We start from the raw sequence: 48,335 nt of genomic DNA, 5'->3' as shown, positions 1-48,335 counted from the left end.
CCGCCCGCCGACCCCTGGCACCCGCCCGCGCCGAAGCGCGGCCGGGGCCGGCTGCTCACCGGCTTCGCCCTCGGCGCGGTGACGGTGCTCGCGGTGCAGTTCGGCGCGGGCGTGCTCACCGCGCCGCCGGTGGCCGTCGTGGCCGGCACGGCGCTGCCCGCGGCGGGTGCGGCGGGCGCCGCGGCCCCGGTGCCGTCCCCATCCCCGGCGGCGACCGCGTCCGCGACCCCGGCCGCGCCGGCCGCGCAGACGCCGTCGCCGTCTTCGTCACCGTCTTCGCCGGCGCCACCGCCGCCGCAGCGGCCGGGCACCGTCCGGCTGCCCGCCGGCGGAACGGCGACGCTCGTGCGCCGGGACCTCGGCCCCGGCGGCGAGCTGCCGGTGCCCGCGGACCTCGGGCAGGCGACGTGGTGGGGCGCGGCACTCGACGCCGCGAGCGGGGCGAGCGTGTTCGCCGGCCACGTGAACTGGCGGGGCGCGACCGGGCCGTTCGCCGAGCTGTGGAGCGCCCGGATCGGCACCGAAGTGACCATTGTGGACAGTGCGGGCAAGACCTGGCGGTACCGGATCGCCCAGCTCGTCACGGTGCACAAGAACGATCTGCCGGCGCGCGCCGACGCCCTGTTCGGCCCGTCGGGCCCGCACCGCGTGGTGCTGGTGACGTGCGGCGGCCGCTGGGTCGGCGGCTCGGACGGCTACGAGGAGAACCGCGTCGTCATCGCGGACCCCGCCTAAGTTACTCGTGGGTAACATCACGTTCCGGCATGGTGGTCCTCGACGTCGGCATGCAGCAGAATGCCCAGGGTCAGGGCGAGGCGGCGAGAGGTGTGAGACAGATGGCGACGTTCTTGGTGACCGGGGCGACCGGACTGATCGGGCGTCACTTCACCCGGCTGCTGCTCTCCCGCCCCGACGACGACCGCGTCACCCTCGTGGTGCGCGCGTCCTCGCGGGCCAAGCTGGCCGCGCTGGTGGACCAGTGGCCGCACTCCGACCGCGTCACGCTCGTCACCGGCGACCTCGGCGAGCCGCTGCTCGGCGTGTCCGAAGCCGACCGCGAGCAGCTGCGCGGGAGCGTCGACCACATCGTCCACCTCGCCGCGCTCTACGACCTCACCGCCGACGACGAAGCCAGCATCAAGGCCAATGTGGACGGTACGCGGGCCGTCGTCGACCTCGCCGCGGACCTGCGCGCGGGCTGCCTCCACCACGTGTCGTCGGTGGCCGTCGCGGGCGACCACGAAGGCGTCTTCACCGAGGAGATGTTCGACGCCGGGCAGCGGCTCGTCACGCCGTACCACCGGACCAAGTTCGAAGCCGAGAAGATCGTCCGCGAGCAGGACCGGGTGCCGTGGCGGGTGTACCGGCCGGCCGTCGTCGTCGGGCACTCCGAGACCGGCGAAATGGACAAGATCGACGGCCCGTACTACCTCTTCCCCGCCATCAACCGGCTCGCCGGGCTGCCCGACGTGCTGCCGGTCGTCGGCCCCGACCTCGGCGACACCAACATCGTGCCGGTCGACTACGTCGCCAAGGCGCTGCTGGAGCTGGTGGTCAAGCCGGGCCTCGACGGCCACGCCTTCCACCTGGTCAACCCCGAGCCGCAGCCGGTCGTCTCGGTGTACAACGCCTTCGCGCGGGCCGCGGGCGCGCCGACGATCACCGTGCAGCTCGGCGAAGGGATCTCCAAGCGGATCGTCGGGCTGGTCAAGCTGACCGAGCACATCCCCGGCGTCAGCATCGCGCGCGACGCCGTGCTGGAGCGGTTCGGCATCCCGCCGGTGCTGCTGGACACGATGGCGTTCCCGTCGGTGTTCTCCTCGGCCGAGACGCGCAAGGCACTGGCCGGCACCGTCGAGGTCCCGCGGCTGGAGGAGTACGCGCCGACGCTGTGGCGCTACTGGCGCGAGCACCTCGACCCGTTCCGCGCGCGCAAGCACGGCCCGCGCGGCGAGCTGGACGGCCGCCGCGTGATCATCACCGGCGCGTCCTCGGGCATCGGCCGCGCGACGGCGCTGAAGGTCGCCGCCGCGGGCGGCGTCCCGTTGCTCGTCGCGCGCCGGCAGCCCGAGCTGGAAGAGGTCCGCGACGAGATCGTCGCGGCCGGCGGCACGGCGTCGGTGTACCCGGCCGACCTGACCGACGAGGACTCGGTGCGCAAGGCCGTCGACGCGATGCTGGCCGAACACGGCCGGATCGACATGCTGGTCAACAACGCCGGCCGGTCGATCCGCCGCTCGATCAAGCTGTCCTACGACCGGATGCACGACTACGAGCGCGCGATGGCGATCAACTACTTCGGCGCGGTGCGGCTGATCCTCGCGGTGCTTCCGCACATGTCGGAGCGGAAGTTCGGGCACATCGTGAACGTGTCGTCGATCGGCGTCCAGGGCATCGCGCCGCGCTTCTCGGCGTACGCGGCGTCGAAGGCGGCGCTGGACTACTTCTCGCGCATCGCGGCGACCGAGACCCACGGCGACGGGATCACGTTCACCACCATCCACATGCCGCTCGTGCGCACGCCGATGATCCGGCCGACGAAGATCTACGACGCGTTCCCGACGAAGTCGCCGGAGCAGGCCGCGGACATGGTGATGAAGGCGCTCGTCGAGCGGCCGAAGCACATCGGGACCCCGGCGGGGCAGGCGATCGGGCTGGCCTACACGCTCACGCCGGGGCTCACCGACGCGATCGCGTACCAGGGTTTCCGGATCTTCCCGGATTCCGCCGCGGCGGGCGGTTCGGGCGAACTCAAGATCGGACGTGGCGAGAAACACCTCTCGCGCGCGGCGATGGCGCTGGCCCGGCTTTCGCGCGGCTTCCACTGGTGACTGAGGGTTTCCGGGATGAGGCCATTCCGGCGACACGGCGACACGTGTTGGTGATTCGTTAAGCCGGACGGCGGAGGCGGCGGGTGCCCGGGTACGGTCGGGCGCATGGTTCCTGAGCGCGACCCCGCCGCAACCGCCCTCAACGGCCTCCTCCCCCTCCGTCGTGAGTACACCCAGGCATGGCACGGCTTCGACCGCAACGAAGTCCGGCAGTACCTCGACCACGTCGAAGCCCAGCTGCGCCGCGTGCTCAGCGAACGCGACGCCGCCGCGGCGCAGGCCGCCGCCGCGACCCGCGAGGTCGAGGCCGTCCGGCAGCAGGTCGCGGCGCTGGAAGCGCGCGTCGAGGAGCTGAAGAAGCCGCCGGAGCGGCTCGAGGACCTCGACGAGCGGATGCAGCGCACGGTGACGCTGGCGCAGGCCCGCGCCGACGAGATCATCAAGCGCGCCGAGGTGGCCGCGGAGAAGACGTGGGCGTCCTCGACGGAGGCGTCGACGAAGCTGCGGGAGCGGTACTCGAAGCTGGTCGCGGAGCTGGACAAGCAGGCCGACCTGCTGCACTCCGAGCACGAGGCGGCGCTGGCGGAGACGCGCGCCGAGGTCCAGCGGCTGACGGTCGAGGCGGCCCAGCGGCGGGAGCTGCTGGACAACGAGGCCGAGCGGAAGCGCCGGAAGCTGGAGCGCGAATTCGAGGCGTCCCAGGCGGCCCAGAAGGCGGCGCTGGAGAAGCACATCGCGGACCAGCGCACGGCGAGCAAGAACCAGGCGGAGCGCCGTCTCGCGGAGGCGACGGCGGAGGCGAAGCGGCGCCTGGACGAGGCGACGGCGGAAGCCAAGCGGCGCCTCGACGAGGCGACCACCCAGGCGGCCCAGCGCACGACGGCGGCCAACCGCAAGGTCGAGCGGCTGGCGGAGATCCGCGAGCAGGCGCGGAAGAGCCTGGCGCTGGCGGAGGACATCCTCAACCGCAGCGAGACGCAGCTGGCGGCGCTGCCGGAGGAAGCGGTGATCCCGCAGGCGTCGAGGCTGGTCGGCGGCGACTCGGAGTCGGCGACCACCCCGGCGGGGCCGGTGGTTCCGGTGGTGCAGCCGTCCATCCCGAAGTCGGCGGCGCCGAAGCCGGCGGTGGCGGCCAAGCCGGCCACGGCTCCGAAGCCGGCGCCTCAGGCAGCCAAGCCGACGCCGCAAGCGGCGAAGCCGGCGCCTCAGGCGGCCAAGCCGGCGAACTCGAACGGCCCGGCGACCAAGCCGGCGAACGGCAATGGCGCGAAGCCGCTGTCGCCGACGGGAAGCAAGCCGGGCAACTGACCCGCGGCGACCACCTTGGCCGCGCTGGACCTTCGCGAAGGCCGCCTCGAGTGCTTCGAGGCGGCCTTCGCTGCGTTCCGGGCCTGAGCAGCCCCCGTTTTCCACGCTACCGGCAGGCACCGACAGTTCCGGCCCGCCGAGCGCGGTACTCGAGCCCCCGCTGTGGCCTTGGGGGCACTTACTTGCGGGCCGTTCGGGGCCACGGGTTCGCCGCCTCCAGCTGGGCCGCCAAGCCCAGCAGCAGCGACTCCCCTCCCGGGCGGGCCACCAGCTGGACCGACGTCGGCAAGCCCGACACCGCCGACCGGCCCGCCGGGACCGTGATCGCCGGGTAGCCCGCGAAGTTCCACTGGCCCGTGAAACCCGCCAGGCGCGTCGACGGCAGGACGTTCGCCAGCCACCCCTTCTCGTGCCAGCGGCCCGCCTTCACCGGCCAGTGCGACAGCGTCGGCGTCAGCAGCACCTCGTGCGTCGCGAAGAACTCCTCCGCCCGGGCCACCCAGCGGTCGCGCGTGCGCGGGCGGATCAGGCCCGCCCGCTGGACCAGCCATCCCGCACGGATGTGGGCTCGCGTGCGGCGCTGCAGACGCGAAACGTCGAACGCCCGGGCCTGCTCCGCCGGGCCCGCCAGCCAGCGGGCCGTCATGCCCAGCACCATCGTCGCCGGGTAGCGCGGGGCCTCCGGGGTGACGGTGTGGCCCGCCGCCGTCAGGTGGGCCGCCGCCGTCGAGACCGCCGCCACCAGCTCCTTCGGGACCGGCGTCGGCAGCAGCGGCACCGTCGTCGACATGCCGATGCGGACCGGGGACGGCGACGGCACCTTGGCCAGCGCCGGCGAGTCGGCCAGCACCGACAGCAGCAACGCCGTGTCGGCGACCGTCGTCGCCAGGGGGCCGTGGACCGACATGCCGAACCAGCCGCCCTCCGCCAGCAGGTCCGCGCCCGGCTTCAGCCCCACCAGGCCGCACATCGCCGCCGGGAGGCGGACCGAGCCCATGCCGTCCGAGCCGTGGGCCAGCGGGACCAGGCCCGCCGCCACCGCGGCCGCGCTGCCGCCCGACGAGCCGCCCGCCGCGTACGTCGGGTCCCACGGGTTGCGGGCGATGCCGTCCGGGGTGTCGCTCATCGGCCAGATGCACAGCTCGGGCACCCGCGTCAGCCCGACGATCACCGCGCCGGCCGCCCGCAGCCGCGCCACGATCTCGCCGTCCGCGGCCACCCGCGTGGCCGCGCCCGCGAGCGAACCGTGCGACGCGTATTCGCCGGCCATCTCCGTGACGTCCTTGACCGCGACGGGCACCCCCGCCAGCGGCAGCGACGCGAGATCGGGCCGCGCGGCCACCTCCGCGGCCTCCTTCAGCGCCTCTTCGGCACGCACCCGGCGGAAGGCGCCGATGACCCCGTCCGCCGCGGCGATCCGGTCGAGGGCCTCCTCGGTGACCTGGACCGGATCGAGCTGCCCGGCCCGGACGGAGGCCGCGATCTCCACTGCCGTGAGCACCATGATCGGACCCTAGCTGCAACATCCGGGGCTCCGCCCCGGGCCGGGGGCTCCGCCACCCGGAACCCCCGAAAAGCAGCCAGTGAAACGTGACAGCAGCAAAGAGAATGTCTCAGATCGCGCCCGCCCGCAGCGCGTAGGCGACGGCGTGGGCGCGGTTGTTCAGGCCGCAGCGCGTCATCAGGCCGTAGAGCACGTTCTTCACGGTCCGCTCGGAGTAGCACAGCTTCGCCGCGATCTCCTCGGTCCCGAACCCCTCGGCGACCAGCCGCAGCACGTCGCACTCGCGGGCCGCGAGGCCGGAGAGCGTGAGCCCGTTCGGCTCCAGGACGTCCTTGCGCATCCGCTGGACCTGCGCGAGCAGCGCGCCCTGCAGCCGCGGCGGCAGGTTGGCCGTGCCGTCGCCCGCGGCGAGCACCGCCGACACCAGCTCGGCGCCGCCCGTCTCGCGGCGCGGCAGGATCGCCACCACCCCGCACTCCAGGGCCGCCATCAGGTCGCTCTCGCGGAAGTGCTCGACGACCAGCACGACGTGGGTGGCCTTGGCCGCCCGGATCTGGCCCAGGACGGCCTCGGTGACGTGGTCCTCCATCACCAGCAGCACGTCCGGCACCAGGTCGGTCAGCCGGACGTCGGGATGGTTGTCCAGCAGGCTCACCGCGCCGGCGTGCGTGATCGGGTCCGAGGCGAGGACGCTCACTTCGACGGGCTTCATGGGGGCAGTGTGGACGGCGCGTCTTCACGCCTTCCCTATTCCGTCTTCACGCCCGTGAAGACAGCTCCCCGAACGCCGCCCGCGCCCGCTCCAGGCACCCGGGCAGCCGCTCGGCCGCGCGGGCCCAGTCGCGCTTGGCGCGCCAGTACTCCGCCCGCGCTTCCGGCGTCCAGCCGGCCAGCTCCGGCTCGACCCGGGACTCCAGGTCGGTCAGCAGCTCGCCCAGCTCGCCGGTGATCGTGCCCATCCGGTGGAGCACCAAGTCGGCGAAGCTGAAGTCGAGGCGCGTCACGGCAGGCGCGGCCGCGGCATCGGGCCGCCGGTCGCCTCCAGCAGCTGCGCCAGCCGCGACAGGATCACGTCGAACTCCTGCTCCCAGTCGTTCATGGCCTGGCCGAACCGCACCGACGCCTCCCCGCGCCACGACGCCTGCACCATCGCCATCTCGCTGTTGACGTCGCGCAGGCGGGAGCGGACGCCTTCCAGGGCGTACGCGAAGCAAGCGGCGGCCCGCTGCATGTCCTCGGTCGGCATCCGCGGCTCCTCTCGGGCCTCCCGAGCGTGGCGCACGCCGCGGCAGGGCGAAACCCCGCCCCGGTGCCCTTGCCCGAATGTCCGCCATCCTTGCCTGCCGGTTCACGACGTCCGCGTATGCTCACAGCAGGCATCCGGCGCGTGACGATTCGTCGCGCACGAAGGGAGACCGATGTCGGCCGCGGACGGCTCCGCCCTGCCTCCCTCTGGGGCCGAGCCCCAGACCCCGGCCGGGGGGCATGCCCCCCTGGACCCTCCGGCCGCGCTTGTGCGACTCCAGCTGCTGGGCCCGCTCAAGGCCTGGCAGGGCGAAACGGAGCTGGACCTCGGCTCCGCGCACCGCCGGACGGTCCTCGCCGCACTGGCGATGCACCCGAACCGCACGGTTTCCCGCGAAGAGCTGATCGACGCCGTCTGGGGCGACGCGCCACCGCAGAGCGCGCAGGGCTCCATCTACACCTACATCTCCGGCCTGCGGCGCGCGCTGGAACCCGGCCGGGCCAAGGGCGAGGGCCCGCAGCTGCTCGCGTCGATCGGGTCCGGCTATTCGCTGCGCCTGGCCGCCGAGGCGATCGACGTCCACCGGTTCGAAACCCTGCGCGAGCAGGCGCAGCACAGGCAGGCCGCGGGCGACCTCCGCGGCGCCCTCGAGGCCTTCGACGAAGCTTTGGCGCTCTGGCACGGCGTCCCGCTGTCCGGCCTGCCCGGGCCGTTCGCCGCCGCGCAGCGCGCCCGGCTCACCGAGGTGCGGCTGGCGACCGTCGAGCGGCGGGCCGAGGTCGTGCTGGAGTCCGGCGGGCACGCCGAACTCGTCGCCGAACTGACCGCGCTGACCCGCGAACACCCGTTCCGCGAGACGCTGTGCGGGCTGCTCATGCGCGCCCTGGCCCGGGCCGGGCGGCGGACCGAGGCGATCGCCGTCTACGCCGACGTCCGGGAGAGGCTCGTCGAGTCGTCGGGCACCGAACCCGGCCCGGCGCTGCGGCGGCTGCACGACGAGCTGCTGGCGAAGCCCGCCGTGACGCCGGAACCGAAGCCACCGCCCGTTTCCGCCCTGCCGCGGGTGCCCGCCGCCGCGCTGCCGGAGCGGGCCGAGATCTTCGTCGGCCGGGAGGCCGAGCTCGACCGGCTGCACGAAGCCGTCGTCGGCCTCGGTGCCGGTGCGGGCCGCTCGGTGTGGCTGCAAGGCGAGCCGGGCAGCGGCCGGACCGCACTGCTCGCCGAGGCCCTCGCCGCGGCCCAGGACTTTTCGCCGGCCTTCGCCGCCGCGGACGCGCTGGACCAGCGGTTCGCCCTGCGGCCGTTGCTCGACGCGCTGGGCGTGCACCCGCGCGCCACCGACGCGCGCCGGGCCGCCCTGGCCGCGCGGCTCGCCGAGCGGCCCGGCGAGGACCCGGTCGACGACGTGCTCGGGCTGGTCCGGGAGCTGTGCGCGGAAGCGCCGCTCGTGCTCGTGGTCGACGACCTGCAGTGGGCCGACGACGCCACGCTGCGCGTCTGGCGCTACCTGAGCCGGGAGACGCGGCAGCTGCCGTTGCTGCTGGTCGGCGCGTGCCGTCCGGTACCCCGGCCCGCGGCCCTCGACGATCTGCTTGACAACGATGACATCACCGTCCTGGCCCTGCCGCCGCTGACCGAGGACGCCACCCGCGAGCTGGCCACCGAGCTGGCCGGCGCGCCACCCGGGCCCGGCCTGCAGCAGCTGGTCTCCAAGGCCGCGGGAAATCCGCGGTACGTCAGGGAAATCGTCGAGACCCTGCTCGCGCAGTCCATGATCGTGCTCGACGGCGTCCACGCGCACTTGGACGGCAGTGCCAGCCAGGCGATCCCGCCGCCGCTGGGCTCGCGGATCACGCTGTACCTGAGCTTCCTGTCGAGCGGGACCCGCGACACGCTGCGCTGGGCCGCGCTGCTGGGCCACGAGTTCTCGCTGGCGGACATCGCCGTCGCCACCGAGCGGCCGCCGACGGCCCTGGTCGGCGCGGTCGACGAGGCGATCACGTCCGGGGTGCTCGTCGAATCGGGCGACCGGCTGGCGTTCCGCCACCCGCTCGTGCGCCGCGTGCTCTACGAAAAGACCCCCGCCGCGATGCGGGTCGCGCTGCACCGGCAGCTGGCCGAGGCCTTCGCCGCCACGGGGGCGCCGGCCGAACGCGTCGCCGAGCAGCTGGCCGCCGCGCCCGCGCAGGTGGACCCGTGGGTCACCGGCTGGCTGCTGGAGCACATCGGCACGGTCGCCACGGAAACGCCGCGGATCGCGGTCGACCTGCTGCGCCACGCCGTCACCCAGGGCACGCTGCCGCCGGACGCGCGGGAGACGCTGACCGCGACCCTGGCCCGGCTGCTGTTCTGGCTCGGCCGGGAGCCCGAAGCCGAGGCGCGCTCGGTCGTCGCGCGGACGTCCGACAGCAGGCGCGCGGCCGAGATGCGCTGGATCCTGGCCTACGTCTACTACCGCCGTGGCGACTTCGCGGAGGCGACCGCCGAGCTCAAGCGGACGCTCGCCGACGCCGACGTCCCGGAGATGTGGCGCGGGCGCCACGAGGCGCTGCTGGCCACGCTGGAAAGGCTGGGCGATGAGACGGCGCTGGCCCCGGCCGGGCTGCACCCGCTGGACGACGCGGCACTGGCCGTGCCGAAGCTCGACAGCCTCGACGACGCCGCCGAGCCGCTGGACGCCGCCCGGCGGATCGCCGCGACGCGCGCGGTGCCGGGCGAGATGCACCTGGCCGGCGCGGTGCACTACTACTGGCTGGGCCGCTGGCCGGAGGCGCTGGCCGAGCTGGACGCGGTGATCCGCGACGGCGCCGAGACCGCGTCCTACGTCCTGCGCAGCCCGGGCTCGGCCCTGCTGGTGCACGGGGTCGGCGCGCTGATCGCCGGCCACCGCGGCGAGCCCGCACTGGCCCGGACCCACCTCGACGCGGCCGACCGGCAGCAGTGGCCGCCGGGCCTGGAGCCCGACGGCGGCGACTTCCTCCTCGCGGCCCGCGCCCTGCTGGCCGAACAGGAGGGCCGTCCGGAGGCGGCGCTGGCGGCGCTGTCGCCGTTGCTGGAGGACAACCACCCGCCGGCGGCCCGCCACCAGTGGCTCCCCGACCTGGTCCGGCTCGCGTTGTCGCTCGACGACCGGCAGCGCCTGCGGGAAGCACTGCGCCTGCTCGAAGCCGAGGGCGAGGTCCCGCCGGCCCACGCCGCGGCCGCCGCGCACTGCCGCGGTCTGGTGGCGGGCGACCCCGAGCCGGTCCTGACGGCGGCCGGGCACTACCGCGCGGCCGGCCGCCTGCTCAAGCAGGCCAAGGCGACCGAGGACGCGGCGATCCTGCTGGCGGAGTCGGGTGAGCTGGCCGAGGCGCGCACGGCGTTCCGGACGGCGCTGACGGCGTACACGAAGATCGGCGCGGTGTGGGACGTGCGGCGCGCGGAAGCCCGGATGGGCCCGTTCGGCATCCGGCGGGCGCCTTCGGTCCGGTCGCGAGCCGCCGCGGGTGAGTGACATCCTGCGTCCCGATGTCTCCCATGACTCCTCCAGCACATCTCTGGTGGTTGAACAAGCAACCTCGGGCGGGTTGGCACGTCGGTAAGGTCACCGGAGTAGTCGGTACCTACATGTCCCTGGGGGATGGGGTCTGGGACGCGAAGTCCCAGAGGGGACGGCAACGACATGCCAGGGGAAGGTCCCGGCCTGCGGGTGGGCGTGCTCGGCCCGCTGCGGGCCTGGCGCGGGACAGCCGAAATCGGCCTCGGCCCCGCGCGTCAGCGTGCCGTCTTCGCGGTGCTCGCGGTCAACGCCGGGCGGGCGGTCCCCCGCTCCGAACTGATCGCCGGCGTCTGGGGGGATTCCGCGCCCGCGAGCGTCGAAGGCAGCGTCCACACCTACGTCTCCGGGCTTCGCCGGGCCCTCGAACCCGACCGGTCACGCTGGTCGGCGGCCAGTGTTCTCGTCTCCGACCCCGCCGGCTACTCCCTGATCCTCGACGAGGACGCGCTCGACGCCGCCCGGTTCGAACGGCACCGCGAACGCGCGCAGCGGCACCTCGAGCGGGGCGATCCGCGGGCCGCCGTCGCCGAACTGGACGACGCTCTCGCGCTCTGGCAGGGCGAAGCCCTCTCCGGGGTGCCCGGCGGATTCGCCGAGCGGCACCGCGAATACCTCGCCGAGCTGCGGCTGAACACCCTCGAACGACGTGCCGAGGCCGTGCTCGCCCTGGGTGGCCACCTCGACCTCGCCCCCGAACTGGCCGTGCTGGCCGGCGAACACCCGCTGCGGGAATCGCTGCGCGAGTCGCTCATGCTCGCCCTCTACCGCAGCGGACGGCCCGCCGACGCGCTCGACGTGTTCCGCGACGCGCGCGCCACGCTCGTCGCGGAACTCGGCGTCGAACCCGGGCCCGCGCTGCAGCGGCTGCACCAGCGGATCCTCGCCCAGGACCCGGCCCTCGACGCGCCCGCGGCGCCGGTCGTCGTCACCGGGCACCGGCTGTTCGGCCGGGAAACCGAGACGACGAAACTCGCCGAGCTGGTCGCCGACGTCCGGGCCGGCCGGGGCCGGGCCGTCTGGATCGAGGGGGACGCCGGGATCGGCAAGTCCGCGCTGCTCAACAGCTCGCTGCCGGACGGCCCCGGCTTCCAGCGGCTCTGGGCGGCCGCCGACGAGCTGAGCACCCGGTTCCCGCTGCAGGTCGTGCTGGAGTGCCTGGCGATCGACGCGCACTCGCCCGACCCGCGGCGCGCGCGGGTGGCGAAGGAACTCGCGGGCGAGGGCCCGGCCCGGCGCAGCTGGGGCCCGGCCGATCCGGTGCTCGGCGCCGTCGACCGGCTGCTGGCCCTGGTCGACGAGCTGTGCGCGCAGTCGCCGCAGGTGCTGGTGATCGACGACCTGCAGTGGGCCGACGAAGCTTCCGTGCTGGTCTGGCACCGGCTCTGCGCGGCGACCCGCCAGCTGCCGCTGCTGCTGGTCGCCGCGACCCGGCCGGCGCCGGACCGCGCCGAGCTCGCCCAGCTGCGCCGCGGCGTCCAGGCGCGGGACGGGGTCGTCCTCGACCTCGCCCCGCTGACCGGCGAAGACGTTGGCAGGCTGATCGAGGACCAGCTCGGGGCGCCACCCGGGCCGGGGCTGCGCGAGCTGGTCGCCCGTGGCGCGGGAAACCCGTTGTACGTCAAGGAAATGGTCGACGTCCTGCGGCGGGCCGGCGCGGTGGAGGTGAGCGGCGGCCAGGCCGACGTCGACGACCCGGCGGAGTTCGAGGCCCCGCGGTCGCTCGTCGCCGCGGTCGACCGGCGGCTGGACTTCCTGACCGCGCGGACGCAGGAGGTGCTGCGCTGGGGCGCGCTGCTGGGCATGGAGTTCGCCGTCGGCGACGTCGCCGCGGTGCTCGGCAGCCGGCCGTCCGACCTGCTGGCGCCACTCGAAGAAGCCGTCACGGCGAACGTCCTCATCGACACCGGGACGCAGCTGGCGTTCCGCCACCCGCTGCTGCGCCAGGCGCTCTACGACCGGCTGCTGGCCGGGACGCGGGCGGCGCTGCACCGGCAGGCCGCCGAGGCGCTCGCCGGGATCGGCGCGCCGGTCAAGCGCGTCGCCGAGCAGCTGGTGGCGGCACCGGCCACAGTGGACGAATGGGTGCTGGACTGGCTGGCCGCGCACCACGCGGCCGTCTCGACCCGGGCCCCGCTGATCGCCGTCGAACTGCTGGAGCGCGCGCTGGCCGCGTGCGCCGGCGCCGACCCGCGCCGGGAGACGCTGCTCGTCGCGCTGGTCAAGGTGCTGTTCCGGCTGGAACGCAGCCCGGAAGCGCTGGCGCGGCAGGCACTCGAGGCCGCCACCGACCCGGACGCCGTCGAGGAGATGCGGCACGTGCTCGCGGCGCTGCTGCACCGCCGGGGCGACACCGAAGGCGCCGTCGCGACGCTCGCCGCGTGGATCGACGACCCGGCCGTGCCGGAACTCTGGCGGGTGAAGCACCGGCAGCTGCTGGCGAACTTCCGCCGCGGCAGTCTGTCCGATTTGGACGCAGCGGAGCAGACGGCGCACGAAACGAAGTCCCTCGCCGGCGGCGACCGCTACCTGACCGCGCACGCGCTGCAGTCGTTGTGGCTGGTCGATTCGGTGCGCCGCGAGCACGACCGCGCGCTCGCCCACATCGACGCGGCGATCGAGGCGGTCGGCGACGAGCACGAGCTGGCCGACCTGCACCTCGACCTGCTCGACAACCGCGTGTTCACGCTGCAGAACCTCGACCGGCTCGCCGAAGCGGGCGACGCCCTGCGCGCGGCGGGCGAAGTCGCCGCGCGGCACGCGCTGCCGGTCGGGCTGCAGGTGTCCGCCGCGGTGCACCGGTACTGGGAGGGCCGCTGGGACGAGGCACTGGTCGAACTGGACACGGTCATCGAGGACGGCCCGGCGATCACGTTCTACGGCCTGCGCGAGCCCGGCCCGGCGGCGCTGCTGCTGCACGGCGTCGCGGCGCTGATCGCGGGCCGCCGCGACGACCGGGCCCAGGCCGCGGCCCACCTCGACGCGGCGGAGGAGTACGCCCCGGCGACCGGCGCCGAGCGCGAGAGCTTCGACTTCCTGCTGGTCGCCGACGCACTGGCGGCCGAGCAGCGCGGCGACCGCGTCCGCGCGCTGGCCGTCCTCGAGCCGATCCTGAACCCGACGTACGCGCAGATGATGCTGCGCCACCAGTGGCTGCCGGCGTTCGTGCGGCTGGCGATGGAACAGGACGACGTCGGCCGCGCCCGGCGGGCGTTGGCGGTGTGCGAGGAAGAAGCGGCGAAGGAGCGGCGTCCGGCGCGGGCGCACGCGGCGGCGTCGTGGTGCCGCGGGCTGATCGACGAGGACCCGGCCCCGGTGCTGGCGACGGCCGAGCACTTCCGCGCGGTCGGCCGCCGCCCGGAACTGGCCTCAGCGCTGGAGGACGCGGCGGTGCTGCTGGCCCGCGCGGGCCGCCTGGACGCGGCGCAGGCGGCGTTCGAGGAGGCGGCCGAGCTGTACACGGCGTTGGCGGCCCGCTGGGACCTGCGCCGCGCGGAAACCCGCCTGCGCCGCCTCGGCGTCCGCCGCGGTGCGCTGTTCTCCCCGATCCGGCCGGGCCACGGCTGGGAGTCGCTGACCCCGATCGAGGTCCGCATCGCCGGGCTGGTCGCGGAGGGCCGCTCCAACCCGGACATCGCGGCCGAGCTCTCCCTGCCGCGCCGGACGGTCCAGGCCCACGTCGCCCGCCTGCTCGGCAAGCTGGAGACGCCGTCACGCTCCGGCGTCGCCGACGCCTTCCGCCGCCGCCCCTAGCCCCGTGTCGTCCGCCTGGGTACGCGTGTCGTCCGTCCCGGTACGCGTGTCGTCCGCCTGGGTACGGCCGGCTCGCGTACGCGAACGGACGACACGCGTACCTGGTTGGACGACACGCGTACCTGGGTGGACGACACGGTTAGTCGGGGAGGGCGTTGGCCTTGGCGACGCGGCCGAGGAAGCGGCCCGACTCCTTGACGGTCCGCTGCTGGGTCTCGAAGTCGACGTGGATCAGGCCGAACCGTTGCGTGTAGCCCATCGCCCACTCGAAGTTGTCCAGCAGGGACCAGGCGAAGTAGCCGCGGACGTCGGCGCCGAGGCGGATCGCGTCGTGGACCGCGCGCAGGTGCTCCATGAAGTAGTTGACGCGGGCCGCGTCGTACACCCGGCCGTCGACGACCTGGTCCACAAAGGACGCTCCGTTTTCGGCCACCACGAGGGGGAGATTGGACTGCGAGGAGAGCCACTTCAGCAGAGACGTGAGCGTCGAAGGTGACTGTTCCCAGCCGAACGCCGTCAGCGGCGGGGGTGCGGGCAGGACGTCCAAGCCGCGCAGTGCGGGCAGGGGGCAGTTGCTCGGCGCCAGCGGGTCCTCGAGCGGGGTGACGCGGGCGGGTGCGTAGTAGTTCACGCCCAGCCAGTCGATCGGGGCCGCGATGACGTCCGTGTCGCCGTCGCGGACCGCCGCGGCGAAGCGGCCGCCGTGGTGCTCGACGTCGGCCACGACGTCCTCCGGGTAGCCGCGGCCCAGCACCGGGTCCAGGAAGAACCGGTTGTGGATGCCGTCGAACTTCCGCGCGGCCTCGGCGTGCGCCGGCGACGAGCCGTCCGGGATCGCCGGGGCGAAGTTCAGCGCGAGCGAGAACTCGTGCCCCGGCCCGGCGAGCGCCCGCGTCGCCAGCCCGTGCGCCAGCAGCAGGTGGTGGGCCGCGACCAGCGCCGTGTCGTGGTCCTGGACGCCGGGCGCGTGCACGCCGCTGCCGTAGCCCAGGAAGGCCGCGCAGAACGGCTCGTTGACCGTCGTCCACTGCCGCACGCGGTCGCCGAGCGCGGCGTGCACCACGGCGGCGTAGTCGGCGAACCGCGAAGCCGTGTCCCGCTCCGGCCAGCCTCCCGCGTCTTCGAGCGCCTGCGGCAGGTCCCAGTGGTAGAGCGTCAGCACCGGCGTGACGTCACGGCTCAGGAGCTCGTCGACCAGCCGGTCGTAGAAGGCGAGCCCAGGCGCGGACGTCGTCCGGCCGTCCGGCATCACCCGTGGCCAGGCGACCGAGAACCGGTAGGCGTTCAGGCCGAGGCCGGCCAGCAGGCCGATGTCCTCGGCGTAGCGGTGGTAGTGGTCGCAGGCGACCGCGCCGGTCGCGCCGCCGAGCACCTTGCCGTCGGCCGCCGCGAACGTGTCCCAGATGGACGGTCCGCGGCCGTCCGCCGCCACCGCGCCCTCGACCTGGTAGGACGCGGTCGCCGCGCCCCACCGGAAGCCCGCCGGGAAGGTCATACCGGTGCCCCTTTCAGGATGCCGCGCACGAGGTGGCGGCCCAGCAGCAGGAACAGCGCGACGACGGGCACGACGGCGACGGTCGCGCCGGTGAGCATCAGCGCGTAGTCGGTGTAGTAACCGCTGGCCAGCTGCGACAGGGCAACCTGCACGGTCGGCGTCTCGTTGGGGTCGAGGACCACCAGCGGCCAGAAGTAGTCGTTCCACGTCGCCATGAACGTCAGCATCGCGAGCACCGCGGCCGGCGCGCGCAGCGCGGGCACGGCCACGTGCCAGTAGGTGCGCAGGACCGAGCAGCCGTCGACGGTCGCGGCGTCGACCAGGTCCGCGGTGATCGCGTTCTCGCAGGCCTGGCGCATCCAGAACACGCTGAAGGCGCTGACCAGCGCCGGCACGATCACCGCTTCGAGCCGCCCGTACCAGCCGAGGTCGCCGACGACCAGGTACAGCGGGATGACGCCGAGCTGCGCCGGCACCATCGCCGAGCCGACGACCAGCAGGAACAGCGTGTTGCGGCCCGGGAACCGCAGCCGCGCGAAGGCGAAGCCGGCCAGGCTCGCCAGCACGACGTTGGACACCATGACCGTGCCCGCGACGATCAGCGAGTTGCCGATGGCCAGCCAGAAGTCGACGGTGCCGAAGACGCGCCGCACGTTCTCGGGCAGGTGCCCGCCCGGCAGCAGCAGCGGCGACGTCTCCCCGATCGCCGAGTTGTCGCGCGTGGCCACGACGAACGACCAGTACAGCGGGAACACCGACGCGCCGAGCACCCCGGTCAGCACGGCGTACACCCAGCCGCCCGGCCGCCGCCGCGCCGTCACGCCGACCTCACGAACCGGCGCACCAGCCGGTAGTTGACCAGCGCGAACCCCGCGCAGAGCACGAACATCACCCAGGTCAACGCGGCCGCGTAGCCGGCGTCGAGGTGCGTGAACCCCTTCTCGTACAGGTACATGACCAGCGTCTGGAACTGCCGGTCGTTGCCGCCCGTGCCCGCCGATCCGCCGGCGTCGAACAGCTGCGGCTCGGCGAACAGCTGCAGGCCGTTGACCGTGCCGGCGATGGCGGTGAAGGCCAGGGCGGGCCGGATGCCCGGCACGGTGATCGACCAGAACGTCCGCCACCGCGAAGCGCCGTCGAGCTCCGCGGCCTCGTACAGGTCGCCGGGGACGGCCTGCATCGCGGCCAGGTAGATCAGGGCGTTGTAGCCGGTCCAGCGCCAGAGCACCATGCTCGCCACGGCGAAGTGCGACGTCCAGGTCGTCGCCCGCCAGTTGACCGGCGCGACGCCGAACCAGCCGAGGACTTCGTTGACCACGCCGTAGTCGCGGCTGAACAGCTGCCCGAACACCAGCCCGACGGCGACGACGGACACGACGTTCGGCAGCAGCACGCCGGTGCGCCACCAGGTCGCGGCGCGCAGCGGCCGGTCGAGCAGCGCCGCGATGCCCAGGGCCAGCAAGAACTCCGGGACCGCGGCCAGCAGGAAGATGGAGACCGTGTTGGCGAGCGCGTTGTAGAAGTGCGGGTCCGCGAGCAGGTCGCCGTAGTTGGCGAGACCGAAGCCGCCCCGGTCGCCTTCGAGCAGGTTCCAGTCGTGCAGCGAAACCCACGCCGTGTACAGCAGCGGGAAGGCGCCGAAAACGACGAACAGGGCGAAGAAGGGCGCGACGAACAGCAGCGGCGTGACCGTGCGGTCCCAACGGGCGAACCGGTGCTGCACGCGCGGCTACTTCAGGGCGGCCAAAGCCTGCTGGACGGCTTCGGTCCAGGCCTGCTCGACGGTGTTCGTCCGTTCTTCGATCCGCCCGAGGGCGCGGCCGAACTCCGGCCGGACGTCGGCGTCGCGCAGGCCGCGGTAGTTCGGGCGCAGCTGGTCGGCCGAGGCGGCGAAGATCCGCCCGATCGGCGCGTCCCCGAAATAGCCGTCGGTGTGCGCGACGACCTGCGGATCCTGGTAGACCGCTGGCTCGCTGGGGAGGATTCCGTCGGAGAGGAAGAGCTTCTTCTGCTGTTCCGGGGCGGTCAGCCAGCGGGCGAGCTCGTAGGCCTCCTTCTGGTGTTCGCCCTGCTTCGGCACGGTCAGGAACGAACCGCCCTGGTTGCCGCTCCTGCCGGGCACGGTGGTGACGTCCCACTTGCCGCGGTTGGCGTCCCCGCCGGCCTCCTTGATCTGGCTGAGCATCCACGCGGGACAGGCGACGGTGGCGAAGGAACCCTGCTTGATGGCCACGTTCCACGCCTGGGTGAACGTGGTCGCCGCCGCTGTCTGCCCCTTCGCGGCGAGGCCGCCGGAGAGGAAGAAAGCCGCGCGCACGCTGGGGTTGCGGTCGGCGATGAAGGAGTCGTCGCGCTGGGAGAAGTAGTTCTCCGGCGACTGGTTGAGCATCGCCGTGTAGACGGTCCCGGCGGAGTCGGCGAACTTCACGTTCGGCGTCTTGCTCGTGAACCGTTCGGCCGTGGCGGCGTAGGCCGCCCAGTCCGGCATCAGCTTCGCGACCTCGTCGCGGTCGACCGGGAGACCGGCGGCCTGGAACAGATCGCGGCGGTAGCAGAGGGCCAGGCTGCCCATGTCCGTGCCGAGGCCCAGCACGAAGGCGCCGTCGGTGCCCTGCGCCCACTTCCACGGCACCCACTGCTTTTCCAGCTCACGGGCCCCGAACCCGGCGAGGTCGGCGAACTTGTCCTTCACCTTCCGGTACTGCGGCATGTACTGCTCTTCGATCGCGACGACGTCGGCGGCACCGTGCCCGGTGGCGAGCTGGGTCGCGAGCCCCTTGTGGTGGGTGTCGAAGTCGGTGACGCGGTTCTGCACCGTGATGCCCGGGTGCAGCCTCTCGTACTCCGCGATCAGGGGCGCGTAGCCGAACTCACCGAAGGTCGCGATGGTGAGCTTCGTCTTCTCCCCGGCGTCACCCGGACTGCAGGCGGCGAGCGGGATCAGCGCGGCGACCACGAGGGCGGTCCGGCGGGCGATCGTTCGCAACAGGCTTCCTCAGATCACACCGGCCCGCACGGCGTAGGCGACCGCGTGCGGCCGGTTGCGCAGGTTGAGCCGGTTGGTCATGGCGTAGATGACGTTCTTCACGGTCCGCTCCGAGTAGCAGAGCTTGCCCGCGATCTCGGCAGTGTCCCAGCCTTCGGCCATCAGGCGAAGCACATCCACCTCGCGCGGCGTGAGTGCGGCCCCGCCGCCCTCGCCGGCCAGGGCCTCGACCTGCTCGCGCAGCGGCGACGTGCGGCCGCGCGCCGCGGCGAGCACGTTCGCGGTCAGCCGGTCGAGCGCGGTCCGCGGCAGCACGGCGGAGACGTGGCACTCGGCGAGCAGGCCGACGTGCGCGGGGTCGACGTGCCCGGCCACCAGCACGATCGCGGCCGGCGACTCGGCGGCCGCGGCCCGCAGCGCGGCGACGGCCTCCCGGTCGACCTCCCCGACGGCGAACACCAGCACCGCCGCCTCGCCCCGGCGGGCACGCGGCAGGACCAGCAGCTCCGGGCGGGACTGCAGGTGGTTGATCAGCCCGGTCAGGGCGATCGGGTCCGACGCCCACGCCGCCACTCGCACCTGGTCCATCGAACCCTCCTCCGCGCACGACGAATCCTGACTGCGGCCAGTGTGCTGAGCACGGCTTCACGAATTCTCTAACGCCCGTGGTGCCATTCTTCACGCCGTGAAGTTGGCCGTCGACTACCGTCGAGGGCACACGAACGAGTGAAGGGACCGATGAACCGCCGATTTCTCGCCGCCTCCGGGGTGGCGTTCGCCGTCGTAGCCGGGTGTTCGCTGGTCGCGGGCCTGCAGCCGCGGATCGTGTCCGGGCTGGCGGTCCCCCGGACGTCCGACCGGCCGGTTCCCCCTCCCGCGGCGCCCCCACCCGCTTCTCCCGCACCCACCTCGCAGCTCGCACGGCCGGGCGACTGCACGTCACTGGCGGCCGGGCTCGACGTCCGCGCCCAGGTCGCGCAGCTGGTCGTCGTGGGCGTCTCCGGCGACAACCCGGCGGCGACGGTGTCCCTGGTGCGCGACCACCAGGTCGGCGGCATCTTCATCGGGGGTAACGCAACAGCGTTGTTGAAAGATCGCTCGCTGGCCGCCGTCCAGGCGGCGGCGAAGGTGCCGGTGGCCGTGTCGGTCGACGAGGAGGGCGGCCGCGTCCAGCGCATCGACGACCTCGACGGCGACCTGCCCTCGGCCAGGACGATGGCCGCGACGAAGTCGCCGGACGAGGTCCGCGCGCTGGCCGCCGCCCGCGGCAGGCAGCTGCACGCCCGCGGGGTGACGGTGGACTTCGCCCCGGACGTCGACGTCACCGGCGCCCCGGACGACGACGTCATCGGCGACCGGTCGTTCAGCCCGGACCCGGCCAAGGTGAAGACGTACGCGAAAGCGTTTGCGGCGGGGTTGCGGGACGCGGGTGTCCAGCCGGTGCTGAAGCACTTCCCCGGTCACGGCCACGGCTCGGGCGACTCCCACAAGGGCACCGTCGTCACGCCGCCGCTGGACCGGCTGCGGGCGGTCGACCTGGTGCCGTACCAGGGCCTGGCCGACTACGGCCCGGTCGCGGTGATGGTCGGCCACCTCGACGTGCCGGACCTGACCGACGGCGTCCCGGCTTCGCTGTCCCCGGCCGCGTACCGGCTGCTGCGCGGCGAGTACGCGTTCGACGGCCCGGTGGTGACCGACGACCTCGGGGCGATGAAGGCGATCACCGCGCAGTACCCGCTGCCGGACGCGGTGCTGAAGGCGCTGCAGGCCGGCGCGGACCAGGCGCTGTGGTCCTCCGGCGGCCGGGTGGACGCGGTGCTGGACCGGCTGGTGAAGGCGGTGCAGAGCGGCGAGCTGCCGAAGGCACGGGTGCAGGAATCCGTCGCGCGCGTGCTGCGGGGCAAGGGACTCTGCTGACTTCCGTTGCCGGGCCACGGCACCGGCCGTCTCCGCGCGGCGATCGGGATCCGGGCCTAGACTTCGCCGCAACGGCACCCCCGGAACGAGGAGCGGCATGGCGGAGCTCGGCGGCACCTACTCCCTCGGCGGCGAACTCCCGGTGACCCGCATGGGTTACGGCGCGATGCAGCTGGCCGGGCCCGGCGTCTGGGGACCGCCGAAGGACCACGACACCGCCGTCGCCGTGCTGCGGGAGGCCGTCGAGCGCGGGGTCACCCACCTCGACACCAGCGACTACTACGGCCCGCACACCGTCAACGCCCTGATCAAGGACGCCCTGCACCCCTACCCCGAATCGCTCGTCATCGTGACGAAGGTGGGGGCGCGGCGCAGCGCGGACAAGGGCTGGCCGCCCGCGCTGTCGGCCGCGGACCTCACCGAGGCCGTGCACGACAACCTGCGCAACCTCGGCGTCGACGCGCTCGACGTCGTCAACCTGCGGCTGAGCAACGCCGCCGGCGACTACCCGGTGCCGATGTCGCTCGCCGAACCGTTCGGGGTGCTCGCCGAACTGCGGGACCAGGGGCTGATCCGGCACCTCGGCGTCAGCCACGTCAGCGCCGAGCAGCTCGACGAGGCGAAGGCGATCGCACCCGTCGTCTGCGTGCAGAACCAGTACAACCTGGCCCACCGCGAGAACGACGACCTCGTCGACAAGTGCGCCGCCGAGGGCATCGCCTTTGTGCCCTACTTCCCGCTCGGCGGGTTCAGCCCGCTGCAGTCGGGCCTGCTCGACGACTGCGCCGCCCGGCTCGGCGCCACGCCGATGCAGGTCGCGCTCGCCTGGCTGCTGCGGCGGTCGCCGTCGATGCTGCTGATCCCCGGGACGTCGTCGCCGGAGCACCTGCGGGAGAACCTCGCCGCCGCCGACCTCGAACTGCCCGGCGACGTTCTCGCCGATCTGGACCGGATCGGCGCCGCCTGATCGCTACGCTGAGCGCTCGGACAAGCACGAGGACGGAGACACGCGTGGCGGAGTGGGGCGATCTGGTCGCTTACATCAGGGAGTCGTACCGGGTGGTGCGCGACGAGCCCGACGAGCTCCGCATCCGCCTCGTCTTCGGCGACGACCCCGACACCGAACAGCGCGCCCAGATCGTGGTGATCGCCCGCGAGATCCTCGACCAGCGCGAGGACTGGGTGCAGATCGCCACGCCGTTCGCCCGGCACGAGGAGGTCGACCTCCTCGAGGTGCTGACCGAGGTGGGCGACGCGATCGTGGTCGGCGGCCTCGCGGTGATGGGCGAGCACGTCGTCCTCCGCCACTCGCTGCCGCTGATCAACCTCGACATCAACGAGTTCACCGATCCGCTCGAGCTGGTCGCCGGCGCGGCCGAGCTGCTGGAGCAGCAGTTCACCGGCCGCGACGACTACTGAGGTCTGGAGCGCCCCGGCGGGTGGTGAGCGGAACCACCGCCGAAGCGGCGGCCACGGCGAGCGCGGCCCCGGCACCGAAGGCCGCGGTCGCCGAGCCCGTGCCGAGGTAGAGCCCGCCGAGGAGGGCGACGCCGAGGGTGCCGCCGAGCTGCTGCACGGCGTTGAGCAGCCCGGCCGCCGAGCCCGTCTCGTGCGGCCGGACCTGGTGCAGGGCGGCGGTGAAGAACGGCACCGTGAACGTCCCCATCCCGAGTCCGCACAGCGCCAGCGCCCACGGGTACGCGCCGGCCCCGCCGGCCTGCATGGCGAGGATCCCGCTCAGCAGCAGGGCCAGGCCGGCGAACATCACGCGGGCGCCGAACTTCGGCACCAGCCAGGCGCCGGCAACGGCCGACGACACCGCGAGCCCGGCCGAGAGCGGCAGCAGCGTCAGGCCCGCGGTCCGGACGTCGGCACCGAGGCCGAGCTGCAGGTGCATCGGGACGACCTGCATCAGGCCGGTCATCACCGCGAAGAACAGCAGTGACCCGGCGAGCGCGGCCGGGAACCCCCGGTGGGCGAACAGGCTCGGCTCGACCAGCGGCGCGGCCGCGCGGCGCTGCTGGAAGCCGAACCCGGCCAGCAGCACGGCCCCGGCCGCGAGGAGGGCCCAGTTCGTTCCCGCGGGGTCGATCAGCGGGTAGACGAGCAGCCCGGTGCCGGCGACGACGAGGACCGTGCCGGCGAGGTCGAGCCGGGGCCGGGTGGCGGCCCGGTCCTCGCGCAGCAGCCGCGCGGCGAGGAGCACCGCGAGCCCGAGCGGGACGTTCACCAGGAACACCGCCCGCCAGGAGATCGCCTGCGTCAGCAGGGCGCCGAGCAGCGGGCCGGTGACCGCGGACAGGCCCATCACCGGCCCGATGGTGCCCAGGGCCTTCGCGAGTTCGCCGCCGTCGAACCGGGCGCGGATGAGGCCGATGGTCTGCGGGATGATCAGCGCGGCCGCCGCACCCTGCACCGCGCGCGCCGCGATCAGCAGCCCGGCGTCCGGCGCGGCCGCGCAGGCCAGCGACGCGAGCACGAAGCCCGCGACGCCGAGCTTGAACACCTTCGCGCGGCCGAAGATGTCCCCGAGCCGGCCCCCGGTGATCAGGAAGACGGCGAAGGGCAGTGTGTAGGCCGCGCTGAACCACGGGACGTCGGCGGCCGGTCCGGGCAGCTCGGCGTGGATGGCCGGCCCGGCGACCTGCACGATCGTGGCGTCGAGCAGGTTCATGGCCTCGGCGACGAGCAGGACGGCCAGTGCGGCCCAGCGCCGCCGGTCACGCGTCATGGTGGGCACGGGTGTGTCTCCTTCCGTTCGGCGCCCACCCTGGCTGGTGGTCGATGACCGATTCCAGTTCTCGACGTGACTTGGCTGATTCCTTCCATTCAGTGCGGTTGAATGAGGGATATGACCACCTTGGACGCTGTCGACCGCGCGTTGATCCACGCGCTGCACATCGACGGGCGGGCGCCGTTCGCCAGGATCGGGGACGTCCTCGGCGTCTCGACGCAGACGGTGGCGCGGCGCTACCGGCGGCTGCGGGCTGAGGCGTCGCTGCGTGTCGTGGGCCTGCCGGACCCGCAGCGGGCCGGGCAGGCCGAGTGGATGGTCCGCCTGACGGCGACCCCGCACACGGCCCAGGACCTCGCCCAGGCGCTGGCGCGGCGCGCGGACACGGCGTGGATCAAGCTGATGTCCGGCGGCACGGAGATCTGCGTGAACGTCCACACGCCGGCGGCGAGCGACCACGCGCTGCTGCTGCGGGACATCCCGCGCACGGCGAGCATCACCGCGGTCTCGGCGCACCAGCTCCTGCACCGCTACTTCGGCGGCCCGACGGCGTGGCTCGGCCGGGCGAACGCCCTCGACGCGGCCCGGATTGCGGCACTGACCCCGGTCCACCCCGGCCCGGGCAAGCCGCTGACCAGCGACGATGACGCCCTGATGGCGGCGTTGCAGCGCGACGGCCGCACCGGCTTGGCCGAACTGGCCGCGGCCACCGGCTGGTCGGCGGCGACCGTCGCGCGCCGGCTGGCCGACCTCCGGGCGGGCGGAACGGTGTTCTTCGACCTGGAGATCGACCCGGCCCCGCTGGGCGCGACGACGCAGGCGCTGCTGTGGATGGCGGTGGCGCCCGCCCAGCTCGACCGGGTGGCGCGGACGCTGGCGACCCACCCGGAACTGGCCCTCGTGGCGGCGACGACGGGCCCGGCGAACCTGGTGGCCCAGGCGCTCTGCCCGGACGCGGCCGCCCTGCACCGGTACCTGACCCGGCGGCTGGGGGCGCTGGACGCCATCCGGACGCTGGAGACGGCGCCCGTGCTGCGGACGGTGAAGGCGGCGGCCTCTCGCTGAGGGACCGGCGGGTTCCGGCCCGGCCCGGTATCGTCCTAAGTGGACTTCACCTCGGCCAGGTGGTCGAGCAGGCCGCGGACGGCTTCGAACTCCCGGACCTCCTGGCGGCAGTCCGGGCACGCCGCGAGGTGCCGCTCCACCCGTGCCGCCTCGGCGGCGTCGAGCAACCCCAGGCTGTACGCCCCGAGGTCGGTCCGGTCGTACCGGCCCATGGATCGCGTCTCCGTTCCGCGTCCCGCGAGGGAACGCCCGCACTGTCCGACGCCTCCAGGGTCCTGAGCGGGACGCCCCACCGGCGGAGTTCCGCGGATTTCTACCCGAACGGCCGACAACTTCGGACGGCGAACAGCCCATGTGAGTGACATCGGCGGTCACGCATTTCACCCATCCGAACACGGAAAGCTTTTGTGTGACCGACTTCGCCGAATCCGCGTCATGGCTCCCGGGCTCGCTCGTCGGACTGGCGTCGGACCGGGATTTCCCGGCCGGCGTGGCAAGAAGGCGATCCGAAACGAGGAGAGCGATGACCGTACGGAGCCACCGGGCGGACGACGTCGTGGACGAGGTCGGGGTGTGGCTGGCCGGGGAGTTCGCGGGGCGGCTCCCCGCCTCGGAGATCGACCGCGTCGTCCGGACGACGCGGATCGACCTCGAAGGGAGCATCGCGCCGGAGGAGCTCGGGGAGATGCTCCACCGGCTGGGCCGGGCCAGGCTGCTGCGCATCCTGCACCTGGCCCCGGCGGCGCAGGTGAAGATCCCGCAAGCGCGGTGACGTGCCGGGCGGGCACGCGGCTCCGATGCCGCGTCGCCCGCCCCACCCGTCCAGCGGCGGTGGACGTTCGCGCACAACGCTTGCCCGTGACACCCCGGCAATCTTGACTGGACTAGACCAATCTGGTCTAGTGACCGGTGTCACGTTCGTCTCGGCCGGATGAGCACACCCCCCTGTTCGACACCCGGCGCCCACGCGCCCGGGTTCCGTCGTGGCCGAAGGAGTGAGCGAGTCTTGAGAAGACGCCTTGTCGCGATCCTGTCCGCTGTCGCCGCCGTCGCCGGGCTGGTGTTCGGCGTGCCCGCCGTCACCGGGCAGGCCCCGCAGGCGGCCGCCGCCGCGTGCAGCGCGCCGAACTGGGTGGCCGGGCAGTGGTACGACGTCGGTGCCGTCGTGCGGTACACCAACGGCGGCTACTACCGCGCCAAGAACGCCAACCCGGGCTATGACCCCGTGATCAGCACCTGGTACTGGGAGCCCTACAGCTGTGACGGCGGGGGCGGCACCACCTGCAGTTACCCGAACTGGGTGGCGGGCCAGTGGTACGACGTCGGCGCGATCGTCCGCTACACCAACGGCGGCTACTACCGCGCCAAGAACGCCAACCCGGGTTACGACCCCGTGATCAGCACCTGGTACTGGGAGCCCTACAGCTGCGGTGGCGGCACGGACCCCGGCAACCCGGGCAACCCGGGCGCGTTCGTGGTGAGCGAAGCCCAGTTCAACCAGATCTTCCCGGGCCGGAACTCCTTCTACACCTACAGCGGTCTCACCGCGGCGCTGTCGGCGTACCCCGGCTTCGCCACCACCGGCAGCGACACGGTGAAGAAGCAGGAAGCGGCGGCGTTCCTCGCCAACGTCGACCACGAAACCGGCGGGCTGGTGTACATCGTCGAGCAGAACACGGCCAACTACCCGCACTACTGCGACTGGAACCAGCCCTACGGCTGCCCGGCTGGCCAGTCCGCGTACTACGGCCGCGGCCCGATCCAGCTGAGCTGGAACTTCAACTACAAGGCGGCCGGCGACGCGCTCGGCATCGACCTGCTCGGCAACCCCTGGCAGGTGGAGCAGAACGCGGCCGTGGCGTGGAAGACCGGCCTCTGGTACTGGAACACCCAGAGCGGCCCGGGCACGATGACCCCGCACAACGCGATGGTCAACAGCCGCGGCTTCGGTGAGACGATCCGCAGCATCAACGGTTCGATCGAGTGCAACGGCGGCAACCCGGCCCAGGTCGAGAGCCGGGTGTCGAAGTACCGCCAGATCACCTCGGTCCTGGGCGTCGACCCGGGCGCGAACCTGTACTGCTGAGCCGAGGCGGGCGGGGCACGTCCCCGCCCGTTCAGCACCGCCGACGGCGCCCCGGGCGGCACTTTCACGTGAAAGTGCCGCCCTCGGGCCGGGGCCGGACGGCGAGGCGGGGCGGGGCCGGGGCGGGGCCGGGCCGCGCCCGCCGGTTCAGGCGGTGAGCCGGTCCGAGATCAGCCGGATGATCGCCGCGGTGTGGTCGTTCAGGTAGAAGTGGCCGCCCGGGTACGTCTTCAGCTCGAAGGCCGCCGACGTCCGCGCCGCCCACTCGCGGGCCTCGGCCTCGGTCACCTTGGGATCGCTGTCGCCGACCAGGGCCACGATCGGGCAGGCGACGTCCGGGCCCGGGCGGTAGTGGTACAGCTCCGCCGCCTTGTAATCACTCCGCAGCGCCGGGAGCACCATGCTGCGGATGTCCTCGTCGTCCAGCACCGCCGCGCCGGTTCCGCCCAGGCGCTTGACCTCGGCCAGCAGCTCTTCGTCGCCCTTTTCGTGGACGCGGTCGTCGTGGTGGACCGTCGGGCCGCGGCGACCCGAAACGAACAGGGCCAGCAGCCGCGTTCCCCGCGCCTCGAGCCGCCGGGCGACCTCGAACGCCACGCTGGCGCCCATGCTGTGGCCGAAGAACGCCACCGGCCCGGCCAGCTCCGGGGCCAGCACGTCCGCCAGCCGGTCGGCCAGCACGAACAGGTCGTCCACCGGGGTTTCGGCGTGCCGGTCCTGGCGGCCCGGGTACTGCACGGCCAGCACCTCCACCGCGGGCGCCAGCGCCGCCGAAACCGGGTGGAAGTAGCTGGCCGCTCCCCCGGCGTGCGGGAAGCACACGAGCCGCGCCGCGGCGGACGGCGCCCGGTGGAAGCGCCGGACCCACTCCGCGGCGTCGAGCGAAATCGTCATGGCCCCCAATCTGGCAGGCCCGCGGGCCGGCGTCGACCCCCAACGTGCGCAGCCTCGGCCGCGATCACTCCCCCCGCCACAGCGCCGGGACGGCCGGGGGTTCCCAGCCCGGCTGGGCGGTGTGCGCCTGCAGGCAGCCGTAACCGCGGCCGCCGTAGGTGACCCGGGCACCCGCCGCGTACGCGGTGCCCACCGCCCAGGAGGTGCCCCCGGGCGGGGTGGACGCCGACGTCGGCGCCTGCGGGACGTCGAGCACGAAGTCGAAGGCGCCTTCCTTCGCGGAACCGTTGTCCCGCACGGTCATCAGCAGCCGTGCGTCGAAGATCGAGTCGGTGTTGTTGCGCGGCTCGCCGGGGAAGTAGAGCTGCGTGGTCAGGACCGGACGGCCGGGCGCCTGGACCTTCACGTGGATGTGCCGGGTCCGGCCCGGGTAGAGGCCCGGCACGATCGTCGACAGCGTGAACGCGCCCTGGGCGTCGGTGTACTGGTGCCCGCGGAAGGTGTAGCCGGTGTTGTCGTAGGCGCCGTTGACGTCCGCCTGCCAGAAGTCCAGCAGCGCGCGGTTCACCGGCAGGCACGCGCGGCCGAAGACGTACCCGGTCACGGTCAGCCGGGTGCCCGGGGTCCCGGGCGTGACGAGGCTGGTCCGTTCGGGCGAATTCGGCTTGAAGTAGGGGCCCTCGGTCTGCTCGATCGTCGGCTCGTCGCCGTCGTGGCAGGCCGGCGTGAGCTCCGGTGCCGTGCCGCCGACGGCGTTCGCGCGGGCCAGCGCCGGGCCGCCGATCAGCGCGACCGGTGCGGCGACACCCGCGGCCAGCGCGGCCTTGAGCACGGTCTTGCGGCTGAGCTTGTTCTCTTCGTCCATGCCTGGCTCCTCGTGGGGAACGTCCGGGGATCCCCTCGAACGTAGGCAGCGCACCCGGGCGGCGGCGATGGACGCAATCGGTCAGTCGTGGTGCTTCTCCCCGCCGCGCCGGAAAGCACCGGGGGTCAGCCCGGTTTCGCGGCGGAAGAACCGGCAGAAGTAGGCCGGGTCGGCGAACCCGACCCGGCTCGCGACCTGGCGCACGGTGAGGTCCGTCCGGAGCAGGAACCGCTGCGCCTCCCGGACCCGGGCCTCGCGCAGCAGCTGCGCGGCCGTGCGGCCGGTCGCGGCCTTCACCGCCTCGGTGAGGTGGCCGGGGGTGACGCCGAGGCGTCCGGCGTGCGCGCGCACCGACCACGGCCCCGGTCCGGGACGGCCGGCGAGCCGGACGAACTCCGCCGCCACCGCGCCGGCGGGCGGGGGCGGCGGCGTGCCCAGCAGCCGTCCCGCCCGCACGAGGAGGACGTGCACCAGCGCCCGCAGCACCGACTCGGTGCTCTCGCCGCCGCGGCGGTACTCGTCCTCCAGGTCGGCGATCAGCCGCGTGACGCGCGCGTCGGCGTCGCCGTCCAGGTGCAGCCACGGCCGTTCGCTCAGCCGCCGCAGGAGCTCCCGGTCGGCCGGGTGGTCGAGCAGGAAGTCGTCGGTGAACAGCACGACGTGCCCGGTGAGGTCCCGGACCCCTGCCCACTGGTGCACCTGCCCGGGCGCGATGACGCCGAAGTGCGGCGGCCGCAGCGGCCAGCGCGCGGTGTCGACCACGTGCGCGCCGGTGCCGCCGGTGACGTGGACCAGCTCGTGGAAGGTGTGCCGGTGCGGGAAGTCCGCGCGGGACAGCGGCCCGATCGTGTCGAAGGTGCCGACGGCGAACGGGGGCGCGGGCGGGGCGGGCACCTCCAGCCGGTGCATCGGCAGCTCCCCCGGCCGCGGGGTCCGGCAAGGCGTCCCTGGCGGAACGGTCGTACCGCGCATGGCCGGGAAGTCTAGATCGATACGCGGGTGATTCGCCGTTTTTGCCCCGATGATCGCAATCCGATCGTCGGGTACCGGACAGCGGAACGGGGCCGGTCCACAGTGGACCGGCCCCGTTCGGTGGTACTGCGTTACGCGCGGCTGCGGCGCCGGTTCAGCAGCAGCATCAGCGCGCCGCCGCCGAGCAGCAGGCCGCCGATGCCGAACGGAACCGCGGCGTCGACACCGGTGTTGGCGAGCTCGCCGCCACCGGAAGGCGCGCCACCCGCGGGGGTGGTCGGCGCCGGGCTGGTGGCCGGGGCACCCGCCTCGGTCCAGCTCGCGGCCGCCTTCGCCGTCACCTGGGTCTTCTCCGAGTCGGCGACGATCAGCGACTGCGCCGGCTGCCGTGCGTAGTTCTCCGCGACGAACAGGCGGCCGGTGTCCAGCTCGCCGCTGGCCTTCAGCGAGAACGAGCCGTTGCCCGGCTTGGTGCCGGCCGGGACGTCGACGAACAGCTTGCTGCCGTCCTTGACGTCGGCGGCCTTCAGCTCCTTGCCGTCGGCGTCGGTGACCTTGACGCCCTCGGGCAGCTCGGTGGTCAGCGACGTGACGTCACCGGACGTGGCGACCTCGAACGGGCCGATCTTGGTGCCGGCCTTGCCCTCGGCCTTCGGCCCCGCGATGTTCAGGGTCGGCTTCGGCTGCTCGCCGATGCCCTTGTTCAGGTCGCCGACGAGGTAGCTGTACAGCGCGGCGACGTCGGCGTTGGCCTCGGCCGGGTTGTCTTCTTTCAGCGGCTTCTTCAGGTCGAGGTTCACGCCGTCGCTGAAGTGCCACACCGCGGCCTGCGTCGCGGTGATCGCCTCCTGCGGGGAGAGGCCGTCGTGGACCTTGACGCCCTGCTTGCCGAGGGCGGCCTCGATCGCGTCGAGCTTGACGCCCGGGTAACCGTGGTGCAGCACCCAGTTGATCTTGTCGCTGTTCTTCGTGAACGGCGAGGAGGCGTCCGGGTACTTGTTCCACGGCCGCTCGACCATGTCGACGTCGGTGCGCATGTGGACGCTGATCTGGACGCAGTAGAGCTTCAGCGACTTGCCGTCCGACAGCTTGAAGTCGAACAGCTTGGCGTAGGGGTCACCGTGGTCGAGGTTGACCCGGTAGCCGGTCGTGCTTGTTGCTTCGATGACCCGGCCGCGCGCGGCGCCGTCGTCCGCGAGGGCGGCGGGGGCGCCGACCATGGTGGCGGCGGCCGCGGCGAGCACCGCGATCCCGCCACGCACGAGAGCTGACCTGACCTGCATAAATCTCCTATCCGAGCCCGAACCACGCCGGTAGGGCCGCGTGAGATCACATCCCCGACCACGGCGGCCACTGATTCGGGTGAGTGATCACCCGGTCAAGCGATACCGGAGCATACACAGACCACACAGGGGCTACGCACGGTGCCCCCATAAACACGGATGCCCTCGGAAAGCCCCTGAATGGGGCGCCGATGTCACGGGTGGAAATACCCGCTGAACAGGATTTCGGCGATCTTGGTGGTGGTCTCCTGGCCGGCCTCGTAGCCGCCGGAAATCACCCGGGTGTCGTTCATCAGGGCCAGGGTGTACCGCTCGCCCGGGCCCGCGAAACCGACGGAGTTCATGATCCACGAACCGTCGTCGTTGTCGTCGGCCCAGCCGTTCTTGTTGCCCGGCCGGGCGGCCGGCCCGGCGCCCCAGACACCCCACTGCTGGTTGACGTCGACGGTGCGCAGCTCACGGACCAGGTAGTCGCGGTGCCGCGCGGGCAGCCGGGTCAGGACGTACTCGATCAGCCGGTCCAGGTCGTTCGCGGTGGTGCGGATCCAGCCCCAGTGGTGCGGGTGCCGGTCGCTGAACCGCATGTCGGTCATTCCGTAGGAAGGAAACCGACGGCCGAATTCGGCCTCGCCGCCGTAGCGGGTCCACAGCGCGTGGGCGGCGGCGTCGTCGCTGGAGTGGAGCATCCGGTGGAGGAGATCGCGGTCTTCGGCGGTCAGCGTCACGGCGCCGGAGTCGGCGCGCAGCAGCAGGTCGACGGCCATGGCGAGCTTCGGCGTGGAGCAGGCCCAGATGAGCGTGCCGGCGGCCGGGCCGCGGTGGACGGCGCCGGTCCAGCGGTCCCGCAGGACGATCCCGGTGACGCCGGGCCGGCTGTCGGCGTAGGCCTGCGCCCGGGCGATCCGCGCCCGCAGGTCCGGGCCGAAGGGATCGCCGCCTCGCGGGTCACCGCCTCGCGGGTCGTTCCGGCCGGCGGGACCGGGCGACGGCGCCAGCGCGAAGGCCGCCAGCAGCGCGATGAGCAGGAGCTTGCCCATGAGGTCCCCCGGGTGACGGCGAGCGGTGCGTGCGCCCCGAAGACTCGCACGGACGACCGGGGTGCGGCGAGTGGCTCGCCGCACCCCGGTCGCGATCAGCGCGTCGCACCCCTCTTCGAGCTCACGGGTTGACCGTCAGGAGGTGGGCCCGGAAGCCCTCGCCGTAGGTCTTGGTCGGCGTGCCGGCGTAGTCCTCGATCAGCACGTTGCCGCCGCTGCAGCCCCACGGGTTCCACGTCCAGGCCGTGTAGCCGAGGTTGTGCGCGTCCAGCCAGGCCATGACCTGGTCGATGTAGTCGTGCGCGCAGCTGTTCTGGCCGATTTCCCCGGCCTGCACCGGCACCTGGGCCGCGACCGCCCCGATCTGGCTGTCCCAGCAGGACACCGTGACGCAGGCGTTGAAGTTGTAGGTGTGCCAGGAGGCCACCAGGTTGCCCGCCGGGTCCGTGGGCTTGTACGCCAGCCACTGCGTGAGGTCGTTCGTCCACGTGAGGCCGGCGGTCATCACCACGTTCACGGCGCCGGTCGCGCGGACGGCGTCGACCAGCTCCTGCATTCCCGCGACCGGGTAGGTGATCCCGGTGCAGGTGCCGCCGTCGCGCAGGCACCGCCACGCGGCGGCCGCGTCGGACCAGTTGGCGGCCGCGTCCGGGTAGGGCTCGTTGAAAAGGTCGAACACCACGGCGTTGTCGCCCTTGAACGCGGTGGCCACCTGGCTCCAGAACGTCGGCGTGTACTGACGGCTGGGCATCGGCTTCTGGCAGGTGGCGTTGACGTCGGTGCAGGCGGAAGAGGTGCCGGTGTACTGGCCGTGCGTCCAGTGCAGGTCGAGGATCGGGGTGATCCCGTTGGCGGCCAGGAGTTTCGCGTAGTCCTTGACGGCCTGCTGGTAGGGGGCGCCGCTGGGCGTGCCGGACAGGCCGAGCCAGCAGTCCTCGTTGAGCGGGATCCGCACGGCGTGGATGTTCCACGCCTTCATCGCGTCGACCGAGGCCTGGTCGACCGGGCCGCTGTCCCACATGCCCTTGCCCTGCACGCAGGCGAACTCGCCGCTGGCCCGGTTGACGCCGAGCAGCCGGTAGGGCTTCCCGTCGGCGGTGAGCAGCTTGTTGCCCGAGACGTGCAACGCGGGCGCCGGTCCCGGCGGCGGTGGCGTGCTGGTCGTCGTGGTCGTCGTCGGCTTGGTGATCGGGGTGGTCGCCGTGGTCGGCGGCGTTCCGGTGCACGTGGCGCCGTTGACCGCGAATTCGGCGGGGGCGGTGTTGGTGCCGCTGTAGGAGAAGTTCGCGCCGGCGCTGACCGAACCACCGGCCGCGATGGTGCCGTTCCAGCTCGCGTTGGTCACGGTGACCTGCTTGCCGGACTGCGTCCAGGTACCCGACCAGCCCTGCTGAAGGGTCTGGTTGCCGGCGTAGGAGTAGGTCAGCGTCCAGCCGTCGGCCGGCGCGGAGCCGACGTTGGCGATCCCGACGACGAGGCTGAAACCGCTTTCCCAGTCGTTGGCCGAGTAGGTGACGCGGCACGCGAACGCGGCGCTCGTCTCACGCGCGGACGACACCGCCGTCGTCGACGTGACGACCCCGGCCGCGACCGCGAGGCCCGCGACCGCAAGCGCGGCAGGACGTTTTCCGGCTCTTCCCCACATCGGCACTCCCTTGTGCACCCGGACGACGGAGGCTTCTGGGAGCGTTCCCAGACGCCGTCACACCGTCGCTGCCCGGCCCCGGGATTGTCAATCACCAACGGCGGGAAGGCGGCCGATTCCGGCGAACAGCGTCCGGGGCGTTCCACCAACGAACGCAGCCGTCTCCCCCGTGCGGAGTCCCGGTCCGGCCGTCCCGGCTCGGCGGAAGATCAGCGGATCACCGGCCGGTCCGGTACTCGGCGAAGATCCCGTCGAGAACGCCCAACGCGTGCGCGGCCTCCTCGCCGGTCCGGGCCGCGGACACGAGCGTCTTCCAGAGCGCCCAGCCGCGGCCGCGGGCCCAGGTCGCGTCGTCGACGGACAGGCGTTCGCGGAACGCGCGCCGTCCCTCGGCCGTCAGCAACGTCCAGGCGATGGCCGTGTCGCAGGAGGGGTCGCCGACCCCGCAGGTGCCGAAGTCGATGACCGCCGCCAGTGCCCCGTGCTCGAGCAGGAGGTTGCCGGCCGCGACGTCACCGTGGAACCAGACGTCCCGGCCGTCCCAGCGGGCGTCCAGTGCGGTCGTCCAGATCTCGCGGGCCAGCCCGGCGTCGATGCGGCCGTCCAGCGCGGTGAGCGCGCGCTCGGCCGCCGGCTCGTAGGTGCGCAGGGTGGCGCCCCGGAACCAGTTGTGCTTCCCCGGCCGCGGCCCGCCGCCGGCCTCGACGTCCTGCAGGGCGGCCAGGAACCCGGCCAGGTCGGCGGCGAAGCGGACGGGGTCGGCGATCCGGTCCGGGCGCGCGGGTTCGCCCTCGAGCCACGGGTGGATCGACCAGGGGAACGGGTAGTCCGCGCCGGGCTGCCCGTGCGCCAGCGGGACCGGGACCGGCAGCGGCAACCGGGACGCGAGCACCGGGAGCCACCGCTGTTCCTTGTCGACGGCCAGTGCGTACTCGGCCGCGCTGGGCAGCCGCGCCACCATTTCGCCGCCGACGTGGAAGGTGAAGTTGTCCCACCCGCCGTGGGCCACCGGCCGGACCGGGAGGTCCGCCCACCGCGGGAACTGCTCGCCGATCAGCCGGCGCACGAGGTCCACGCCCACGGTGCGGCGCTGGGGCACGGGACCGAGGTCCGGGATGGTGGTCAAGACGGCGTCCTCCGGTTGATCAGGGAGAACGAGCATATGCCCGCGATAACCCGCCCTGCCTACGCTCCGCTCGTGAACAGGCGTCCCGGGCTCAGCGCGCGGCTGAAACTCGCCATCAGCTACGCCGGGTTCCTCGTGCTCGCCGGCGCGGTCCTGCTCGCCGTCGTGCAGATGTCCCTGCTGCGCTACGTGCCCGACAACGACCAGGGCCTGCTCGGCATCGCGCCGAACCGGTACCTCCTGACGCGCGTGTTCGCCCCCTCCGCGGCCACCGCGCTCGGCTTCCTGCTGGTGTTCGGCGTGCTCGGCGGCTGGCTCCTGGCCGGCCGGATGCTCGCCCCGCTCACCCGGATCGCGGACGCCGCCCGGCTGGCCGCGCACGGATCGCTGTCCCACCGCATCCGCCTGGCCGGCCCCGCCGACGAGTTCCGCGAGCTCGCCGACGTCTTCGACACGATGCTCGAACGGCTCGAGTCCCAGGTCGGCGAGCAGGAGCGGTTCGCCGCGAACGCCTCCCACGAACTGCGCACGCCGCTGGCCATTTCGCAGGCCATCCTCGACGTCGCCGGCCAGGACCCGGCCTACCCGAGGAGCGAGCTCATCGACCGGCTCCGCACGGTGAACACCCGCGCGATCGACCTCACGGAGGCCCTCCTGCTGCTCGGCCGCAGCGACCGGCGGCAGTTCGCCCGCGAGCCCGTCGACCTCTCCCTGGTGGCCGAAGAAGCCGCCGAAACGCTGTTGCCGCTGGCCGAACAACGCGAGATCACGCTCGAAGTCACCGGGGGGCCGATCCACGTGACCGGCTCCGCCGCCCTGCTGCAGCGCATGGTGACGAACCTCGTCCAGAACGCGATCGTCCACAACCACCCGGGCGGCACGGTCACCGTCCACACCGAACGACGCCGGTACGCGAGCGCGCTGCGGGTCGAGAACACCGGCCGGCCCCTCCCGCCGGAGCTGGTCCCGACCCTGACCGAGCCCTTCCAGCGCGGGACCGGGCGCGCCCGCACCGAGGGACACGACGGCGTCGGCCTCGGGCTGGCGATCGTGCACAGCATCGTCCGGGCCCACGACGGGATGCTCGAACTGCGGCCCCGCCCGGCCGGCGGCCTCCTCGTCACGGTCCGGCTGCCGGCCCGGTAGGGCGGCATTTTCCTTCAACAGCCGTGCGTTTCCATTTCGCCTCCTCCACCGGTTGTCCGGGCTTCCGAAGATCGAGCCCGACGCTACAACCGGAATTCCCCGCGGTCATGACGGCCACGCGGGGGTCAAGGAGCGACGTCAGCTTTCGGACCGGTTGGCCAGCGAACGGTATTCGCCGATTTCGCCGGCCTGGATGAGACCGTCCTGAATGGCGCGCGCCAGTAGCGCGTCCTTTGTGGTCGCGCGCCGGCCGACGGCGGCGTATTTGGTCCTGGCCCGGTCGATGTACTGCTTCACCGTGGCTTCGCTGATCCCCATCCGCCGCCCGACGGACGCCTTCGACATCCCTTGGAACCAGTGCTTGAGCGCGGCGAGTTCCTGGCCCGAAAGGGCCGGGCGGACCGGCCGGTCGTCGGCGATCATCGCGCCCGCGCTGGACGGGGTGACGTAGGGCCGGTCCTCGGCGACGGCCACGATCGTCTCCACGCAGTGCTCGCGGCTTTCGTCCTTTTCGAGGAACTCCGCGCCCGCGTCGAGGACGGCGAGGACGTTTTCGGGTTCGGAGTGCGCGGAGAACACCACCACGCGGTACCCGGCCTCGGTCAGCTCGGCGATCCGGTCGACGATGAGCGTGCCGCGCAGGTTGAGGTCGACCAGCAGGACGTCGGCCTGGCCGCCGGGGCCGGCGAGGACCTCGTCGACGTCGGCCCCGCCCGCCACCACCCGCACCCGCCGGTCCGGGTCGCGGTCGACCCACGACCGGACCCCGTCGATCACGACCTCGTGGTCTTCGATGATGGCGACGGTGATCCGCCGCTCCAGCTGGTCTGCACCCACAGCGACTCCCCCTCCCGTTGGCACTCGACCCCGACCTGCCCGCTCGCCCGCGGGGCCGGCACGGTGCCGGCGTCGGCGATGACACTCACCTGCACCTCGCCCCCGCCGCCCGAAATGGTCACCCGGGCGTGGGTGCGCGCCGAGCTCAGCACCTCGATGACCGGCTCGATCAGCTCGCGCCGGACCGGCACCGGCACGGCAGCAGGCAGCGCACCGGACACGCTCATCCGCACCGGCACCCCCCGTGCCTCGGCGACGTCGAGGGACGCGCGCACCTCGTGCAGCAGCGGATCGGGCACCTCGTCGGCTTCCAGGAACAGGCGGCGGAGCCGGGCGGCTTCGATCGCGCACCGGCGCTGCACGGCCGGATCGGCCGGATCGCTGGTCCCGTCGGCCAGGCCGGCCAGCACCACGGCCGCGGTGCGCTGGAGGAACTCGTGCCGCCGGACGCGGGCGGCGTGCGCCTGCTCGGCGGCCAAGCGCCGGGTCTCCACTTCGGCCCGCGCGGTGGCCGCCTCGACGGCGCCGTCGACGATCCGGCGCTGCGTGCGCACGCCGTACGCCAGCGCGACCTGCAGCGCGGCCGAGCCGCCCAGGCTGGTCAAGACCAGCGCGACGTCCTGCAGATCCGGCTCGGCCAGCAGGAACAGGGCGGCGGTGGAGGCGGCGCCGTTGCCGGCCAGCACCACGGCCAGCGGCGCGGCCGAGCGTCCCCAGCTCGCCAGGACGCCGAGCCAGCCCGCCGCGCCGAACGCCCAGTTCTCGAAGCTGACGACCGCGCCGTCCGCGTTGACCGCGACCACCACGCTGATGGTCAAGGTCAGCGCGACCACCAGCCACGGCCGGCGCACGACCCCGTCGCGGAGCAGCTGGACCGTGCCGGCCACGAGCACCGCCGTGTACAGCGCCCACATCACGGGCGAAACCCACACCCACCGGAAATCCGGCCACATCAGCAGCACCGCGGCGGTGTCGAAGCCGCCGTGCCACAGCCCCGCCATGCACGCGGTCACGATGATGGTCCCGCGCTGGTACCGCGCGGCGAGGGACACGCTGGTGTCGTCAGCCACCGGCCCGCCACCTGAGCGTGACGACGGTCCCGCGCCCGGGCGACGAACGGACGACGGCGTCGCCCCCGATCGCCGCCAGCCGTCCCACGACGGCTTCGCGCAGGCCGTACTTGTACGCGGGCACCGCCGCCGGGTCGAAGCCGCGCCCGGTGTCGGCCACGGTCACCACGATCTCGCCCGCCTCGTTCGCCAGTACCAGGGACGCGTGGCCGACCCCGGCGTACCGGCGCGCGTTGACCAGCGCCGCGCCGGCGGCCCAGGCGAAGGCGTCGGCGACCACCGCCGGCGCCTCGCAGGCGGCGAGCTCCAGCCGGACCCCGGACGGCCACCCCGCGCGGGCCGGGACGTCCCGCAGCAGGCGGTCGAGCCGGACCAGCCCGGTCCCGGCCCCGTCGCCGTCGCCGTCGCGGAGGTCCGACACGACGTCCAGGTCGGCACGGGCCTGCGCGCGCAGCCGGGCCGAAGAGGCGGTGATGGCCCCGGACCCGACCATCGTCAACGTGGCGAGCACGGTGTCGTGCAGCCGCCGGTCGGCTTCGCGCTCTTCGGCCCGCCGGAGCCGGTCGGCCCGGGCGCGGGACTGGCTGCGGTGGAACTCGGCCAGTTCCGCGTCGGCGGCGCACCCCACCCGCCGCAGGAGCGCCAGCAGCACCAGACCGCACACGTTCTGCAGCGAGTACACCCCGGCCTGCGCGATCCCGGCCCCCGGCACGCCCGCGAGCACCTGGCCGGCGACGTACGCGGCGATGACCAGGAATCCCCCGGCGACCCCGGCGACGGGCCGCACCCCGATGTGGCCGTAGATGACGCGCACCCCGATGAGCACCGCGATCCACGAGGCACCCGACGGGAGGGCCCCGGGAGACACCAGTTGCCCCTGCAGCAGGCAGAGCGCCACGACCTCGGCCAGATCGACCGCCAGCAGCCCGCCGGTGATCCGGCGGCGCACCGCGCACCAGACGAAGAAGGCCGACCAGGCCAGGTTCCCGCCCGCGGCGACGAGGGTCATCGCCGGCGACTGAGCGGCGTCGAGCACAGCGGCGAAGGCACCGGTGGCCCCGAGCGAACCACGCGCGATCGCCGCACACCGGAAGAGCACCCGGTCCGTCGCGCGGCTGGCGTCGCCCTCCTCCGTCGTACGCCGTTCGCCCACCAGCACCTCCGCCTCGGAGACGAGGCTAACCGGGGAATCGGCCCTGTCATGACGGCCAATCGGATGTCACCCGCTCGGCGTCCACCGCGCCTGGCGGCTGGGCCGGGACACCGGTCAGCGTCCCGGTTTCCCGGCGATGACCGCCGGTTCGAACAGCGACAAGTCCACGGAGGCGGCCAGCGCCCGGTAGCCCGCGTCGCTGCCGTGCAGGTGGTCACCGGAGTGGAAATCCGCCCGGATCCGGCTGGGGTGGTCCGGGTCGCGCCAGACGGCGTCGAAGTCGAGCACCGCGTCGAACGCGCCGCCCGTGCGGATCCACGCGTTGACCTCGTGGCGCGCGGCCTCGGCCGCCGTCGAGTAGGCCTCCGAGCCTTCGAAGGGCGCGATCGTGGTGGCGTACACGAGCACACCGCGTTCGCGCGCCCGCGCCACCAGCTGCCGGAAACCGGCGATGACGTCGTCCGTGGTCACCGGAGCGCCGGGGAACATCTTCAGGAAATCGGCCATCGGGCCGTCGTCGCGCGGGGCGGCGGAGATCGCGATGTCGTTGCCGCCCGCGGACACCACGACGCAACCGAGGCCCGGCGTCGCCAGCACGTCCCGGTCGAAGCGGGCCAGTACCGCGGGCCCGATGCCGTCGTTGAGCAGCCGGTTGCCGCTGATCCCCTGGTTGACGACGAAACCGGCGCCGCGCGCGGCCAGCAGTTCGGGCCAGCTGTGGTGGGTGTCCGGAGTGGACCCGGCGCCGTCGGTGCGCGAGTCGCCGACCACGACGACGGCCGAGGCCGGTGCGCCGGGGAGCACGTCGACGGCGGAAAGCAGCGCCCGCACCGGCAGCACCGTGGCGTCCGGCGGCAGCGCGGACGCGGCGACGGCGTCACCCGGGATCGTCCAGCCGGTGTCCAGCACCGGGTCGTGGCAGGTGCAGGTCTCCACGCGTTCCGGCAGGTAGAGGCTGATGGACAGCTCGGCGAGCGCGGACACGGGCAGGTCCACCGGATCACTCGGCATCGGCGCACCCACCGGGACGGTGACGGCCGTGGCCCCCGAAAACGTCAGCACGCGCTCGTCCCGCACCCCACCGCCGGGCAGCGCGAAGCCCACCCGCGCCGCGCCGATGGTCAGGGGCGTGGTGCCGAACTCGTTGGTGAACCGCACGCGCACCCGGCGCCCACCGCCGCTGAGGCGCACCACCTGGCGGAGCGTCACGTCGGCGAGGGGCGGGTGGCTGTCGAGCGAGCGCAGCCCCTCGTCGGGCGATTGGGGCGAAGCACCCCAGCTGCGGACCCAGGAAATCTCCGGCTCGGTCATGTCTGCCTCCGTTGGTCGATTCGACGTCCGCAGGCTGCCGCCGTCCGCTCACACGCGACGCACGCGGCGCTGACACGCCCCGCCCGGCTGAGGGCCGCGGCACCGGGCGCGCGAAGATCGGGGCATGGACGGGCTTCGCATCACGCTGCTGGGCACGTTCCAGGTGAGCCGGGGCGACGCGGTCCTGCCGGTACCGGGCACGCGGCTGCGGAACCTGCTCGTCCGGCTGGCGCTCGCCGGCGGCCGTGCGGTCGAGCCCGGCGTGCTGGTCGACGCGGTGTGGGGCGACGAGCCGCCGTCCGGCACCGCCTCGGCCCTGCAGACGCTCGTCTCCCGGCTGCGCCGCGCCCTCGCGCCGGCCGACGGCCTCCTCGTGCAGGTCGCGGGCGGCTACCGGCTGGCGGTGGACCCCGCCGACGTCGACGCGCTGCGGTTCGAGCAGCTCACCGCGGCCGGCCGGGAGCGGCTGCGGGCCGGTGACGCGCACGCCGCGGGCGCCGCGCTGGCCGAGGCCGTGGCGTTGTGGGGCGAGCCCGCGCTCATCGCCGCCGTCGCCCCCGCGGTGGCCACCCGGCTGGCCCGGCTGTCGCTCGAGGCCGTCACCGACCTGGCCGACGCGGAACTGGCGCTGGGCCGCGCCGAGCCGGCCGCCGCCCGGCTGACCGCGTTGCTGGCCGAGCACCCGGCGCACGAGCGGGCGGCGGCCCTGCTGCTGGACGCGCTCGCCACGCAGGGACGTCAGGCCGAGGCGCTGACCGTCTACGAGCGGGTCCGCCGGACCCTGGCCGACGACCTCGGCGCCGACCCGGGCACCGCACTGCGGGAACGCCACCTGCGTCTGCTGGAGCCCGCCGAGCCCGTGCCGGTGCGGGTCCGGCCCGCGCCCCTGCCGACCCCGCTGACCAGCTTCGTCGGCCGCGACGACGACCTCGCGCGCATCGCCGCCCTGCTCACGACGGGACGTCTGGTCACCGTCCTCGGCCCCGGTGGCGCCGGCAAGACCCGGCTCGCGCTGGAGGCGGCGCGGCGGCACGGCCACGACGTCCGGCTCGTCGACCTCGCGTCCGTCACCGAGCCGTCGAAGGTCGCCCCCGCCGTGCTCGCCGGGATCGGGCTGCGGGGCAGTGCGCTGTTCGACGCCCGGCGGCGGGCCGGGGGCGGCGAGCTCGACGTGCTCGTCAGCGAACTCGGCGGCCGGGAAAGCCTGCTGCTGATCGACAACTGCGAGCACCTGATCGACGCCGTGGCCCACCTGGTCGCGACGCTGCTGCCGCGCTGCGCCGGCCTGCGCGTGCTCGCCACCAGCCGCGAACCGCTGGCGGTGGACGGCGAAGCCCTCGTTCCGCTGGGCCCGCTCGCCCTGCCCGGCCCGGCCGACGACGTCCGCGAGGTGGCTTCGGTGCGCTTGTTCAGCGAGCGGGCCGCGGCCGTGCGGCCCGGGTTCGCCGTCGACGAAACGACGTGGCCCGACATCGTGCGCGTGGTGCGCGGCCTGGACGGCCTGCCGCTGGCCCTCGAGCTGGCCGCCGCCCGGCTGCGGACGCTGTCGCTGCCCGACCTGGCGGCCGGGCTCGCCGACCGGTTCCGGCTGCTCACCACCGGCAGCCGGACCGCGCCGCCGCGGCACCGCACCCTGCGTGCGGTCATCGCGTGGAGCTGGGAGCTGCTCGACGAGCGCGAACGCACGGTCGCGGACCGGATCTCCGTGCTGCCCGGCGGGGTCACGGCCGCCTCGGCCGCCGCCGTCTGCGCCGGCACCGCCGTGCCCGCCGGGGAAATCCCGGATCTGCTCGCCACCCTCGTCGACCGGTCGCTGCTGCAGCTGGCGCCCGGCCCCGGCCGCTACCGCATGCTCGAAAGCCTCCGGGAGTACGGCGTCGACCGCCTCACCGGCGCCGGCGAACTCGGCGTCGCCCGTGACCTGGCCGCCACGCACTTCGCCGGGCTGATGGCCCGCCACGACCCCGAGCTGCGCGGCCCCGGCCAGCTGGCGGCGATGGCGGTCATCGGCGCCGAGTACGACAACACGCTCGCCGCCCTGCGGCACCGGTGCGCCACCGGCGACTCCGCCGCCGCGATCGCCCTGGCCCTGTCGCTGACGTGGTACTGGCAGATGTTCGGCCGCGACTCCGACGCCCGCTACTGGCTGGGTGAGGCCTTGGCGGTGCCCGGCGGCCCGCCGTCGCCCGAACGGGACTGCGCCCGGGCCGCCCACCTGCTCAGCCGGGCGGCCACGCTGCCCGCGGACGCCGGGGAAACGCGTGAGCTGGCCGGCCGGCTGCTGGCGCACCCGGAGCTGCCGAGCCACTACCGCGTTTTCGGCCCGATGCTGCTCTTCCTGCTGGGCGACGAAACCGCACTCCCGCTCTTCCGGCAGCTCGCCGACGGCGACGACGGGTGGCTGTCCGGGCTGGCCCACACGTTCCAGGCCGAGATCGCCGAGAACGCGGGCGAACTCGACCGGGTGCGCGTCCACGTGGCGGCGGCCCTCGCCCGCTTCGAGCAGGTCGGCGACCGGTGGGGCCGGGCGGCGATCCTGCCGATGCGCGCCCAGCTGCGCCGCTACGACGACCTCGACGGCGCACTGGCCGACCTGCGCGAAGCCCGGGAGCTGGCGGGCGAATTCGGCGCGCTCAGCCTCGGCGACCAGCTCTACAACGACCTGCGCTGGATCGACCTGCACATCCGGCGGGACGAGACCGACCGGGGCCTGGCGATGATCGACGCCGCCCGGGAGCGGGTGCGGCGCGCGTCCCCGCCGGAACTGGTGGTCCTGATCGACGGCTGGGAGGCCGGCCTGCGGGTGCGCCTCGGTGACCTGGCCGGGGCCGGTGCCCTGCTCGAGGCCGCCGAACGCCGGCTGCCGGACGGCACCGGGTTCCCGGTGGACCACGCCCGGACGCTGCTCGCCGGCGCCCGGGCCGCGCGCTGCCTGGCCCTGGGCGACCTGGCCGGCGCGGACAAGGCGGTGCGGGAGGCGTACGCGGCCGCGCTGGCGGCCCGGGACCTGCCGATCCTGTCGCTGGTGGCGGTGCACACGGCCGCGCTCGCCGAAGCACGGGGACGGCCGCGCGATTCGGCCGTGCTGCTCGGCGCCGCCGCCCGCCTGCGTGGCGCGCACGACCGCACCGATCCGCAGGTCCGCGAGCTCACCGGCCGTGGCCGGGCCGCGCTGGGCGAGGACGAGTTCGCCGCGGCGTACGCGGAAGGCTGGGCACTGGACACCCAGGCGGCGCTGGCGGTGAGCGATCCGGCCCGGCTCGTGGGGTGAGCCTGGTCAGCGGTGAACGCTGTGCGCGCGGTGTGCGTGCCGTGTGCGTGACGGCGGCCAGCCTCGGGGTCACGTAGTCGACCTCGAGAAAGCGGTTTGTCATGCATGACGTGGTGATCGTGGGAGCCGGCCCGGTCGGGCTGTTCCTCGCCGGCGAACTCGGCCTCGCGGGCCGCTCGGTGCTGGTGCTCGAACGGGAGCCGGAGCCGCGCTCGCCGTGGCGGAGCTTCCCGCTCGGCATGCGGGGCCTGTCGGCCGGGTCGGTCGAGGCGTTCCACCGCCGGGGCATGCTGTCGCCGCTGCTGGCCGCGTCCGATGTGGACGAACGGCCGGTGCCGGACGAGCCGGAGCCGCCGCGCTCGGTCGGCCACTTCGCCGGAACGCCCCTCGACCCGGCCGCCGTCGACCTCGCGCGGTTCCCGCACCGCCTGCCGAGCCCGGCGCTCGACGGGATCATGACCAGCCTGGAGGCGGTGGAGACGGTGCTGGCCGAGCGGGCGGGCAAGCTCGGCGTCGAGATCCGCCGCGGCGTCGAGGTCACGGCCGTCACCCAGGACGGCTCGGGCGTGGTCGCCTGGGCCGGCGACCGGGAGTACCCGGCCCGCTGGCTCGTCGGCTGCGACGGCGGCCGCAGCGCGGTGCGGCGGCTGGCGGGCTTCGCGTTCGACGGCACCGAGCCGCAGCTGACGGGCTACCTCGCGCTGGCCACGCTCGCCGATCCCGGTGTGCTGCGCCGGGGCTTCACCGTGACGCCGGAGGGCATGTACCTGACGATGTCCGAGCCGGGCCACCTGGGCGTACTGGACTTCGACGGCGGGGCGTACGACCGCTCCCGGCCGCCGACCCGCGAGCACCTCCAGTCGGTGCTGCGCCGCGTGTCCGGCACGGACGTGACGATCGCCGAGGTGCACCTGGCGTCCACCTTCACCGACCGGGCGAAGCAGACGAGCACGTACCGCCGCGGCCGCGTCCTGCTGGCCGGGGACGCGGCCCACATCCATTCCCCGCTGGGCGGCCAGGGCCTCAACCTCGGCATCGGCGACGCGATGAACCTGGGCTGGAAGCTGGCGGCGACGGCGGCGGGCACCGCGCCATCGGAGCTTTTGGACACGTACACGGCCGAGCGCCACCCGGTCGGCGAGCGGGTGCTCGATTGGTCCCGGGCCCAGGTGGCGGTGATGCGCCCGGACCGGCATTCCCGCGCGGCCCGCGCGGTGCTCGAAGACCTCCTCGCCACGCGCGACGGAACGACGTACGTGTTCGAGCGCCTGTCCCCGGCACGGTACGACTGGGGCGGCGAGCAGCGCCTGGCCGGTCACAACGCCCCGGAATTCGTGCTGGCGGACGGAACCACCCTGGCCGACCTCCTCCACAACGGCCACGGCGTCGCCCTCGACTTCAGCGCGGACGCCCGCTTGCACGAGGTCGCATCGCGCTACGGCAACCGGATCCGCTACGCGGCCGGCCCGGCCCGGAACGACCTCGGCTTCGGCGCGGTGCTCGTCCGCCCGGACGGGATCGTCGCGTGGACGGGCGACCGGGTGCCGGATCCCGGGTCGTTCGAGGAGGCCGTGCGCCGCTGGTTCTGACCGATGTCCGAAGTTCAGGCCGGTTCCCGGCGAAGGGACAGCGCCATTTCGCTCCGGCAAGGCGAAGTCATGCGGCCAACCGGTTGGAGGACGAGCGGCGGCCCGGTGGATGAGGTCGGCCGCCGCCCGTCCGCGTAGCGGCGATGCCTCAGGGGGAGGGGAGGTATCGCCGCGGGTCTGTGCCGGGTCGGTCAGTGCGTGGGGCGGGTCGTCGGCGGGCCGGTCGGGTGGGTGCTGGGCGCTCCGGCCGGGTGGGTGGCCGTCGCGTGGTCCTTGCCGCCCGGGTCCGCCGGGGCGCCGGTCGGGTGCGCCGGCTTCGCGGCTTCTTCCTTCAGCAGCGCGTCGCAGTAGCCGTCGACCTTGGTCCTGTCGCCCGCGGCCGTGATCAGCGCGGTGAACGCGGGGCTCTCCAGTGCCTTGCCGTGCTCGGCCTTGTCGCCGGCGCTGTACGCGTGGCACAGCCCTGCCAGCGAGGGTGACGGCGACGGCTGGTCCGCCGTCCGGGTCGCCACGGGTGCGTGCGTGGTCGTGACCTCGGCCGCGGGGCCGGCCGTCGGCTGGGCATGGCTGGACGCCGCGGGCGCCGGGGACGGCGCATCGCCGGCCTGGAAGGGCAGCGCGCCGGTGACGGCGGCCGCGGCGACTCCGCCGACGGTGAACACCGCCGCGGCGGCCGCCGCGACCTTCACCGTGAGCAGCCTCGCCCACCTGGTCTTGATCATCGAAGGGCTCCGGGGTAGCGGGGCGGGAGCGTGCTGAGCCGCCTCGCGGAACGCCGTCATGGCGGCCGGTTCCCCGGTCTGCTCGCCGTCGCGCGGTGGGGCGGCCGCGGCGGCGAGCAGGCCGGCCAGCGCGTCCGGGGCGTCGCCCGGCACACCTCGAAGCACCTGCTCCGCGGTGCGCCGGCCGATCCGGCGTCCTTGCTGCTTGCCCATCACACACCCCTCAGCGCCGGGCCGCCCGAAAGTGTCACACCCGGCCGCCGAGGCGGTCGGCCAGCGTGCGAAGTCCCCGGTAGGCGGCGGTGCGCACGGCTCCGGGGCGCTTGCCCAGCACGGCCGCGGCCGCCTTGGCGTCGAGCCCGACGACGGCCCGCAGCACCACCGCCTCGGCCTGGTCACGCGGCAGCGTCGCGATCAGGGCCAGCGCCGCGTCGGTGGCCGTCGCCTCGATCGCCGCCCCGGCGGTGTCGTCGGGGGCGGGCCGCTCGGGGAACCACTCGGCCGGCGCCTCGGCGACCGGGCGGCGGCGCCGGTGCCGCAGGTGGTCCAGCGCCCGATTCCGCCCGATCGTCGCGGTCCAGGCGCGGAAACCGTCCGCGTCGCCGCGGAACGCGGCCAGGTCCCGGGTGATGTGCAGCCAAGCCTCCGAGGCGACGTCCTCGGCGTCCTGTCCCACCAGGACCCGCAGGTACCGGCACAGGCCGGGCTGCACCGACCGGTACAGCAGGCGGAACGCGTCCTCGTCGCCCCGCTGCGCCCGCTCGAGCGCCGCCGACAGCTCGTCGCCGGCGACCGGCTCACCGGGCGTACGCCGGGCACGTTGAGGGACCGACTCCAGCACCACACGCATCCTTTGCGGTCAGCCCCACCGCGTTGACCGCGTCATCATGGTCCATCGGCCGGGCGGGCAAAAGACCGCCCCACGGGCGCGTGCGGCGCGAGCCGGCCCGCCACCAGCAGCGTGACAGCCACCAGCAGGTAGCCCGCCGCGGCCGCCACCACCACGGCCACCGGGCCGACGCCCGCGCTCACCGTCCCCGCCACCGCGCTGCCCGCCGGGAACCCGAGGGACGAGATCGCCGACCGGGCGCCCATCACGCGGCCCCGGACCGACTCCGGGGTGAGGCCCTGCACCGAGGTGCGCTCGACCGCGAAGTACGGTCCCCAGCACGCGCTCGCCGCCGCGACGAGCACGACCGCCGGAACGAGCGTGCCGGCGGCCGGCAGCAAGGCGAACGGCACCGCACCGGCGAGGACGACGGCCGCGATGCGCCGGCCCGGCGGAAGCCGCAGCACGAGCGGCGTGCCGAGGACGACCCCGGCCAGGCCGCCGACGCCCGTCGCGCCCACCAGGAGCCCGTACCCGACCGGGCCGGTGTGCAGGACCTCCTTGCTCAGCACCGGGTAGAGGACCTCGGTCATCCCGCCGAGGAAGAGGAACCCGCACGTCGCCACCGAGGTCCAGAGCACGGCAGGCAGGCGCAGGATGACGCCGAAACCGGGCCGGACGCGGTCGGCGGGGACCGGCTCGATGCGCGACAGGCCCAAGCACAACGCGCTCATCACGAAGAAGCTCACCGCGTCGGCGGCCAGCGCGACCGGCGCGGTGGCCGCCGCGACGAGCGCGCCGGCCAGCGGCGGGCCGAGCACCGCGGCCGCCTCCCAGTTCGTGGCCAGCGCCGTGTTCGCGGCGGCCAGGTCCGGCGGCGGCACCAGCCGGGGGACGACAGCGCTTTCGGCGACCTCGGTCAGCGTCGACATCGCGGCGGCGCAGGCGGAAAGGACGCACAGCACCGCGACACCGAGCCCGCCGAGCAGCCACAGCACCGGAACGAGTCCGATGAGGACACCGCGGACGGCGTTGTCCCAGCCCAGCAGCCACCGCGGCTGGATCCGGTCCAGCAGGTGACCGGCGAGGGGCCCGGCCAGGGCGCGGGGAAGCCCTTGGCACAGCGCGACCAGCCCGAGTTCCGCGGGCCCGGCCATGGTCAGCACCAGCCAGGAAACCGCGACCACGGTGACGACGTCACCGGTGCGGGACAGCAGCATGCCGAGCCAGAACCGGCGGAACGACGGATTTTCTTTCACCACAACGAAAGCGCGCACGGCAAACTCCCCCGCATCTGCCGGATTTCCTCGTGGGAAAACCATAGCAATCCGAACCCGGTTGATTAAAGCGCCGATTTTCGGAAAGTGGCCCCACGCGAAAAATCACAACAACGGCGGCCCCGGCTCAAGCGCCGCTAGCCGGTCACCGGCCGGGCGGCGCAGTCGAACAACGTCATGCCGCTCGGGGTCCGGAGCGGCACCGGCGCGCAGTGGCCGCGCGCCCACGCCGCGCGTTCGCCGAGCACCCCGGCAGGCCGGGCACCGCGGTCAGGTACAGGAACCGCAGCTGTCCCGCCCGGACAAGCCCGGCGACCTCGTCCGGCTCGGGATACGGCCAAAAGCCGGTGAACCCGCCCATCGGGAGCACGCTGTAGCCGGCGGCGAGGTACGGCGACGCGGTGCTCGCGTCACCGGTCGCGAACAGGAACCGTTCCCCCGCGTGCCGCGCCCGCAGGTACTCCAGCAAGCCGGGGTCGACGTCGGAGCCGGGCAGGGGCGCGTCGATCGCGGGCACCGGCCCGGTCGGCGGCACGCCGAGGATCCGGGCCAGGGTGATGCGGGGATCGGCGACGCCGAAGACCGCGACGTCCGTCTGCGGTCCGGCCGCCGTCCGGCGGCTGGCGCGGGGTTTCACCGGCCTGCTGCGCCGCGCGCGGGATGCGGGCGAACTGAACCCGGGCTTGGACGCGGAAGCCTTCGCGTGGTCACTGATGTCCTTCGTGGCCGCTCGATCGTTCCGCCGCGCGGTCGTCACCGACCCCGACCTCGAACGGCGCTTGGTCGAGCAGCTCCTGCGAACCCTCGGCGATCGCTCGTAGCGACCCCCGGACGCGGCTCGGGGC

At 73.8% G+C, this 48,335-nt stretch carries 40 protein-coding genes; 14 read left to right on the top strand and 26 right to left on the bottom strand.

All coding sequences use genetic code 11. The annotated features are described in order from the left end of the window. The 3 genes from DV20_RS17380 to DV20_RS17370 form a co-directional block, all read left to right on the top strand. Positions 1-735 (top strand): class F sortase (locus DV20_RS17380; protein ID WP_051736029.1); only part of this gene is annotated, 735 nt, incomplete at its 5' end. Between the two features lie 101 nt (positions 736-836). Then, positions 837-2,831 (top strand): SDR family oxidoreductase, encoded by a 1,995-nt coding sequence (locus DV20_RS17375; protein WP_043781468.1) that lies wholly within the window; start codon positions 837-839, stop codon positions 2,829-2,831. 105 nt (positions 2,832-2,936) lie between these two features. After that, positions 2,937-4,139, top strand: a complete 1,203-nt coding sequence (locus DV20_RS17370; protein ID WP_043781467.1) for a coiled-coil domain-containing protein — start codon at positions 2,937-2,939, stop codon at positions 4,137-4,139. Between the two features lie 178 nt (positions 4,140-4,317). Here the strand turns inward: DV20_RS17370 and DV20_RS17365 are convergent, their stop codons facing one another. The 4 genes from DV20_RS17365 to DV20_RS17350 all read right to left on the bottom strand — a co-directional run bounded on the left by DV20_RS17365 (position 4,318) and on the right by DV20_RS17350 (position 6,889). Next, positions 4,318-5,643 carry an amidase family protein gene (locus tag DV20_RS17365; protein WP_043781466.1) on the bottom strand — a complete coding sequence of 442 codons (1,326 nt, stop codon included), beginning with the start codon at positions 5,641-5,643 and terminating at the stop codon, positions 4,318-4,320. A 109-nt stretch (positions 5,644-5,752) separates the two neighbouring features. Then, on the bottom strand, positions 5,753-6,355 hold the full coding sequence (locus tag DV20_RS17360) for a helix-turn-helix transcriptional regulator (protein ID WP_043781465.1): 603 nt from the start codon (positions 6,353-6,355) through the stop codon (positions 5,753-5,755). 46 nt (positions 6,356-6,401) lie between these two features. Next, positions 6,402-6,647, bottom strand: a complete 246-nt coding sequence (locus tag DV20_RS17355; protein WP_043781456.1) for a WXG100 family type VII secretion target — start codon at positions 6,645-6,647, stop codon at positions 6,402-6,404. Next, complete coding sequence (locus tag DV20_RS17350) at positions 6,644-6,889, bottom strand: WXG100 family type VII secretion target (RefSeq protein WP_043781454.1); 246 nt, start codon at positions 6,887-6,889, stop codon at positions 6,644-6,646. Before DV20_RS17350 ends, DV20_RS17355 begins: the two co-directional genes overlap by 4 nt. Positions 6,890-7,157: 268 nt before the next feature. On the opposite strand from DV20_RS17350, the gene DV20_RS17345 reads away from it, so the two are divergent. Both DV20_RS17345 and DV20_RS17340 read left to right on the top strand, forming a co-directional pair. Beyond that, on the top strand, positions 7,158-10,385 hold the full coding sequence (locus tag DV20_RS17345) for a BTAD domain-containing putative transcriptional regulator (RefSeq protein WP_043781452.1): 3,228 nt from the start codon (positions 7,158-7,160) through the stop codon (positions 10,383-10,385). 168 nt (positions 10,386-10,553) lie between these two features. Continuing rightward, positions 10,554-14,180, top strand: a complete 3,627-nt coding sequence (locus DV20_RS17340) for a BTAD domain-containing putative transcriptional regulator (RefSeq protein ID WP_235190863.1) — start codon at positions 10,554-10,556, stop codon at positions 14,178-14,180. Positions 14,181-14,319: 139 nt separating this feature from the next. Here DV20_RS17340 and DV20_RS17335 read toward each other — a convergent pair whose 3' ends face one another. Genes DV20_RS17335 through DV20_RS17315 form a run of 5 tightly spaced genes read right to left on the bottom strand, consistent with a single transcriptional unit; the run spans position 14,320 to position 19,249 of the window. Then, complete coding sequence (locus tag DV20_RS17335; RefSeq protein WP_043781448.1) at positions 14,320-15,675, bottom strand: GH1 family beta-glucosidase; 1,356 nt, start codon at positions 15,673-15,675, stop codon at positions 14,320-14,322. Continuing rightward, a complete protein-coding gene (locus DV20_RS17330; RefSeq protein WP_043781446.1) occupies positions 15,672-16,496 on the bottom strand; it encodes a carbohydrate ABC transporter permease in 825 nt (274 codons plus the stop codon). The genes DV20_RS17335 and DV20_RS17330 overlap by 4 nt, the downstream gene beginning before the upstream one ends. Continuing rightward, the gene (locus DV20_RS17325; protein ID WP_043781443.1) at positions 16,493-17,398 is read right to left on the bottom strand and encodes a carbohydrate ABC transporter permease; all 906 of its coding nucleotides are present in this window, start codon (positions 17,396-17,398) and stop codon (positions 16,493-16,495) included. The genes DV20_RS17330 and DV20_RS17325 overlap by 4 nt, the downstream gene beginning before the upstream one ends. A 6-nt stretch (positions 17,399-17,404) precedes the next feature. Then, the gene (locus DV20_RS17320) at positions 17,405-18,661 is read right to left on the bottom strand and encodes an ABC transporter substrate-binding protein (RefSeq protein ID WP_043781440.1); all 1,257 of its coding nucleotides are present in this window, start codon (positions 18,659-18,661) and stop codon (positions 17,405-17,407) included. 9 nt (positions 18,662-18,670) lie between these two features. Further along, positions 18,671-19,249: a helix-turn-helix transcriptional regulator gene (locus DV20_RS17315; RefSeq protein ID WP_043781437.1), complete on the bottom strand. Its 579-nt coding sequence runs from the start codon at positions 19,247-19,249 to the stop codon at positions 18,671-18,673. Positions 19,250-19,399: 150 nt separating this feature from the next. On the opposite strand from DV20_RS17315, the gene DV20_RS17310 reads away from it, so the two are divergent. The 3 genes from DV20_RS17310 (at position 19,400) to DV20_RS17300 (ending at position 21,997) form a co-directional block, all read left to right on the top strand. Next, positions 19,400-20,578 (top strand): glycoside hydrolase family 3 N-terminal domain-containing protein, encoded by a 1,179-nt coding sequence (locus DV20_RS17310; RefSeq protein WP_407638344.1) that lies wholly within the window; start codon positions 19,400-19,402, stop codon positions 20,576-20,578. Between the two features lie 97 nt (positions 20,579-20,675). Then, positions 20,676-21,545, top strand: coding sequence for an oxidoreductase (locus DV20_RS17305; RefSeq protein ID WP_043781433.1), 870 nt, complete (start codon positions 20,676-20,678; stop codon positions 21,543-21,545). A gap of 44 nt (positions 21,546-21,589) precedes the next feature. After that, positions 21,590-21,997, top strand: a complete 408-nt coding sequence (locus DV20_RS17300) for a hypothetical protein (RefSeq protein ID WP_043781431.1) — start codon at positions 21,590-21,592, stop codon at positions 21,995-21,997. On the opposite strand, the gene DV20_RS17295 is transcribed toward DV20_RS17300, so the two are convergent. Next, complete coding sequence (locus DV20_RS17295; RefSeq protein WP_456356073.1) at positions 21,975-23,309, bottom strand: MFS transporter; 1,335 nt, start codon at positions 23,307-23,309, stop codon at positions 21,975-21,977. The genes DV20_RS17300 and DV20_RS17295 overlap by 23 nt on opposite strands. Positions 23,310-23,429: 120 nt before the next feature. Between DV20_RS17295 and DV20_RS17290 the strand changes: the two genes are divergently transcribed. Next, complete coding sequence (locus DV20_RS17290) at positions 23,430-24,377, top strand: Lrp/AsnC family transcriptional regulator (protein WP_043781428.1); 948 nt, start codon at positions 23,430-23,432, stop codon at positions 24,375-24,377. Between the two features lie 35 nt (positions 24,378-24,412). Here DV20_RS17290 and DV20_RS44050 read toward each other — a convergent pair whose 3' ends face one another. After that, complete coding sequence (locus tag DV20_RS44050; RefSeq protein ID WP_084093527.1) at positions 24,413-24,589, bottom strand: zf-HC2 domain-containing protein; 177 nt, start codon at positions 24,587-24,589, stop codon at positions 24,413-24,415. Positions 24,590-24,900: 311 nt separating this feature from the next. Between DV20_RS44050 and DV20_RS17285 the strand changes: the two genes are divergently transcribed. Both DV20_RS17285 and DV20_RS17280 read left to right on the top strand, forming a co-directional pair. Next, complete coding sequence (locus tag DV20_RS17285) at positions 24,901-25,149, top strand: hypothetical protein (RefSeq protein ID WP_043781427.1); 249 nt, start codon at positions 24,901-24,903, stop codon at positions 25,147-25,149. A gap of 288 nt (positions 25,150-25,437) precedes the next feature. Continuing rightward, complete coding sequence (locus tag DV20_RS17280; RefSeq protein ID WP_043781483.1) at positions 25,438-26,463, top strand: glycoside hydrolase family 19 protein; 1,026 nt, start codon at positions 25,438-25,440, stop codon at positions 26,461-26,463. Positions 26,464-26,610: 147 nt separating this feature from the next. Here the strand turns inward: DV20_RS17280 and DV20_RS17275 are convergent, their stop codons facing one another. The 7 genes from DV20_RS17275 to DV20_RS17245 form a co-directional block, all read right to left on the bottom strand. Next, positions 26,611-27,357 carry a thioesterase II family protein gene (locus tag DV20_RS17275; RefSeq protein WP_043781425.1) on the bottom strand — a complete coding sequence of 249 codons (747 nt, stop codon included), beginning with the start codon at positions 27,355-27,357 and terminating at the stop codon, positions 26,611-26,613. Between the two features lie 64 nt (positions 27,358-27,421). Further along, complete coding sequence (locus DV20_RS17270; protein ID WP_043781423.1) at positions 27,422-28,222, bottom strand: dioxygenase family protein; 801 nt, start codon at positions 28,220-28,222, stop codon at positions 27,422-27,424. An 81-nt stretch (positions 28,223-28,303) separates the two neighbouring features. Next, the gene (locus tag DV20_RS17265; protein ID WP_084093526.1) at positions 28,304-29,131 is read right to left on the bottom strand and encodes an AraC family transcriptional regulator; all 828 of its coding nucleotides are present in this window, start codon (positions 29,129-29,131) and stop codon (positions 28,304-28,306) included. A 194-nt stretch (positions 29,132-29,325) separates the two neighbouring features. Further along, positions 29,326-30,456: a Cys-Gln thioester bond-forming surface protein gene (locus DV20_RS17260; protein WP_235190862.1), complete on the bottom strand. Its 1,131-nt coding sequence runs from the start codon at positions 30,454-30,456 to the stop codon at positions 29,326-29,328. Positions 30,457-30,671: 215 nt separating this feature from the next. After that, entirely contained in the window at positions 30,672-31,514 is an 843-nt protein-coding gene (locus DV20_RS17255; protein WP_043781417.1) for a serine hydrolase, read from the bottom strand. 121 nt (positions 31,515-31,635) lie between these two features. Next, on the bottom strand, positions 31,636-33,159 hold the full coding sequence (locus DV20_RS17250; protein WP_043781415.1) for a cellulase family glycosylhydrolase: 1,524 nt from the start codon (positions 33,157-33,159) through the stop codon (positions 31,636-31,638). A 217-nt stretch (positions 33,160-33,376) separates the two neighbouring features. Beyond that, positions 33,377-34,285 (bottom strand): aminoglycoside phosphotransferase family protein, encoded by a 909-nt coding sequence (locus DV20_RS17245; RefSeq protein WP_043781414.1) that lies wholly within the window; start codon positions 34,283-34,285, stop codon positions 33,377-33,379. Positions 34,286-34,357: 72 nt separating this feature from the next. Between DV20_RS17245 and DV20_RS17240 the strand changes: the two genes are divergently transcribed. Then, a complete protein-coding gene (locus tag DV20_RS17240) occupies positions 34,358-35,431 on the top strand; it encodes a sensor histidine kinase (protein WP_200876448.1) in 1,074 nt (357 codons plus the stop codon). A 138-nt stretch (positions 35,432-35,569) separates the two neighbouring features. Here the strand turns inward: DV20_RS17240 and DV20_RS17235 are convergent, their stop codons facing one another. From DV20_RS17235 to DV20_RS17220, 4 genes are all read right to left on the bottom strand, one after another. Beyond that, entirely contained in the window at positions 35,570-36,268 is a 699-nt protein-coding gene (locus tag DV20_RS17235; protein ID WP_043781412.1) for a response regulator, read from the bottom strand. Then, positions 36,205-37,338, bottom strand: a complete 1,134-nt coding sequence (locus DV20_RS43125) for a hypothetical protein (protein WP_051736028.1) — start codon at positions 37,336-37,338, stop codon at positions 36,205-36,207. Before DV20_RS43125 ends, DV20_RS17235 begins: the two co-directional genes overlap by 64 nt. Beyond that, positions 37,331-38,491 (bottom strand): sensor histidine kinase, encoded by a 1,161-nt coding sequence (locus DV20_RS17225; protein ID WP_051736027.1) that lies wholly within the window; start codon positions 38,489-38,491, stop codon positions 37,331-37,333. Before DV20_RS17225 ends, DV20_RS43125 begins: the two co-directional genes overlap by 8 nt. Positions 38,492-38,605: 114 nt before the next feature. Further along, positions 38,606-39,802 (bottom strand): SGNH/GDSL hydrolase family protein, encoded by a 1,197-nt coding sequence (locus DV20_RS17220; RefSeq protein ID WP_043781411.1) that lies wholly within the window; start codon positions 39,800-39,802, stop codon positions 38,606-38,608. Between the two features lie 124 nt (positions 39,803-39,926). Here DV20_RS17220 and DV20_RS47000 point away from each other — a divergent pair, with 124 nt between their 5' ends. Together DV20_RS47000 and DV20_RS17210 are read left to right on the top strand one after the other, a co-directional pair. Then, the gene (locus DV20_RS47000) at positions 39,927-43,073 is read left to right on the top strand and encodes a BTAD domain-containing putative transcriptional regulator (RefSeq protein ID WP_043781410.1); all 3,147 of its coding nucleotides are present in this window, start codon (positions 39,927-39,929) and stop codon (positions 43,071-43,073) included. Between the two features lie 101 nt (positions 43,074-43,174). Beyond that, positions 43,175-44,662 carry an FAD-dependent monooxygenase gene (locus tag DV20_RS17210; protein ID WP_043781409.1) on the top strand — a complete coding sequence of 496 codons (1,488 nt, stop codon included), beginning with the start codon at positions 43,175-43,177 and terminating at the stop codon, positions 44,660-44,662. Between the two features lie 191 nt (positions 44,663-44,853). Here DV20_RS17210 and DV20_RS17205 read toward each other — a convergent pair whose 3' ends face one another. The 4 genes from DV20_RS17205 to DV20_RS17190 form a co-directional block, all read right to left on the bottom strand. Further along, the gene (locus DV20_RS17205; protein ID WP_051736026.1) at positions 44,854-45,597 is read right to left on the bottom strand and encodes a hypothetical protein; all 744 of its coding nucleotides are present in this window, start codon (positions 45,595-45,597) and stop codon (positions 44,854-44,856) included. 34 nt (positions 45,598-45,631) lie between these two features. After that, positions 45,632-46,225 (bottom strand): RNA polymerase sigma factor, encoded by a 594-nt coding sequence (locus DV20_RS17200; protein WP_200876447.1) that lies wholly within the window; start codon positions 46,223-46,225, stop codon positions 45,632-45,634. A gap of 44 nt (positions 46,226-46,269) precedes the next feature. After that, positions 46,270-47,490: an MFS transporter gene (locus tag DV20_RS17195; RefSeq protein WP_160169736.1), complete on the bottom strand. Its 1,221-nt coding sequence runs from the start codon at positions 47,488-47,490 to the stop codon at positions 46,270-46,272. 175 nt (positions 47,491-47,665) lie between these two features. Then, positions 47,666-48,127 carry a mannosyltransferase YkcB-related protein gene (locus DV20_RS17190; RefSeq protein ID WP_043781407.1) on the bottom strand — a complete coding sequence of 154 codons (462 nt, stop codon included), beginning with the start codon at positions 48,125-48,127 and terminating at the stop codon, positions 47,666-47,668. Positions 48,128-48,335 lie beyond the last annotated feature (208 nt).

Origin of the sequence: Amycolatopsis rifamycinica (assembly GCF_000695625.1) — a bacterium.
Lineage (GTDB): Bacteria > Actinomycetota > Actinomycetes > Mycobacteriales > Pseudonocardiaceae > Amycolatopsis > Amycolatopsis rifamycinica.
The sequence above is the reverse complement of the archived record's forward strand: the minus strand, read 5'-3'. Positions and strand labels throughout refer to the sequence as shown.

Coding starts and splice junctions, on each gene's coding strand:
- DV20_RS17375 (WP_043781468.1), top strand. CDS start 837: ATGGCGACGTTCTTGGTGACCGGGGCGACCGGACTGATCGGGCGTCAC.
- DV20_RS17370 (WP_043781467.1), top strand. CDS start 2,937: ATGGTTCCTGAGCGCGACCCCGCCGCAACCGCCCTCAACGGCCTCCTC.
- DV20_RS17365 (WP_043781466.1), bottom strand. CDS start 5,643: ATGGTGCTCACGGCAGTGGAGATCGCGGCCTCCGTCCGGGCCGGGCAG.
- DV20_RS17360 (WP_043781465.1), bottom strand. CDS start 6,355: ATGAAGCCCGTCGAAGTGAGCGTCCTCGCCTCGGACCCGATCACGCAC.
- DV20_RS17350 (WP_043781454.1), bottom strand. CDS start 6,889: ATGCCGACCGAGGACATGCAGCGGGCCGCCGCTTGCTTCGCGTACGCC.
- DV20_RS17340 (WP_235190863.1), top strand. CDS start 10,554: ATGCCAGGGGAAGGTCCCGGCCTGCGGGTGGGCGTGCTCGGCCCGCTG.
- DV20_RS17335 (WP_043781448.1), bottom strand. CDS start 15,675: ATGACCTTCCCGGCGGGCTTCCGGTGGGGCGCGGCGACCGCGTCCTAC.
- DV20_RS17315 (WP_043781437.1), bottom strand. CDS start 19,249: ATGGACCAGGTGCGAGTGGCGGCGTGGGCGTCGGACCCGATCGCCCTG.
- DV20_RS17310 (WP_407638344.1), top strand. CDS start 19,400: ATGAACCGCCGATTTCTCGCCGCCTCCGGGGTGGCGTTCGCCGTCGTA.
- DV20_RS17305 (WP_043781433.1), top strand. CDS start 20,676: ATGGCGGAGCTCGGCGGCACCTACTCCCTCGGCGGCGAACTCCCGGTG.
- DV20_RS17295 (WP_456356073.1), bottom strand. CDS start 23,309: ATGACGCGTGACCGGCGGCGCTGGGCCGCACTGGCCGTCCTGCTCGTC.
- DV20_RS17290 (WP_043781428.1), top strand. CDS start 23,430: ATGACCACCTTGGACGCTGTCGACCGCGCGTTGATCCACGCGCTGCAC.
- DV20_RS44050 (WP_084093527.1), bottom strand. CDS start 24,589: ATGGGCCGGTACGACCGGACCGACCTCGGGGCGTACAGCCTGGGGTTG.
- DV20_RS17285 (WP_043781427.1), top strand. CDS start 24,901: ATGACCGTACGGAGCCACCGGGCGGACGACGTCGTGGACGAGGTCGGG.
- DV20_RS17275 (WP_043781425.1), bottom strand. CDS start 27,357: ATGACGATTTCGCTCGACGCCGCGGAGTGGGTCCGGCGCTTCCACCGG.
- DV20_RS17270 (WP_043781423.1), bottom strand. CDS start 28,222: ATGGACGAAGAGAACAAGCTCAGCCGCAAGACCGTGCTCAAGGCCGCG.
- DV20_RS17265 (WP_084093526.1), bottom strand. CDS start 29,131: ATGCACCGGCTGGAGGTGCCCGCCCCGCCCGCGCCCCCGTTCGCCGTC.
- DV20_RS17255 (WP_043781417.1), bottom strand. CDS start 31,514: ATGGGCAAGCTCCTGCTCATCGCGCTGCTGGCGGCCTTCGCGCTGGCG.
- DV20_RS17250 (WP_043781415.1), bottom strand. CDS start 33,159: ATGTGGGGAAGAGCCGGAAAACGTCCTGCCGCGCTTGCGGTCGCGGGC.
- DV20_RS17220 (WP_043781411.1), bottom strand. CDS start 39,802: ATGACCGAGCCGGAGATTTCCTGGGTCCGCAGCTGGGGTGCTTCGCCC.
- DV20_RS47000 (WP_043781410.1), top strand. CDS start 39,927: ATGGACGGGCTTCGCATCACGCTGCTGGGCACGTTCCAGGTGAGCCGG.
- DV20_RS17210 (WP_043781409.1), top strand. CDS start 43,175: ATGCATGACGTGGTGATCGTGGGAGCCGGCCCGGTCGGGCTGTTCCTC.
- DV20_RS17205 (WP_051736026.1), bottom strand. CDS start 45,597: ATGGGCAAGCAGCAAGGACGCCGGATCGGCCGGCGCACCGCGGAGCAG.